Source organism: Dyella sp. 2HG41-7 (assembly GCF_021390675.1).
GTDB lineage: Bacteria > Pseudomonadota > Gammaproteobacteria > Xanthomonadales > Rhodanobacteraceae > Dyella_B.
This window is the reverse complement of the sequence record NZ_JAJEJV010000003.1, coordinates 287,255-335,687: the sequence shown is the minus strand read 5'-3', so window position 1 is coordinate 335,687 and position 48,433 is coordinate 287,255. Positions and strand designations below refer to the sequence as shown.

Here is a 48,433-nt window from a genome sequence, read left to right as displayed (position 1 = left end):
GGACTTCCATGCAAGAGTAGGTCACCGCCAGGGGCTTTATCCTAAAAACGCCTTCCCAATCGGGAAGGCGTTTTGCTTTGCGCGGCCTACGAAATAGCGTCGTTGCGCACCGCCAACGCGGTCAACCTATCCAAACTTGCTTATCGCCTATCATGGGGCGTCAAGGCAGTTCGACTCATGCGCTCGTCGAGGAGAACGCAGTGTTTGTAAATGTAGAAACCCGACGACAACCGCGCCTGCACTGGGCCGCGATGTTGTTGGTTTTCGTCTGTGTAATCATGTTCATGTTGTTGGCGTTGATGCCGCAGCCGCGCCGGGTCACCTTTCTGCTGGAATGGGGCACGATTCCGGCCAACATCTTCGATGCGCATCAACCGATATGGCAGCAGCTGCGCGATCCGGCGCTACTGCGTCTGGTCACCGCACTGTTTATTCATGTCGCGTGGCTGCATCTGCTCAGCAATCTGCTGTTCCTTATGATTTTCGGCGTTCCAGCGGAACGGACGTTAGGTTCGGTTCGTTTCCTCGTGCTGTTTTTATTGGGCGGCGTGGTTGCGAATTTGGCCGGAGCGATCTCACTGGCCGGCGTGATCAGACCCATCATCGGTTGCAGCGGCGCCGTGTCGGCGATACTTGGCGCGTACGTATCCCTCTTTCCGCGAGCACGTTTGGGCCTGGTTTTGCCGTTGGGGTTTTATCTGGAATTCGTTCGCGTGCCGGCGTTTTTGCTGATCGGTCTCTGGGCGTTATTGCAGTTGCTCTTCAGCTACGTCGGGCCAAGTTACGGCGGCTATGCATGGTGGACCCATGTCGCGGGGTTTCTATTCGGCGCGCTCTTCGCATTGATGTCGCGCGACGCGATCATGCGTCGCATGCGCCGGTAAAATGCCGTCATGCGGAACAAGAAACTCTACAAAGTCACCTTTTTGCATCTGGGCAAATGCTACGAGCTGTATGCCCATCACGTCGCGTCGAGCGGTCTCTGGGGATTCACTGAAGTGGGCGATCTTGTGTTCGAGCCTGCTGGCGAGGGCATTGTGGTCGATCCCACCGAAGAGCGCCTGCGCGAAGAGTTCAAAGATACGCGCGTGCTGCACTTGCCTATGCAAGCCGTCGTGCGTATCGAAGAAGTGGAGCGCAAAGGCGCGTTGGCGATCCGCGACGCGGCTGACGGCCAGAAGGTCACGCCATTTCCGATGCCGCCGCGTAATCGCTGACGTTATCCGTGGCTAAGTCCGTGATGTCTTGAAAACATCTTCAGCAGGCGTCGCGCAATGGGTGTGGCGGCCACTTGCCGATACGTGTGATGCGGGTCGAATCCTTCGCGACGCATGTCGTGATGCTTGCGCTGAATGTAGGCGCGCATGACATCAGCGTTGAACTCCGGATGGAATTGCACGCTGATGGCATTCTTGCCGTAACGAATCAGATGATTCGGATCGCGTGCTGAACGAGCAAGCACTTTGGCGCCGTTGGGCACATCCATCACGCTTTGCTCGTGCGTAGTGTGTGCGCGAAATTGCGTGGGTAGGAGTGCCGCTAACGAATCGTGTTCCGCTTCAGGCAGCAGATCGATCGGCAGCGTGCCGATCTCGCGCCCTCCGGACAAGTAATCGACGCGTCCGCCCAAGGCGTGCGCCATCAGCTGATGGCCATAGCAAACGCCAAGCAATGGAAGATCGACATCCATGGCGTTGCGAATCCAGCCCGCGGTCTCTTCGCTCCACGGCGCACGATCGGTCACCATCGCGGCAGACCCGGTGATCAACGCCCCGGACACTCCTTCCGGCGAAGGCAATTTCTCTCCCGCAGCTACGTGAACGACATGAATCCACTGCGGCGCGAGTTGTGCGCCGAGTCGAAACCAATGTGGAAAATCGCCATGACGCGCTCGAATATTATCGGGGGCTTGGCCGGTGCGAATAATAAGAACAGGTTTCATGCAAAGCGTTAACGTCGGTCAAAAAGAGATCAAAGTGGCGAATCTTCCACATGCTCCACGGGCGGCAGCACGGTAAGAACTTCTTGCACGGTAGTTAGACCACGCGCGACCTGATCCGACGCTGAAATACGCAGAGGACGCATGCCTTCGGTCAATGCGAACTGACTAAACCGAATGAGGTCCAGTTGCGCGCTGATCATGCCGCGAAGGCGCGGGCTCAGCGGCATCATTTCATACACGCCGGTACGCCCGATAAATCCGGTGTGGCGACATTCCAGGCAACCCAAGGGCTTGAATACGCGCTCTGGAACCGGAATCGACCAGCCGTGCGTCAGCGCTGTCCACTCATGCGGATCTTGTTGGGTTTCGATCTTGCAGTGCGGGCATAACGTGCGCACCAAGCGTTGCGCCACGACGCCGGTCAGCGTCGATTGAATGAGGTAATGCGGCACGCCCAGATCGAGCAAGCGCGTTACCGCACTCGGCGCGTCATTGGTGTGCAGCGTCGAAAGCACCAGATGTCCGGTCAGCGACGCTTGCACGGCCATTTGCGCCGTTTCCAGGTCGCGAATTTCGCCGACCATGATGATGTCCGGATCTTGGCGCAGCAGTGTGCGTACGCCCGCAGCGAAATCCAGGTCGATCGACGACTGCACTTGCATCTGATTGAATTCGGGCGAGACCATTTCGATCGGGTCTTCGACCGTGCACACGTTGATATCGGGCGTGGCCAAATGCTTCAGCGTCGAATACAGCGTGGTGGTTTTGCCCGATCCCGTTGGCCCCGTCACCAGTACGATGCCGTGCGGACGCTCCACCATGCTGCGCCACAAGGTGTCTTCGCCTGGGGAAAAACCGAGCTGCGAGAAATCCTTCGCGACGATATCCGGATCGAAAATACGCATCACCAGTTTTTCGCCGAACGCGGTCGGCATGCTGGAAATACGCAATTCCACTTCGCGCCCGGACGATGCGCGCGTCTTGATGCGACCATCCTGGGGACGGCGTTTTTCCGCCACATCCATGCGCGACAGAATCTTGATACGCGACGTGACCGCCGTCATGACCGGCGGCGGCAACTCAAACACTTTGTGCATGATGCCGTCGATGCGAAAGCGCATCAAACCCGCTTCACGGCGCGGCTCCAAATGGATGTCCGACGCGCGCTGCTCGAAGGCGTATTGCAACAACCAGTCCACGATGTGCACGACATGGCGGTCGTCCGCGCCGACTTCGCCGGCTTTGCCCAACTCCAGCAATTGCTCGAAGTTCAGCAGCGCCGACGAATCGTAACCGGTCTGATTCTTCGCATCTTTGGCGAGCTGAATCGAGCGCTGCACGCCATAGAATTCTTGCAAGTAACGATTGATATCGATCGGGCTGGCGACCACGCGATGCACATCGCGGCGAATCATCTGGGCGAGGTCTTTCGCCCAGGAATTGTCGAACGGCTCCGCCGTGGCGAACGTCACCTCGCCAGGCGTCGCGGCGACCGGAAGAATGCGATGGCGTTGCGCGTACGCATGGCTCACGACCTGCGTGACCGCCGCGACGTTGATCTTCATCGGATCGATCTTCAGATACGACAGACCCGCTTGCCCCGCCAGCCATTCGGTCAGACCTTCCAGGCTGAGCGGTCGCCCCGGTTCGCGCTGATTGATCAGTTTCGCGTTGGCGATGATCACCAGCGGATTCAGTTCCACCGTGCTGCGTCCGGCGTGCTGGCCAACGCGAAGCTGTTTGGCGTCGTCGGCGAGTACGTAGCCGTCGACCACCAACGCCGCCAGGACGTCGTCGAGGGCCAACCGGCCGCGGCGGCCGAGCATGGAGGCGATTTGTTGTGTTGCAGGCATTGGCGCAATCCCCCAAAACGAGCGCCGATTGCCTGGAAAAAACGGCGGAAAGAGGCGCTGCAGCTATACTAACCCGCTTTACACTCAGGTTAGGAAAGAGATGTCCGCGCCTACCTTCCAGGATGTGATCCAGACCCTCAACCGCTATTGGGCGAAGCAGGGTTGCGTGCTGCTGCAGCCCCTCGACACCGAGGTCGGCGCCGGTACGTTTCACCCTGCCACGTTCCTGCGTGCGCTGGGTCCAGAGCCGTGGGCTGCAGCCTACGTCCAGCCTTCGCGGCGCCCCACGGACGGCCGCTACGGACAAAATCCCAATCGCCTGCAGCATTACTACCAGTACCAGGTGGTGATGAAGCCCAATCCGGAAAACATCCTCGAGCTCTACATCGGCTCGCTGAAGGAACTTGGTCTGGACCCGCAAGTGCACGACCTGCGCTTTGTGGAAGACAACTGGGAATCGCCCACGCTCGGCGCCTGGGGCTTGGGCTGGGAAGTTTGGCTTAACGGTATGGAAGTCACGCAGTTCACCTACTTCCAGCAGGCGGGCGGTCTGGAGTGCAGGCCGGTCACGGGCGAGATCACCTACGGCTTGGAACGTCTCACGATGTACCTGCAAAACGTGGACAACGTCTACGACCTGATCTGGACCGAAAGCCCGCACGGCAAAGTGACGTACGGCGATGTGTTCCATCAGAACGAAGTGGAACAGAGCACCTACAACTTCGAGCACGCCAATGTCGCGGAATTGCTGCGTTGGTTCGATGTGTGCGAAGGCGAAGCCAACAAGCTGATCGCGGCAGGCCTGCCGTTGCCCGCGTACGAACAGGTGATGAAGGCAAGCCATACCTTCAACCTGCTTGATGCGCGCCGCGCGATCAGCGTGACGGAACGCCAACGTTACATTTTGCGCGTGCGCACCCTTTCGCGCAGCGTCGCCGAAGCGTACGTCGCACAACGCGAAAAGCTCGGTTTTCCAGGTTTGAAGCATCAGAAGAAGGAACAGGCCGCATGAGCGCCGCCAAGTCATTGCTGATCGAGCTGGGTACGGAAGAGCTGCCGCCGAAAGCGCTCGACGAGCTTGGTGCGGCGTTCCTGCGCGGCATTTGCGAAGGGCTTGGCAAGCGCGGCGTCGCTGCCCTGCTCGATCAAGCGGCGTTGTATGTAACGCCGCGTCGTTTGGCCGTCCATATTCCCGGCGTTGCCATGGCGCAGCCCGAGCAAGCCATCGAGCGCCGCGGCCCCGCCGTCAATGCGGCGATGGATGCGGAAGGCAATCCGAGCAAGGCGTTGGTTGGTTTTGCGCAATCCTGCGGCGTCAGTGTTGAGCAATTGGAAAAGCTGGAAACCGACAAAGGCGCGTGGTTCGTCTATCGCACGGTGAAGCCGGGTCAACCGGTGGCGAGTTTGTTGCCGGAGATTGTCGACGAAGCGCTGAAACTACTGCCGATTCCCAAACCCATGCGTTGGGCCGATCACGACTACACCTTCGTGCGCCCGGTTCATTGGCTGGTGATGCTGCACGGTTCCGATATCCTGGACGGTGAAGTTTTGGGCTTGCACAGCGGTCGCAAATCGCGCGGTCATCGCTTCATGCATCCGCAACCTGTGCACGTCGCCGACGCGGACAGCTGGCTGGATGCCATGCGCATGTCCAAAGTGCTGGCCGATCCCATGGAGCGCCGTCAGCGCATTCGCGATGAAGTTGCACGCGTCGCGAAGACAACCGGCGGCACGCCGCGATTGGATGACGCATTGCTCGACGAAATCGCCAATCTCACCGAGTGGCCGGTGGCGATTGCCTGCACGTTTGAGCGCGAGTTCCTCACCGTTCCGCCGGAAGCCTTGGTCACCACGATGGAGGCCAATCAGAAATTCGTACCGGTGTTCGACGCGCAAGGCAAGCTGACCGAACATTTCATCGGCATCGCCAACGTCGACAGCAAACATCCCGATGAAATTCGCAAAGGCTACGAGCGCGTTATTCGTCCGCGTTTCGCCGACGCGAAATTCTTCTGGGACGAAGATTTGAAAACGCCGCTTGCGAGTTATCAGGAAGCGCTTAAGAACGTCACTTATCAGCAAGCGCTCGGCAGCCTGTGGGACAAGAGCGTACGCGTGGCCGAGCTCGCGCGCGTCATCGCCAATCGCGTCGGCGTGGATGCCGGCCAGGCGACGCGCGCGGCGAGTCTGGCCAAATGCGATTTGCTGACGCGCATGGTCGGCGAATTCCCGGAGCTGCAAGGCGTGATGGGGCGCTACTACGCACGGCACGATCATGAATCGGCCGACGTTGCCGAGGCGCTCGATAGCGTTTATCAGCCGCGTTTCGCCGGCGATACGATTGCCGCCGGAAAGGTCGGACAAGTGCTTGCGGTTGCCGAGCGCGTCGATACGCTCGCCGGTATCTTTGCTGTGGGGTTGAAACCGACGGGCAATAAAGATCCGTTTGCGTTGCGTCGCGCTGCGTTGGGATTGGCGCGTACGTTAATCGAAGGCGGGTTGGAGCTCGATCACAAAGCTTTGTTTGTCGAAGCCTTGGAGTTGCTGCCGGACGGCGCGCTTGCAGCCGGACTCAAGCCGGGCAAAGACGGCAAGACGCCCGCGCTCGATGCGGGTCAACGCCGCGCTGCGCTCGCGTCCGAACTCAACGAATTCATGCTCGATCGCCTGCGCGGTTACTACTCGGAAAAAGGCTTCACCGCCGAGCAATACGAAGCCGTGCTAGCGGTTGTGCCGGTAAGTCTGGTCGATTTCGATCATCGTTTGCGCGCCGTGGTGGAATTCGGACGCCAGCCCGAGGCGGTGAGTCTTGCCGGCGCCAACAAGCGCGTGGCGAATATTCTGCGCAAACAGCAGGAAGAACACGGCGCGCAGAGCATTCGCGAACTCGTCGATCCCACGCATTTCGAGGAAGACGCCGAGCGCGCGCTCGCACAAGCGTTGGATGCTGCACGATCCGACACCGCGGCGGCGTTGCAGCGTCGCGATTACACCGCTGTGCTCGCGCGCTTGGCGCAACTGCAGGCGCCGGTCGACGCGTTTTTCGACAGCGTTCTGGTGAATGCCGAAAACCCTGCCGTGCGCGCCAATCGGCTCGCGTTGCTTGGGCAATTGAAAGCGCAATTTACGGCGATCGCCGATATCGCGCGTCTGTAACAGCAGAAAGCTTGAAAGCAAAAAAGGCAGCCATCGAGCTGCCTTTTTTGTTTTTCCCGAGCGGGAAGATCAGGACGTCAAACGTGCTGTGGGACGACCTTTCAACCGATCGGCAAGACGGTGATTGAATGCGACCATCGCACCCGCATCCACATCGTTGCCGCCGGGACCGAGGATGTCGTAAAGCTCGGCGAGCATGTCGGAGTTCTCGGCCACGGTCAGACGGCTATCGGCTAAATCCAGTTCCGATTGCAGAATGCGCAGCGCGGTGTTCAAGCGCTGCACGTCCATGCCGTTGGCTTCCAAGTCGTCCGTGGTCGCGCGCAGTTTGGAGCGGTGTCGTTGTGGTGCGGCGGTTTCGGAGCTGCGGCTGACGTTGAAGTCGTCGGGAATCACCGCGCTGGTGTCGAGCATCGAGCCTTCGCCTGCAACCAGCCATACGAGAGAAATGCCCATCGTGCGAGCGAGGGTGACGCAGCGTGCGCGCGATGGATCGGTATTTCCGTCCCGCCAACTGCGGACCACGCCTTCCGAAAAGCCGCACATGCGTGCGATTTCCGTCACGCTGCCGACGCGCTGGATCAGCACTTTTATGCGATCTGCAAAAGTGGTCGTGGGAATGTCGGGAGTCGTATAAGTTTGCAGATTCATCGCAAAATTCCGCAGTTTTCAGGCGTCCGCCGGTAAGTTTCTACCGGACCGTTTGTTCTTATGGTTAGCGTGCGTCCCGGCACCACTAACATTCGCAATTTTCTAATGTATCGATGTGATTTTTGCTTAAGAAATAGGACAGCTTTCATGTAGTCCTTGCGAGAGAAAACGCGTGAGTTTGTTCGTGGTTGACACGCGAGTTGGCAAGAAACTGCGATGCAATTGTAGGGCTCATGGCCGTTTGTCGAGCGACAGCTACGCGTCAGCTTTCGATGTGGCTGAAGTGGTTCAACCGCATGATCGGCAACTACATAAATGGTCGCGAAGCACCTTGGTGGCGTCCGTTGACGGGCAGCGTTTTCGAGCGTTCGTCGGCCCTGTGGCGCGACTTGGGCGTTGCCACTTTTTTACGTATACCTCGGCATTACTTACGAACGTTTATGTAGTCCTTCCGGCGAAGCGCAAGGACCGATTGCTTAGGAAAGAGCCTGAAAATGGCTGCAAAGCCTGCCTGGAAAGACTTAGACCCGAACAGGTGAACCCGACATCGTAAATCAAAACATACGGTAGCGAATGGATTTCACGCCCCGTTGACTTTTCCATGTAGGAAGTTTGGGCTATTCTCTGGAACTCCCCCACGCGGGTGTTTGCGACGCGTAGCGTTTCGCCGACATCACGTCCGATTTAGATTCAATCCGAGGTTTCAATTCCATGCGCAGCGTTGTTTGGTCGCTGATGACAGTGGCAGCGGTTGCATTAGCCGGCTGCAATAATTCTTCGAATCCGTCGTCGTCGACCGGCGCGGACGGTTCGCAACCTGCTGCTGCGCCGGCGGGCCCCGCGAACAGCATTACGGGCACCGTCACGCTCCGCGGCGGCATCACGCCGTCGGCGCAGGACAAGCTCGATATCAGCGTCATCGACGTGACCGCGCAGGGCTCCGCTCCGCTCGCCACCAAGACGGTCGCTCCGGCCACCACGTTCCCGATGACGTTCGAGCTGGACTTCAACCCGGCCAACGTTGCGAGCAACGACCTCTATATCGTCCAGGCGACCTTGGTCGACGGCGATCGCCACTACAACATGCCGCTGCAGGCGCCGGTGCTCACCAAGGGCAACCCGACCACGAACGTGGCGGTCGAGTTGGCTCCCGAGCAGACCCCTGGCGAAAAGATGCTGAACGCCTTCCAGGGCGTGCAGAAGCAGATCGGCGGCATGAAGCGCACGGCCGGCACCAAGTTGGAGCCGAACGCTTCGCGCGCCTGGCAGGTGTTCCGTGACGGCGGCCAAGTGAAGTTCATTCGTGAACTGGTCGACTACGGCGACAAGGGCTTCACCAGCACCGACTACGCCTACCAGGACGGCAAGCCGTGGGTCGTACAGCAGCAGAAGAAATCCAGCCAGGGCGCCAAGCCCTCCTCGGTGGATACCGCCGGTTGGGGCGACGACGGTTCGCTGGTGCTCAAGACGCATGAAGCCGGTGGCAACAGCTCGCCGCTCGACGACAACGATGCGTCGAACTTGCAGCAGCAGGCCAAGGACATTCTCAATATGGCCACGGGCGGCAAAGGCAAATAAGCCTTACCGTCACCTAGCGTGAGCGCATAAAAAAAGCCGTCCCACTGGGACGGCTTTTTTGTTGCCGGCGAAAGTTCGGCTTAGAAGCCGAACTTCACGCCCAAGTTGACGCCGTTGATGCGCTGACTGCTGTCGGCAAAATGGCCGTTATACGCAATCCAGCCGGTGAGGTTCGGCGTGATCTGCGCCGTCACGCCGACATTGGCCGTGCCCCAATTCTTGTCCGGCGTGAAACCGGCCATCTCGAAGCTGCCGTTCATGCTGTTCAAACCCGCGGTAACCATGTCAGTGTTTGCGCGGCTGTCGTGGTTCCAGCCGAGTTCGACATAGGGTGCGAGATCCATCGAGTCGTATTGCCAGTGACCCTGCAGTCGCCAGCCCAGCGTGCTGATGACCGCATCGCGCTGCTGACGACCGAACCACATCGCGGTAGCGTCGTCGCCGCTTTCGTTGTAGCCATTGACCTTGATGTTCTGGTATTCGAAGTTGGCGAACGGTCCGGTCTTCAGGCTGCCCAGGTCGAACCAGTAGCCGCCGTGCAGGCCCATGCCAAGATACGAGCCATCCGTCTTGCCGCTCTCGTGCGTGCGGTTGTCGCCAACCATAAAGACACGATTGACGTCGGTGAAGCTGGCCTGGCCGAAGTCGCCGTATGCGCCGACATACGCGCCACCCGAATGCCAGGTGAGATAACCCAGGCCGGTCAGCGCCTGAAGATCGTAGCCGCCACCGCCGCTGACGTCGGCATAGTGCTCGCCGACGCCCAACGACGCGCCCATCGAAATGCTGTCGCTTGCGCGAATGTCGGCGCCGACCGTCAGGTCGACATTGTTGCTGGTGGTTTTCGGTGCGCCGGCCTTCTGATCGAATTGCTGGTTCGCATAGCTGACGCTCGCGAATGCGCGCGTGCCGCTGCCGAAGTTATCCAGCATCATCTGATCGCGCGCGACGGAGGTTTGGGTAGTGACAGCAGCGAGCGGCGCTTCCTGCAGCAACGAAATCTGCTGAGGCGCAGCGAGTTCGGACAGCACCACTTGAGACAACATCACGTCGGCTGCAGTCGTCGGATGCACGCCGTCCGCAAACAGATAACTTTGGTTAGTGCCCGGCGCGTAGGTGTAGGGCAGGCCCGAGCCTTGCGGACCGCACGCCACGGAACTGGAGCCAACGCCACACGCAGGCGTGGTGACATTTGCGAATCCATAGGCGGCCGGATTGGCGATCACCTGGTTGAGCAGCGCGTACGTGTTGACCGGAATGATGCCCTTGCCGAGCTGTGAAATACCCGAATTGAGCTGACCGTTGTAAATCACGCTAAGCGCGGTCAAGGACGAAGCAGCCGAGGCGCCTTGTTCGAGCGCATCGGGCGTCAAGCCGATATTGGGCAGATTGAACACCAGAATGTTCTTGGCGCCAGCGGCCTGGAGTTGGCCCAACAACTTCACTTCCTGCTGCGCGGCCGCGACGATCGTCGCCTGAGCCTGCGCGGGGCTTTGCAGCGATGTAACGCCTGCTTGCGCTTCCACGCCGGCGGTAACCTGCGCCGTAACCGTGGGCGTGATCTGTGCCTGGAAGGCGGCAATCGCGACCGGGTTGTTCGGAATCACGTTGTTCGCGATGGCGAGCTGCGTTTGCTGTGCGATGGTTTGTGCAATCAGCTGTTGCGCTGCTGCAGCGGCTCCAACGGATGTCGCTGCGTTGAAGATGTCGTTGGCGCCGCCCCACATGGTGTACAGCGCGTGGCTATTGACGCTGCCGCTCGCCAGATAAGCATTCACCTGAGTCGTAATCGTCGGCACCGCCGCAGGTGTACCGGGCGAATTGTTGTTGATGCCTGCGCCACCCCACGCGAAATCGGTACCGCCTGCCAGCGACGCCGAAACCGGATGACCGAGCGCGGCCGCTACGTTCTGCACCACGACCGCACCCGGGTTGGTGGTGAATTCGAGCGGAGGCTGGATGGCGGGATTCGTCGCCAACGAGATATTGCCCGCGTCGCTCAAGCTATCGCCAAAGACGATAACGCTGTTGAACGTCGGATTCGGGTTCCCTGTAGCGTGCGCGGCGCCGACCATGCCGAGGGCCAGCGCCACGGCGCCGGCGATCTTGCGAGGTTGGAACATGTGGGTGCTCCTGCGTTGTTTGTTATAGAGGCGTTACGGTAATGCATGCCATACGGTAGCGCATGCTGCGCCGCCGTATGTGGCGCGCTTAACGTTTTAGGGCTTTCGAAAAAGCGTCCGCAAAGGCGCTGTTGGCCGGAGCGGCGGCCGGCTTCGGCGAGGAGGCGCCTGGGCGTGGGCCTCGATTGTCGCGCGGTCCGCGGTTGTCGCTGGCACCGGCCGGACGGCCGCTGCGAGCTTGTCCGGGCTCATCGTCCAGGCGCATCGACAGACCGATGCGTTGACGCGGTATATCCACCTCCATCACTTTCACCTTCACGATATCGCCCGCCTTCACGGCATCGCGCGGATCTTTGACGAAGGTGTGCGAGAGCGCCGACACGTGCACCAGACCATCCTGATGCACGCCGATATCCACGAACGCGCCGAATGCGGCGACGTTAGTCACGCGGCCTTCGAGAATCATGCCCGGCTTGAGATCTTTCAGATCTTCCACGCCTTCGGCAAAACTCGGCGCCACGAATTCCGGGCGCGGATCGCGGCCGGGTTTTTCCAGTTCCTTGAGAATGTCGCGCACGGTCGGCACACCGAAACGTTCATCGGTGTATTGCTCGGGCTTCAACGCACGTAGAAACGTGATATCGCCGACGACGCTTTTCACTTCGCGTCCGCATTGCGCAATGATGCGTTCCACCACCGGATACGCTTCCGGATGTACGGCGCTCGCATCGAGCGGATTGTCGCCGTGCGGTACGCGCAAAAAGCCCGCGCATTGTTCGAACGCCTTATCGCCCAGTCGCGGCACTTTCAACAGCGCTTTGCGATTGGCGAACGGACCGTTGGCGTCGCGATGCTTCACCACATTCTCGGCGACACTCGGCGTGAGACCCGCGACGCGCGATAGCAGTGCAGCAGAAGCGGTGTTCACATCGACGCCGACGGCATTCACGCAGTCTTCTACTTTCGCATCCAACGCGCGCGCCAACTTCACCTGATTCACATCGTGCTGATATTGGCCGACACCGATGGCTTTGGGTTCGATTTTCACCAACTCCGCGAGCGGATCTTGCAAGCGGCGCGCAATCGAAACCGCGCCGCGCAGGCTCACGTCGAGATCGGGAAATTCCTTTGCCGCGGTTTCCGAGGCCGAATACACCGATGCGCCTGCTTCGCTCACCACGATCTTGGAAAGCTTCAAATCCGCGTGCTTTTTAATCAGTTCACCGGCCAGCTTGTCGGTTTCGCGCGATGCGGTGCCGTTGCCAATGGCGATCAGGTTGACGCCGTGCAATTTGCTCAACACCGCAAGCCGCGCAAGCGACTGATCCCATTGATTGCGCGGTTCGTGCGGATACACCGTATCGGTCGCGAGCACTTTGCCGGTGGCGTCCACGATCGCCACCTTCACGCCCGTGCGAATGCCCGGGTCCAGGCCCATCACCGTTTTCGCGCCCGCGGGCGCGGCAAGCAAAAGATCCTTGAGATTGTCGCCGAACACGCGGATGGCTTCGTCTTCCGCGGTGTCGCGCACGCGGCCGAATAAATCCAGCGTGAGATGCAGATGCAATTTCACGCGCCATGTCATGCGCACGGTTTCGCGCAACCATGCATCCGCCGCACGTCCGCGATCGACGATGCCGGCGTGCACGGCGACACGGCCTTCGCCTTCGATATGTCCTTGCTCGGCTTCAGCGGCGGGCGCCAACTCCAATTCGAGCACGCCTTCATTTCGCGCGCGCATCAATGCAAGCAAGCGATGCGAAGGAATTTTGCCGATGGCTTCCATATGATCGAAATAATCGCGGAACTTCGCGCCTTCGCTCTCTTTGCCTTCGACGACCTTGGCGCGAATCTGGCCCTTATCCCACAGCCAATCGCGCAGTTCGCCCACCAGTTGGGCGTCTTCGGCGATCACTTCCATCAGGATCGCGCGTGCGCCGTCGAGCGCGGCGCGAACATCGGGCACGCCTTTTTCTGCATCGACAAACGAAGCGGCGAAAGTATCCGGCGACTGCGTGGGATCTTCGCGCAAACCTGTCGCCAACGGTTCCAGCCCTGCTTCGCGCGCAATCTGCGCCTTGGTGCGGCGCTTCGGCTTATAGGGCAGGTAAAGATCTTCCAGGCGGGCCTTCGTGTCGGCGTCGAGGATGTCTTGCTTCAGCGCATCGGTCAGCTTGCCTTGTTCATCGATGCTCGACAGGATCGCCGCGCGGCGCTCTTCCAGTTCGCGCAGATAGCGCAGGCGTTCTTCGAGCGTGCGCAATTGCGTGTCATCGAGGCCGCCGGTGACCTCCTTGCGGTAGCGCGCGATAAACGGCACGGTGGCGCCGCCATCCAGCAATTCCACGGCCGCGCGTACCTGTTCGGCTTTGGCGGCGATGTCCTGGGCGATGCGTTGTTCGATGCTGAGCATGGACTGACTAATTCCTCAATATTCCGGCCGCGAAAGGCCGTTGATCTGAATCGAATTGGGAATCATAGCAAGGCCTGCCGCAGCGGGCAGTCTTGTCATGCATGCGCATGCGTGCCAGCGATCGGGCAAAACAAAAAAAGCGCCGGATGACCGGCGCTTTTCTTTAAGCGTTGAAGCTGCCGCGATGATCGCCTGGCGGCTGTCGTTGCGGTGGCTGCTCTTTCGCGGCGCCGTTGATCACAAACGTGCCGGCCCACAGGTCGTGCAAGCCTTGCTTATGTTGCGTCCACGCGATGGCGATGTAGCAGATTACGGGGATCAATCCGAAGATCTGCGCGGTCAATCGCACGACGTTGCGCGCCGCCGAGCGCATCAACGTGATGCGCGCGCCGTGAAGATCGGTGACGCGCAAACGCAGCGCCAGCTTGCCCGGCGTGGCCTGCCACCTGGAGGCTTCAAAAAACGTGTAATAGAGATAGGTGATGACGAGCGACGCGACATTGGGCGCTTCGGTCGCGGTGGCGTAGTCGCGCAGCGCGGCGGTCATATCGGCGCCGCCCTGCACGCGCTCGAGCAAATGCTTGTACGCCTCGAAGCCACCGAATGCGTACATCACGATCATCGAAGGAATCATCAAGATGATCAAATCGATTACCCATGCGCCGAAGCGTTGCCAGAAACCGGCGTAGTCGACATGGGTCACTTGTTCGCGCGGTTGCAGCGGTGGCGGTCCATAGGGGCTGGCTGCCGGCGCCGGTTTGTCTTGGGGAAACAGCACCGACAAGGGCTGCCAGTCCGCCAGGCCGTCGTACCAGCCGAGATCATCGGTGCTCAATTGCCCGCTGCGCAGCCAGTCTTTGATCTGTTGTTCCTGATACGGGCCGTGGCGTTCGCCTTGTCGACCGATCCAGACTTCCATCGCGTGTTCCTCGATAAACATAAGGCGCATGATGCCATGCGCCTGTGCGGGATTGGGCCGAGCGTAGCGTCCTTAGTCAGGCTGCATCGCGTCGTTTCAGGTGAACCAGCAGCAACGAAATCGCCGCAGGTGTGACGCCGCTGATGCGCGCGGCTTGTCCGATCGTGGCGGGCAAGCTGCGCTTGAGTTTCAACAGCACTTCGGCAGACAGGCCACGCACTTTGTCGTAATCGAAGCTGGTCGGAATGCTAGTGTTTTCATGCCGACGTTGGCGTTCGATTTCTTCGCGTTGGCGCTCCAGATAGCCGGCGTACTTGGTTTGTACTTCGACTTGCGCGGCGACGTCTTCGCGATCCACCACCGGCCCCAATTCGGGCACGCGCGCCAACGCGGCGTAACCGACTTCGGGGCGACGCAGCAGATCCAGCGCGTTGGTCTCGCGGCTTACCGCAATGCCAAGTTGGCGCTGAATCGCGGCGCCGAGCGCGTTGCTCGGCGCGGCCCACAACGCACCGAGGCGCTGAATCTCTCGCTCCACCGCGTCGCGCTTGGCGCGTAGCGCGTCGAAGCGTATCTGCGGCACGACGCCCAACGCATGACCGGTTTCGGTGAGTCGCAGATCCGCGTTGTCTTCGCGCAGATGCAGACGATATTCGGCGCGCGAGGTGAACATGCGATACGGCTCGATCGTGCCGTTGCTGGTGAGGTCGTCGATCAACACGCCGATATACGCTTCGTCGCGCCGCGGATACCACGGCGCTCTGCCTTGCACGGCGAGCGCCGCGTTGAGTCCCGCGATCAAGCCTTGCGCCGCCGCTTCTTCGTAACCGGTGGTGCCGTTGATCTGTCCTGCGAAATACAGTCCGGGAATCGTTTTGGTTTCCAGCCACGGATGCAAACCGCGTGGATCGAAATAGTCGTACTCGATCGCGTAGCCGGGTCGCGTAATGTGCGCGTTCTCGAAGCCCTTGATCGAGTGCACCAGTTCCAACTGCACATCGAACGGTAGCGAGGTGGAAATGCCGTTGGGATAGATCTCGAAACTATCGAGGCCTTCCGGTTCGATGAAAATCTGATGCGATAGCTTTTCCGCGAATCGCACCACCTTGTCTTCGATGGACGGGCAGTAGCGCGGACCCACGCCTTCGATCTGGCCGGTGTACAGCGGCGAGCGATCCAGCGCGCCGCGGATGATCTCGTGCGCTCGCTCGCTGGTGTGCGTGATCCAACAGCTCACCTGGCGCGGATGGTCGTCGCGCGAGCCGAGGTAGGAAAACACCGGAGCCGGATCGTCGCCGGGTTGCTCTTCCAGATGGCTGAAATCGATGCTGCGCAGGTCGATGCGCGGCGGCGTACCGGTTTTGAGGCGGTCGGCGGCCACCGGGAGTTCGCGCAGCCGTTGCGCCAGCGTGCTGGCGGGCGGATCGCCCGCGCGGCCGCCCGCGTATTGGGCGGGGCCGATATGGATCTTGCCGGCCAGAAAGGTGCCGGCGGTCAGCACGATCGAGCGGGCGCGGAACGCCAAGCCCATTTGCGTGACCACGCCGACCACGCGACCCTCCTCGATGATCAGGTCGTCCACCGCCTGCTGGAACAGGTCCAGGTTCGGCTGGGTTTCCACGGTCCGGCGAATGGCTGCCTTGTAGAGGGCGCGATCCGCCTGGCAGCGGGTCGCGCGTACGGCGGGCCCCTTAGACGCATTCAGCGTGCGCCACTGGATACCGGCGCGGTCGGCCGCCTGGGCCATCGCGCCGCCCAGCGCGTCGATTTCCTTCACCAGGTGACCCTTGCCAATGCCGCCGATAGCCGGGTTGCAGCTCATCTGGCCGATCGTCTCGATGTTATGGCTGAGCAGCAGCGTGCGCGCGCCGCAACGCGCCGAGGCGAGGGCGGCCTCGGTGCCGGCGTGGCCGCCGCCGATCACGATGACGTCGTAGGAAGTCGGATGGAGCATGGGACCCAGGCAAATCTAGGGTGGACAGCCGCTTATGGTAATGCGTCCGGTTTTCTCGAGCATTACCGAACAGAGCTTGCGGGAAGCTGGCACGCTTCCTGCTTCATTATCACCGCACTTTCACGGGCAGACGCTGCGCACAAGCGCGCTGAGATGGGACGACAGGGGTCCTATTGCGTACCGGGATCGGAAGCAGGACGGCGCCCCTAGGGGCGCCGTCGGTTTTTCTGCGATCTCAAAAGAGAGATCTGGCGCCCGGCGGTCTCAGGAACAGGGGGAATCCAGGATGACCGTATTGCCGGGCGCCAGAAACTGGTCGCTCATAGAGGCAGTACGGCAATGAAGACCGCACCCCCCGTGTGGCGTGGAGTGATCATCGCCCTGTATCCGTGAACATGGAGTGACTGAAATGCAAATTTTTGTCGATTCACGGCAACTGCTGACAGAAAAGGTCACAGGGTGATGTAGTCCAAAGTCCATATGTGATCTACATCACGTGCTGGCACGGCTATTGCTCGTCAATTACTGCAAGCCATAGATGGGGATATGTCATGGACAGCAGCAACGAATTCGCACCGGTGTACTTGCGGCACGATCTGATGGTGGAAATCGGTCGCCTCGAAATGGCGATGGATCATCTCGTCGAGCGCGAGCCGACTCAGCAGCAACAGCTTCGCCCGCGCCTCGAAACGCGCATGAGTCATTTGCTCAGCGAACTGGATCATCTTCCCGCCTAAACGGGACACTCAAAATACCGCCCCGCAACGGCGACCTTCGGGTCGCCGTTGTGTCTTAGGGGTTCGCAATAACGCGTCGCGGGATAAGCTTGCGCTTCAATGCTGCAATACGTTGCCCACGATCTCGCTGAGATTGGGCGACAAACCTTCGCGTTGCACCAAGTGTTCAAGCGCAAGTCGCGCAGCGTCGCGACGTACCGGCTCCAACCGTTGCCATCCATTGAACGCCGTCGCCAATCGCGCGGAGATTTGCGGATTGATCGCATCCAGTTGCGCGAGACGTTCGGCAAGCAAGCGATATCCGTCGCCATCTTCGCGATGAAAGCCGCTGGGATTGGTGCTGGCGAATGCGCCGAGCAGCGAACGCGCACGATTGGGATTCTTCAGCGTGAACGCCGGATCGCTCTCCAAGTTTCTGACAACCGTGATGGCCGCATCGCCAGGCACCTGCGCTTGCACCGTGAACCACTTGTCCAAGGCCAGCGGATTGTCGGCGTAGTGCTGGCGGAAATGCGCCAATGCGGCAACCGCCTGCGGCGCGCGTTCGCGCACGAGCACGCCGAGCGCGGCGAGACGATCGGTCATCGTGGATGCGGTGTCGTATTGCTTCGCCGCCAACTCAAACGCTTGCTCCACGCTCACTAAGGCAAGCAGTTCCAGCACGCGGCGTTTGAGGCGCCGCTTCGCCTGACTTGTTGCGTCCAGCTCTTGTTGCGGGGTGTCGGCCGCCAGCGCGCGGTAGCGCGCGACCAAGGCATCCACGCCGATGCGCGATGCGAGTCGCTGCTGTAACGTCTGGCGTTGCGCGTGAATTTTTGCCGGATCTACTTCGCTTTGACGATCGGCGAATTCGATTTCGCCGGGCGGCGTCAGCAAATCCGCCAGTAACGCATCGTCGATATCGGGATTGTCGAATAACGCCGTCAGCGCGTCGCACCACGCGTGGCACGCGGTGGAGTCGTTGCCGTTATGCAGCGTATCGAACGCCAGCATGGCCAATTGCTGGCCCGCTTCCCAGCGGTTGAATCCATCCGGATCGTGTGTGAGCAGCAGCGCTAATTCGGCAGGCGAATAATCGCATTCCAACACCACTGGCGCGGAAAATCCGCGCAACAGGGAAGGTACCGGCGCGGACTCAACATCTTTGAATACGAAACGCTGCGATGCCTTGTCGAGCACGACCACGTGTTCGGTACCGTCCGCACGTTGGGCGCCCTCAAGATGGAGCGGCAGCAACTGCCCGCTCTGATCGAAGAGCGACAATTTCACCGGAATCGGCAGCGGTACCTTTTCCGGCTGACCAAGTGTCGGGCGCGTTTGTTGCGAAAGCGTCAGTGCGTATTCGCGACGCGACGCATCGTATTCGCCTTTGGCGTGGAGACGCGGCGTGCCGGATTGTGCGTACCAGGCGAGATACGGTTTCAAATCGATGCGATTTGCATCGCCGAGCGCCGCGAGAAAATCTTCAATCGTCGCGGCCTGTCCGTCATGCCGCTGGAAATACAGATCCATGCCGCGTCGGAATCCATTCGGTCCGAGTCGGCCAGCCACCATGCGCACCAGCTCCGAACCCTTTTCGTAAACCGTGGCCGTGTAGAAATTATTGATCTCGCGATATTCCGCTGGACGCACGGGATGCGCGAGCGGGCCGGCATCTTCCGGAAACTGCGCGCGACGCAGCAGGGCGACATCTTCAATGCGCTTGAGCGAAGGCGAATTCATATCCGCCGAAAACTGCTGCTCGCGAAACACGGTGAGGCCCTCTTTCAGAGAGAGCTGAAACCAGTCGCGGCACGTGACGCGATTGCCTGTCCAATTGTGGAAATACTCGTGCGCGACCACCGCTTCGACCGCGCGATATTCGTCGTCGGTGCTGCTGTCCGGATCGGCGAGCAGGTATTTCGCATTGAAAATATTGAGGCCTTTGTTTTCCATCGCGCCCATATTGAAATCGTGCGTGGCGACGACGTGAAACACATCCAAATCGTACTGGCGCCCGTATGTCTGCTCGTCCCAGCGCATCGAGCGCTCCACCGCATCGAGCGCGTAGTGGCAGTGATCGATAACGTTGGCTTCGGACCAAATCACCAGCTTCACCGTGCGGCCGTCGGCCGTGACGTAGTCGCGTTGAATGTTTTCCAGGCGACCCGCGACCAAGGCGAACAGATAGCAAGGCTTGGGATGCGGATCGACAAAGCGCGCCCAATGACGGCCGTCCGCCAACTCGCCCGCGCCGGCCGGATTGCCGCCGGCCAGCAGTACGGGAAAGCGTTGCTTGTCCGCGCGCAGCGTCACGGTGAAGCGCGTCAGCACATCCGGACGGTCGGGGAAAAACGTGATGTGGCGAAAACCTTCCGCTTCACACTGCGTCAACAGAAAACCGGTTTCGCGCGGACCGGATAGATACAAGCCTTCCAACGTGGTGTTGGCGGCGGGTTGTATGCGCACGCGTGTTGCCAGCACGCTACCGTCGCGAACGCCATCCACCTCAAGCACGCCGTTCGCGTAGCGATAGCGTTGGGTGTCGAGCGGCTGCCCGTCGAGCGAAATCGCCAGCAGTTCCAGGCCTTCGCCATCGAGGCGCAGCGGCGCGGATTGCTCTGGATCGCGCCGAAGCGTCAGGCGCGACGATACGTCCGTCGTGTCGATACCCAGGTCCACTTCCATCTCGATGGTGTCCACCGACCAGGCGGGTCGTCGGTAATCGTGCAGACGGATCGGGGTGACGGAGGGTTCGTGGACGAGAGTCATGTGGCACGCACGGCAAGGAAAAGACAAGTCAGGCTAACATGAGGCTCTTTGGGTTCCAGGACAAGCGGATGGCCGCCTTCAGCATCGAAAAAACACCGTGGGGTTCGCATGAGGTGGTGGTTCTGCGCGATACCCAGCGCAATCGCCGCGCGCTTGTCGCTCGCCGAGGAGCGACCTTGGTTTCCCTGGAGCAGCTAATCGATGGCGTGACGCGACAGTTTGTCGACGGCTATCGCGATGCGGCCGAACTGGATACGCGCCCGAGCTCGCGCTCGGCGGTCATGGCGCCGTTTGCCAATCGCATCGACGACGCGCGATATACCTTCGACGGCCACATGTACGACACGCAGCCCGGTGTTGAAGGCGCACAGCGCGCCATGCGTCACGGATTTGTGCGTGGCGTGGATTTCGATGTCGTTGCGCAGCGCGCTGATGCACAAAGTGCGCAGGTGACGTTCGCCACATCGGTGATAAGACCGGGCGCCTTCGCGGGATATCCGTTCGCCATCGATCTTTCCGTCACCTACGTGCTGGATGCTCACGGATTGTCGCTGCATGTGAGCATGCGCAACGTCGGCGATACGATCGCGCCGTGCTTCTTCGGATGGCATCCGTATTTCCGCGTGGGCGACACCAGCGTCGATACGTGGGAACTGCAAGTGCCCGCCAAAACCTTGATTCGCACGACCGCCGACAATATTCCGTTGCCCGACGCGCAGGCGTATCAACCGCTCGACGAAGCATCGCCATCCTTGGATTTCCGCAACATGAAACCCATCGGTGCCACGCATGTCGACTGTGCGTTCTCGCAGCTGATATTCGACAAAGACGGTCGCGCACGCACGCATTTGCGCGATCCGGCGACCGGCGTGCATCTCGCTATGTGGCAAGAGCGCGGCATCGTGTTGGTGTTTACCGCCGATACGATCGGTCGCGACGTGCGTCGCTCGGTGGCGTTGGAGCCGATGGAATGCCTATCCAATGCGTTCAATCGAGTCGATTGCGCCGACACGATCCGCTTGGAACCGGGCGCCGAGCGCGTATTCCGCTGCGGCGTGGAGATCGAAGGCGTATGAGCGACGCGCTTCCAACTCTCAGCCAGATTCAGGATGCCGCCGCGCGCATTGCGCCGTTTGCGACGCTGACGCCCGTGCTGCGGAATGCGTCGCTGGATGACATGGTCGGCGCGCAGCTGTACTTCAAATGCGAAAACCTGCAGCGCGGCGGCGCGTTCAAATTTCGCGGCGCGTGCAATGCCGTGTGGTCGCTGACGGATGACGAAGCGCGTTGCGGCGTCGTTACGCATTCGTCGGGCAATCACGGCAATGCGCTAGCGATGGCGGCGGCGACGCGCGGTATTGCCGCGCATGTGGTGGTTCCAGAGGGTGCGGTACGCGCCAAGCTGGAAGCGATCGAGCGGGCTGGCGCGATTCTGCATCGATGCGCGCCCACTACCGCCGCGCGCGAAGCCAAGGCCGCCGAGGTGCAACGAGCGACGGGCGCGATTTTGGTACACCCCTACGCCGACACGCGGGTGATGGCGGGGCAGGGAACGACGGTGCTCGAGTTGCTCAAGCAAAGCGGCGAATTGGACGGCATCGTCACGCCGATCGGCGGCGGCGGTCTCATGGCAGGGTGTGCGATTGCCGCACACGGCGCGCTGCCCTCCATCGTCATGATCGGCGCGGAGCCTTCAGGCGCGTCGGATGCGGCGCAATCGCTCGCACAAAGCGCACGTATCGAGCATTTTTCGCCCGACACGGTGTGCGACGGTTTGCGTACCTTGATTGGCGTAACGAATCTGGATGCGTTGCGCGAGCACCGCGTTCAAGTCATTACGGTGACTGACGAAGAAACCATCGCCGCCATGAAGCTGCTGTGGCAGACGCTAAAAGTCGTGGTGGAAGTTTCGAGCGCGACCGTGCTTGCCGCCGTGCTCAAGCAGCGCGAGCAGTTTGCCGGTCGCCGCATCGGATTGGTGCTCACCGGCGGCAACGTGGATGTGGATGCGTTGCCCTGGTAGTGAAAGCGCCTAACAGTTCACGCTTTGTAAGCGTTGTCGACACGTCGGAAATTTCGCGGTGAGTTGACCGTTCGCGCACCGCTGGCGGTATCCTCCGTGTCTTCGATACCGTCGTGCAAAAGGGGATATCCGTGACGACCTCACGCATACGCTGTCACTGGGCAGCCGACGGCGACTTGATGCAGGACTATCACGACACCGAGTGGGGCGTGCCCCTGCACGACGATCAGGCATTGTTCGAATTCCTATGCCTGGAAGGCGCGCAAGCGGGACTATCGTGGCGCACCGTGTTGCACAAACGCGACAACTACCGTCGCGCTTTCCATCAATTCGATATCGCGCGCGTCGCTGGCATGAAAGACCGCGAAGTGGAAAAGCTGTTGCTCGATCCAGGCATTATCCGCAATCGATTGAAGGTCACGGCGGCGCGCGATAACGCCAACGCGGCGCTGGAAGCCATCGACGATTTCGGCAGTCTGGACGCTTTCCTATGGTCCTTCGTCGAGGGCAAGCCCGTCCGCAACCAATGGCGCACCCGGGGCGACGTGCCCGCCACTACGCCGATCTCCGACCATATGAGCAAGACGCTGAAAAAGCGCGGTTTCCGCTTCGTTGGCAGCACCATTTGCTATGCCTTTATGCAGGCGACCGGCATGGTCAACGACCACTTGGTGGAGTGCTTTCGGCATAAAGCGTGCGCGGCCAAAAAGTGATGACGAGACAAGCTCTCAGTCACGCTAGAATGGCTTCCATCCAGGGCCCACGGAGATGCCGTATATGAAGCCGGTTCACGATTCGCGCGCGCGTTACGGCAACGGCCCTCTGCTCGGACTGTGCGCCGCGCTGCTGCTCCTGCCGCTGGCGGCCCACGCCAAAACCGGCGACCGCAACCAGCCCATGAACACGTCGCAGGCGTCGGTCAATGGCTTCAATGCGCCCAATACCATCACCACACTTACCGGCAACGTCGTCGTGACTCAGGGCACCATGAAAGCCAAGGGCGCCGTCGCGCAGCTTTATCTCGATAAGGACAGCCAGGTCGCGCGTATCGTGATGAAAGGGAGTCCGGCGCATATCGAGCAGCTGGACGACAACAATCATCTGATGACCGGCGAAGCGCCGACGCTGGATTACGACAACATCAACGGCATCGCCGTGCTGCAGCCGGATGCCGTCGTCACCCAGCAAGGCATGGGCGACGCGCACGCCGACAAGCTGACCTACAACACCAACACGTCCTACTTCACCGGCACGGGCAATATCAGCATGACGTATCTGCCCAAGCAAAAGCAGGAGGGTGCGCCCGCGCCCGCAACCTCGGCGCCCGCATCGACAGCGAGTGCGGCCACGCCGCAAAAGTAAGCCGTCGCGCGGTTCAGCGTCGTCGCGAACCGCGCAATGATTCGAGCGAGATGCTCGCGATTTCGCCGCCGCCTTTGACGCGGCGCGATTGACCCGATGCCGGACCCCAGGCGTGCGCGGTCACCACTTCCCACGTCGCCGGAATACGGCCATTCACGCGCATCGCTTCGTAAGCGGCCAGCATGTCGCGAAAATGCTGTTTGCCGGTAAGGCCGCGTTCGCGGCCACGATCGGCGTGTGTGGCGCCCAATCCCTTCAGCTCACGCAGCAGCGCTTTCGGCTCGCTGTAAGTAAGCGTAAAGCGGTCGACATCCAGCACCGGATCGCGCAAGCCGGCGTTAATCATCGCATCGCCCAGATCGTGCATATCCAGAAAGCGGCTAACGTGCGAATGCTGATCCACCGATGCCCACGCTGCGCGCAATTCGCGCAAGGTGTCGGGCCCAAACGTGGAAAACACCAACATGCCGCCAGGCTTCAACACACGCACGCATTCGCCGAACAACGCGGAGAGATCGTCGATCCACTGGAAGCACAGATTGGAATGCAAGATATCCACGCTGTGATCGGGCAATGGCAGCGCCGTCGCTTCGCCGCATACGCGAGCAAAAGGCTTGAGCCAGCTTGCGTGCGATTTGGCGGTGCGCAACATCGGCAGCGCAGCGTCGATGGCGATCACTTGCGCCTTGGCGTAGCGCTTCTTCAGCAACGCGCTGCCGCGACCCGTGCCCGCACCCACGTCGATGACGCGTTCGGGTTGCTGTAAATAGAAATCGAGGCGTTCGAGCAGCAATTGTTGCACTTCGCGCTGCAAGGCGTCGTGTTGTTCGTAGCTTTCGGCGGCGTGGCTAAAATTCGCGCGGATACGATGTGCATCGAGTTGGAAGTCGCTCATGCGGCGGCCTCCAGCCATGGCAGCAAGGTTTGCGCGACGGTCGGCGCATGGCTAAGAAACGGTGCGTGTCCGGCGCGCGCAAGAACGTGAAATTCGCCCTTGCTCGCCTGCGCGGACCATTGCATCGCATCGGGATGTACCAGGCGATCCAGGCGGCCGGCGCTCCACCAACTGCTGCCGGGCTTCAAGCCCGGCAAGTACGCGCGCAGATCGGTTTGATCGAGTACGCGAATGCCTTCCTGCAACACACGCAGATCGGGTTCGCCGCGCGAGAACACATCGCCGCGCAGCTTGCGCAATTCGCCGCGTGGATCGGGGCTGCCCATCACTTCCAACGCAAGAAAGCGTTCAATGGTGGCGTGGTAATCCGTTTCCAGGTCGGTGGCGAGCTGCTGCACGAGCGACGGGTCGCGTCCGTGCGGCCAATCGGCACCGCTCACAAAACGCGGCGTTGCGCAGAGCATGGCGAGCCCGCGCACGTGTCGCGGAAAATCCAGCGCTGCGGTCAGTGCGATCGATCCGCCGAGCGACCAGCCAAGCCAGAACGCGGGCGGCGTCGCTTCGACGATGGCGCGCGCGCAAGCATGCGGTTCCAGCGGTAGGCCGCAATCACGCGAAAAACCGTGTCCGGGCAGATCAACCAGGTACATCGTGCATTGGTCGCTCAGTGTTTCGACCAGCGGCGCGAACACGCCGCCGTGCATGGCCCAACCGTGCAGCATCACCAGCGGAATCGGCCCGCTGCCTGCCGTTTCGATGTACAAACTCATGCAGCGGCGCTTCCGGAAGGGTGCTCGTTGTCGATGCGCTCGTCAGCCGATAGAGAGGGCGCGAGGGCTTTGTCGACGGCGCCGCGTTCGTCGAACACGAAACAGTCGCCTTGCCAGTGTACGCCGCCGACTTCTTCGAAATATTTCAGAATGCCGCCTTCGAGTTGAAACACGCGTTGCATGCCGATGTCTTGCATATGCAACACGGCTTTCTCGCAGCGAATGCCGCCGGTGCAATAGGAAACCACGGTTTTGCCGGCGTAACGCGTTTGATCGGCCGCCAACGCGTCGGGCAATTCGGTAAAGCTCGCGATGCGATAGTCGACCGCCTGCGGAAACATGCCGACGTCGGTTTCATAGGCGTTGCGCGTATCCAGCAAGACGACATCGTGCCCTTCGTCGTCATGGCCTTGATCGAGCCAGCGCTTGAGCGTGGCCGGATCCACCGCGGGCGCGCGACCGCCTTCCGGGCGAATGGTGGGTTTGCGCAGCGTGATGATTTCTTTCTTGAGACGTACGCGCATGCGTTTGAACGGCACGTCGTCCGACAGAGATTCTTTGGCCTGCAAACCGGCAAAGCGCGAATCGATGCGCAGCCAATCGAGAAAACTGTCAATCGCTTCGCGCGAGCCGGCGAGAAAAAGATTGATGCCCTCAGGCGCCAACAAAATCGTGCCCTTCAACGCCAGCGCGTGGCAGCGTTCGAGCACGCGTTCGCGCAGCGTGGGCAGATCGTCCAGGCTGACGAAGCGATAGGCGGAGATATTTAGAGTCGACATAGGCAGTACGGAAAGCTCAAGCCGCCATTATACCGGGGCCTTTTCCAGGCGCAGGGCTGCCAAGGCTTCCAGCAGGCGATCCACATGGGCTTCCTCATGGGCCGCCGACAACGTGATGCGCAGGCGCGCCTGGCCGTGTGGGACCGTAGGCGGGCGAATGGCGACGACCAGCAAGCCCTGGTCTTCCAGGGCGCGGGCGGCGTCCAGCCCTCGCTGCGCATCGCCGAGCAAAAGCGGCTGGATCGCCGTGCGCGAAGGCATCAACGGCAGGCCCAGCTCTTCTGCGCCGCGTCGGAAGCGTTGAATCAGTCGATTCAACTTTTCGCGCCGCCAACTTTCATTGCGCGCGATCATCACCGCGCAATGCGTGGCCGCGGCGAGCGCCGGCGGCATGGCGGTTGTGTAAATGTAAGTGCGTGCGAATTGGATCAGTCCGTCGATCAGCGCGGCAGGGCCGGCGACGAATGCGCCGCTGCATCCCAGCGCTTTGCCGAGCGTCGCCATCAAAACCGGCACGTCGCGTTCGCTCAAACCGGCCTCGGCCACGCTGCCGGCGCCGTGATCGCCCAGCACGCCAAGGCCATGCGCATCGTCCACCATCAGAGTGGCGTTTTCTTGCCGACAAAGCGCGGCGAGTTCGGGCAGTGGCGCGATATCGCCGTCCATGCTGAATACGCCATCGGTGGCGACCAGCGCGCAGCCTTCGGCATCGCTGCGTAATTGCCGCGCGGCGGCATCGACATCGGCGTGCGGATAACGCTTCAACACGGCGCCGGCAAGTTGCGCGCCGTCGAGCAGGCAGGCGTGGTTGAGTTTGTCCTGCACGCACAATTCCCCACGCTGCAGCAACGCCTGCATCACGCCGAGATTGGCCATATAGCCCGTGGAAAACAGCAGCGCGCGCTCGCGTCCGGTCCATTCGGACAACGCTTCTTCGAGTGCGGCATGTTCGCGACGATGACCGCAAATCAGATGCGCGGAGCCGCTGCCGACGCCGCTTTCATCGGCGGCTTGCTTCAACGCTGCAATCAGACGGGGATCTTGGGCGAGGCCGAGATAATCGTTGGTGCAGAAAGCAAGCAGGCGCCGCCCGTTGCTTTCCACAAATGGACCTTCCGTGCGGGCGATCGTGCGCAGTCTGCGTTGCAGCTGTGCTTGCGCGCGCTCGGCCGTTTGGACGGCCAAACGCTCAATCAGATCAGGCCGCGGCACTGCAGCCGCAACCTTGGCCGCAACCCGTCGTTTCCGTCTCAAGAATGTCTGCGTGCACCGTGTCGGCTTCTTCCGTCACTTCCAGCGCATGCAGATCGAGGCGGCGGAACAGGGCGCGATCGTGCTCGACGTCCGGATTGCCGGTGGTGAGCAGTTTTTCGCCGTAGAAAATCGAATTGGCGCCAGCGAAGAAGCACAGCGCTTGCACGGCATCGTCCATCTGCTGACGACCGGCGGAGAGACGTACCATCGATGCGGGCATCAAGATGCGCGCAACGGCGATCGTGCGCACGAATTCGAACGGGTCCAGCGCTTCGGTGCCGTGCAGCGGCGTGCCCTCCACTTGCACCAGCTGATTGATCGGAACCGATTGCGGATGCTCGGGCAGATTCGCCAGCGTTTGCAGCAGACCGGCGCGTTGATCGCGCGTTTCGCCCATGCCGACGATGCCGCCGCAGCACGTCTTCAAACCGACTTGGCGCACGTGTTCAAGCGTATCGAGGCGATCCTGATATTGGCGCGTGTGGATGATTTCGCCGTAGAACTCCGGCGCCGTATCCAGATTGTGGTTGTAGTAGTCCAGACCCGCGTGCTTGAGCGTTTGCGCTTGTTCGCCCGTGAGCATTCCTAAGGTTGCGCAGGTTTCCAGGCCCAGCGATTTGACCGCGGAAACGATCTCGGCCACCTGGGCCACGTCGCGATCCTTCGGGCTGCGCCACGCGGCGCCCATGCAGAAGCGGCTGGCGCCGGCGTTTTTGGCGGCTTGTGCGCGCGCGACGACCGCATCTACCGACATCAGTTTTTCCGCTTTCACGCCTGTGTGATAGCGCGCCGCCTGCGGGCAATAACCGCAATCTTCCGGACATCCGCCGGTCTTGATCGACAGCAGCGTTGAAACCTGCACCGCGTTCGGATCGTGATGCGCGCGATGCACGCCATGTGCGCGATGCAGCAGCTCGTTGAACGGGAGTTGGAACAGGGCGACGATTTCGTCGCGGGCCCAGTCGTGGCGAAGAGCGGCTGCGGTCATGGGAAAACTCCGGAAAACAGACGCACAGTGTGGAAGTCGCCCCAAAAGTTGTCAACTCAATGCTTCTGCGAATGGTTGACGGGCGGCAACACGGCGTTTCGCCTGAATTTCAACGTTTGCCGTCGTTCTTCTCGTTCGCCACCAAGGCGCCCAGCCGAAACCGGCACACATGGCCGCCGCGCACGATGCACTCCATATGGTGGACACGTCGACCGCTCGCCGCCTCCATATAGGCAAGGTCGAACTTGCATACCTGCGGATGTTCCCGCGCCAAGGCGTGAAAGACGCAATTGAACGCTTCCACCTGCCATTCCTCGCCATGTCGCGCCGGTACCGCTTCATAGCCGAGCGCGTCGAGCTTCTGCGCCAAACCTTGGACAACTTCCTCAAGCGGCGTGTCCGACGACGGCGCCACCTCGCGACTGCCAAGCACGCGGCCAAGATCGCGCAAGGTGTTCTCCATGTCAGCCTCGCCGAATCGTGCGCTCAACTGCGCGAGCAATGCCGACGCGATGGTGTCGTAGTTGCGGGGGAACAAAGCGCGCCCCGTCTCGGTGAGTCGGTAGCACGCCGTCGGCCGTCCGCCGCTGGGGCGCGATTGCGAGCGTTCCACGTAATCGCGCGCGATCAGGGCGCTCAAGTGTTGGCGCACGGCGTTATGGCTGATGCGCAATTGCGCGCATAGCGATTCCACCGTGCCGCCCTCGTTGCCCATCAGCAGTTGCCGCATTACGCGCTGCTGCGTGGCGCCGAGTTGCTTGAGCGCCGTCATCGTTTATTTGGCCTTGTCCGGAAATTGTTTGGCGATGCCGTTCGACAACGCGTCGGCGATCGTATTCATATGCGCCTGCATCTCGGTCCAAGTTGCCTCTTCGCCCTTGGTATCGCCGCTCATGATCTGCCTGATCTGCGTCGCGTGATGCGCGACATGCGCCGCGAACAAGCTTTGCACGGCGTTTTCAGGCAAGTTCGGATTCGCGCTGGAGAAGAATTTCGCAATGTCGTTGACGTTGTTGTTGAGATCGGTCATTGCTTTTTGTTCGCCGGCCATATCGTTGGCGGCGCTCGCATCGGTAAGCGCCTTCACGCCGCCCCAGTGGCCGGCGAGCAATTGCAAGGTCTGCGCGCCGGCAGGTTTGCCGTAGAAACCCGCGACAGCATTGGCGATCTGTTTCGCGTTGGCGACCACAGCGTCGGCAGCGGCCTTGGCTTTGGCGTTGTCGTGCGCATGCACAGCCATGGCGTATTCGCGCGTGTGCACCACATGACCATGCCATAGGGAGCGCATCGCCGCTTGCAACTTCGGCGCGGCGCTCGGCGCGTCTTGCGCGGTCATGCCCATATCGTGCATGGGTGGCGCGGCTTGCGCGACGCCGACCATGGCGCAGGTCGTGCCGGCAAGCATAAACAGCAAGGTTCGGGTGTTCATGAAGCATCTCCGTGATGTCGCTTAGTGCGACTGGGGATAGTCTGAACACCTATGATTTTCGCGCAATAAACCTATGTGTAAAGTCCATATGGCAACGATTTTGGCGGTTCGTCCGGTTGCGACTATCCACGCCGGGCCTGGGCTGGCGTCCCCAGACTCAGGGCGTTTCCACAAACGGGGCCGTACCTCTACCATCGGGCATCATCCATCGAAGGAGTCGATTCATGAGTACAGGTCAGGGCAGCGCCGGAAACGTTCTTGCTGCGATATGCAGCCTGTTTATTCCCGGGCTGGGCCAATTGGTGCAAGGACGCGTGTTGAAGGCCCTGCTGATGTTCGTGCTGGCGGGGGTGCTTTGGATCTTCTGGATGGGTTGGATCATCCATCTCTGGTCGATCATCGACGCCGCGATGTTCAAGCCGAATAACTGACGACGGTTTCGCGCATGGATGCGCTGAGTCGAACGCTCGCCACGCTGCAATCGTGGTTTCTGCCGTGGCGCTGTCTGCTTTGCGGCGATGCCGGCGCAAACGGCCTGGATTTGTGCAGTGAATGCGCGGCCGAACTGCCGCGCAACACGCATTGTTGCCAACGTTGCGCGCTGCCTTTGCCGATCTCGGCGACGCAATGCGGACGATGCCAACGCAAGGCGCCGCCGTGGGATTCTGCATGGTCGCCGTTTCGCTACACGTGGCCGCTGGATCGGTTGGAAACGCGCTTCAAGTTCGGTCGCGATTTGGCTGCGGGGCGCGCGCTCGTCACGATGTGGCAGCGTGCGCCGCGGCCTTCGTCTTTGCCTCAGCTTGTTATTCCCGTGCCATTGCATGTGCGTCGCTTGCGTGAGCGCGGTTACAACCAAGCGTGGGAACTTGCCAAGCCACTGGCGCGCACGTTAGACGTCGCTTGTCGGCACGATGTTTTGTCGCGAGTCAAGAAAACCGAAGCGCAAACAGGATTGGATGCAGTCGAACGGCGACGCAATCTACGCGGTGCGTTTGCTTTGCGCGACGATGCTGCGCTTCCATCGCACGTTGCGGTGCTCGACGATGTATTTACGACCGGCGCCACGCTTGCTGAATGCGCTCGCACACTCAAGCGTGCAGGTGTTCAGCGAGTCGATGTCTGGGCGTTGGCGCGTGCACCCGTGCCGGGTCGTTAACGCACCGCCAGCGCCAGCGCGATACCGATCCACAACGTCAAGCCAAGCCAGTTGTTGTGGCGAAACGCGGTAAGGCACGCGTCGCGTTCGCGATTGCGAATCAGCCATTGCTGCCAGCCGAACAATCCGGCGGTGGCAATCGCTGCCACCCAATACGGCCACGCCAGGTGCGCGCGCGTACCAATCATCACCAACGAGACCATGAAGGTACCCATCAGTACGCCGATAATCAGCAGATCCGCATCGCCGAAAAGAATGGCGGTGGAGCGTGCGCCGGCTTTGATGTCGTCGTCGCGATCGACCATCGCGTATTCGGTATCGTAGATCACCGACCACAGAATATTGGCGATAAACAACACCCAGCCGACCGGCGGCACGTCGTTCAGAATGGCGGCGAACGCCATGGGGATCGACCAGCCGAACGCGGCGCCCAGCACCACCTGTGGCAGATCGGTGTAGCGCTTCGTAAACGGATAAAGCGCGGCCAGCGCGGCGCCAATAAAAGAGAGCTTGATCGTCAGCGGGTTGGTCATCAGCACCAAAAGAAAGGCGAAGACCAGCAGGGCGACGAATACGATCAGCGCCTCGCGGGGCGTGACGCGTCCGGATGCGATGGGCCGTCCCGCCGTTCGCGCGACCTGGGGGTCGAGTTTGCGGTCGGCATAATCGTTGATGGCGCAACCGGCCGCGCGCATCGCAAACACGCCCAGCGTAAAGATCACCAACGGCTTCCAGGGCGGAAAATCGCCCGCCGCCAGCCACAGCGCCCACCAAGTTGGCCATAGCAGCAGCAGGGCGCCGATGGGGCGATCCATGCGGGTCAGGACGAGGATGTCGTGCGCTTTTTGCCTATGTTTTTCAGGCAGTTTCTGCAGCAGCCAATCCAGCACTCGCGCCGCCCGGGTCGAGCTGTCGGCAGGTCGAACCGGTTGCGTTCGCGTCGGGGTCGCCGACGCGCGGGCGCGGTGCGGTACGGGCGCGGGAGACGTGCGCCGAGGGCGCTTGCGGGAAGTCGGTGCCATTCCCTCAGTGTAGCGTGCATGCTTAACGCAGGAAGGTGCGCCACGACGCGGCCTTCACATCAGTAGTACATTGTCGCCCGAGAGGGATCCGTCCAGGATTTCGACCACATCGAGGGCAGGGTCTTAATGAGCGCGTCTATCGGACATATTGCCTTGATTGTGCGCGATCCCACTCGCACCGCGGAGCTGCTCGCCGGCGTGCTGGGCGCGCAGGTGGTCGCCGACCAACCCGACGACGAAGGCTGTTTGCAAACCTTCGCGAAATTCGGGGGCGTGTGGTTCGTGTTGCGGCAGGGGGAGGGGCCGCCCATGCGCAACGGCGACCATATCGCGTTCGAAGTCAGCCACGACGAGCTAAGGCATTTCGCCGGCATGCTCGCCACGTCCGATGTAGAGCACTTCATGGCGCGCGAAGACAGCGCGCTTTATTTTATGGATTACGACAACCACGTTTTCGAACTGGATGCCGGCGGTTCGATCGACGACGCCTTTCGCGGGCTGTTACGCGCGTAGCAGCAATTGGTACGCGGGATTCTCGCTTTCATCCACATGCGGATAGCCCAGCGTGGCTAGGAAATCCTGCAGCAAACCCAACTCGCTCGGCGGCGCCTGGATGCCGACCAGGATGCGCCCATAATCGGCGCCATGATTGCGGTAGTGGAACAGGCTGATGTTCCAATCTGGATGCATCCGATCCAAAAACCGCGCCAATGCGCCGGGGCGTTCTGGAAAATCGAAACGATACAGACGCTCGTCGCGCGCCAACGGCGAACGGCCGCCGATCATATGGCGCAAATGAAGTTTCGCCAGTTCGTCGTCGGTTAGATCCAGTACGCCAAATCCATTGGTGCGAAATGCATCGACCAGCGCCTCGCGTTCGCCGCGTTGCGCGGTCTGCACTCCGACGAAAATATGCGCGGCCTGCGCATCTCCGATGCGATAATTGAATTCGGTAATCGAATGCTGGCCTAGCGCGCTGCAGAAGCGGCGAAAGCTGCCGCGCTGTTCGGGAATGGTCACGGCGAAAACCGCTTCGCGCTGTTCGCCCACTTCCGCGCGCTCCGCCACGAAACGCAGCCGATCGAAATTCATGTTGGCGCCGGAGACCACCGCAACCAAGGCGCCATCGCAAGCACCATGCGTGGCGACGTACTGCTTCAAACCGGCCAAAGCGAGTGCGCCGGAGGGTTCGGGAACGCTACGCGTGTCCTGATAGATATCGCGAATCGCCGCGCAGATGGCGTCGGTGTCGACACGCAACACATCGTCCAGGTAGCGCTGGCACAGCGAGAACGTCAGCGTGCCGACTTGCTTGACGGCGGTGCCGTCGGCGAACAATCCCACTTCATCCAGCGATACGCGTTCGCCGGCTTCGATGGCGCGGGCCATGGCGTCGGCGTCGCAGGCCTGCACGCCGATCACGCGCACATCCGGGCGACGCGCCTTGATCACCGCGGCCATGCCGGCCGCAAGGCCGCCACCGCCGATCGGCAGGAACACCGCGTGCAACGGTCCGTGATGTTGCGCCAGCAGTTCCAGCGCAATCGTCGCTTGGCCGGCGATGACGTCGAGATCGTCGAAAGGATGCACGAACGTTGCGTCGCGTTCTTCTCGCAATCGCTGCGCTTCCGCTTGCGCATCACTGAAGGAATCGCCGTGCAACACTACTTCCACGAAGGCGCCGCCGAAGCGTCGCACGGCATCCACTTTCACTTGCGGCGCCGTCACGGGCATCACGATGATGGCCGGGATTTTCAAGCGCGACGCGGCCAGCGCGACGCCTTGTGCATGATTGCCCGCCGACGCGGCGACCACACCACGCGCACGTTCCGTCGGTTCGAGGTGCGCCATGCGGTTGTAAGCGCCGCGCAGCTTGAATGAAAACACCGGTTGCTGGTCTTCGCGTTTGAGCAGCACGCGATGGCCGAGTCGCGCCGAAAGCTGCAACGCAGGCTCCAGCGCTGTGTGTTGTGCGACTTCGTAGACCCGCGCCGTTTCGGCGCGTCGCAATACCGAGGCGGCCGTTGGTGCGGCGTCGTTGTCGATCAACTGCGCGTTCATGCCTGCGCCGGATGCTCGACCTGCAATACGTCGACCAGTTTGCGTGTCTGCTGCAGGATTTGCGTCAGCGTTGCGTCGTCGCCGCGCACGGTCAGCGTGAGGCGCGATACGGCGGGATCGGCGGTGGCGGCAACGGTGAGCGTATCGATGTTATGTCCGCGCGCGGCAAACAGGCCTGCGACGCGAACCAAGGCGCCGGCTTCGTTTTGCAGAAGAATCGAGAGCGTGTGTTGCATGGCCTGTTCCTGTCGTGTGGATCGGTGCGTCGTGAACGTTAGAAACTGTCGGATGCGGCGGCTTCGCCGGTGTGCGCTACCGTGCGCGAGGGAATGAAATCGCCCGTGATCATTTGCGAGTAATTAGCGCCGGGGCCGACCATGGGATACACGCCGGCATCCGGATCGATCATCACTTCCAGAAAAGCCGGTCCGTCGTACGCCAAAAATTCGGCGATGGTCGCCGCCAAATCTTCGCGACGTTCCAAGCGTCGCGCCCAGCCGAAGCCGTCCGCTTCGGCTGCGCGCACAAAATCCTTGCGATGCAGGCTCTTGTCGGAAGAGGCGAAGCGTCCCTTGAAGAACAACTTCTGCCACTGCCGCACCATGCCATCGCCGACGTTGTTAAGGATGACGATCTTCACCGGCAAGGCGTAAGTGGTGACGGTTTCGAGCTCGCCCAGATTCATGCGGATGCTTGCATCGCCATCGATATCGATCACCAAGGCATCGCGCTGCGCGAACTGCGCGCCGATAGCGGCAGGCAAGCCGAAGCCCATCGTGCCCATCGAGCCAGACGTGAGCCAATGGCGCGGCGCGCGAAAATCCAGATATTGCGCGGACCACATCTGATGCTGGCCCACACCGGTACTGAAAATGGCGCGGCCTTGCGTGTGGCGATTGATTTCTTCCAGCACCGCATACGGCTGAATCAACGCGCTATCGCGGTCGTAGTTCATCGCGTGCAGTCGCTTGAGCGCGGCGACGTGCGCATGCCAATCGGCGAGCGCGGGCTGGTGACCGTGCGCCTTGCCGTAGTCAGTGAGTCGTTGCAGCGCGCGATCCAGCGGTCCGACGTGATGCCAATCGGCAGGTTTTACCTTGTTGATCTCGGCTGGATCGATATCGATATGCGCCACGAACTTAGCGCGCGGCGCGAACTGCGTGGGCACGCTGGCGACGCGATCGTCGAAGCGCGCGCCGAGCGCAACCAGGAAATCGCAATCTTCCACCGCATAGTTCGCGTACGCCGTGCCGTGCATGCCAAGCATATGCAGCGCCAGCGGATCGGTGGTATCGAAACCGCCGATGCCCATCAATGTTGTCGTGACCGGCAATCCGAATGCGTCGACAAACGCCCGTAGCGCGGGTGCCGCGCCGCCGCCGACAATGCCACCGCCGGCGTAGATCAGTGGACGCTTGGCGCGCGACAAGGCTTCGAAGAACGCTACGCAATCCGCATCAGTCAAGGTGGCCTGTTCCACGTCGCGCAGACGCGCACGGTAACCGGATAGCGGTAGCTCTTCCCGGCCGTCGAACACCATCATCGTGTTCTGCACATCTTTCGGAACGTCTACTACCACCGGTCCGGGGCGACCGCTGCGCGCAATGGTGAATGCGGTGCGCAGCGTGGCTTCCAATCGATCCGCTTCGGTAACCAGAAACACATGCTTCGCGCAGGAACTCATGATGTTGCTGATGGGCGCTTCCTGAAACGCATCGCTGCCGATCGCTTGCGTGGCGACCTGTCCGCAGATCACCACCATCGGAATGGAATCGGCGGTCGAATCGCGCACCGGCGTCACCATATTGGTGGCGCCAGGACCGGATGTAACGATGGCGACGCCGACTTTGCCCGACGCGCGCGCATAACCCGACGCCATAAAACCCGCGCCTTGCTCGTTGGCGGGCACGATCAGCGGCATCGGCTCGCTACAGTCGGCCCTTATGTTTTCAGCGTTATGTCGGAACACCGCATCGTAGACCGGTAAAATCGCGCCGCCGGAATAACCGAACAGCACATCGACGCCTTCGTCGGCCAGCACTTGTACGACGACATCCGCGCCGCTCATGGCCATCCCGGCCAGCGGATGTTGCGCGATGCCGGGTTCGGCAACGGCGGCGGATGTGGGTTTCAGCAACGGCATGTTCACGAAAATCCCTAGGTGATTGCGTGTTGTTATCGAAGAAGCGTTTCTTGATGCGACAAATCAGAAAATACGCAGCACAGGCATAAGGGCCATGCGACGCTCACCCGCCGGAGATGGGGGATTGGGTGAGCGCCGCATGGGCTTTAACCGACCTTCTTAAGCGGTGCTTGCGCGGGCTTCGCGCCGGTGTGCAACCACGCCATGCGTGCACGCAGCTGCGCGCCGACTTGCTCGATCGGATGTTCGAGATCGGCTTGCTTCCACTTCTTGTAGTTGGGCAGGCCGGCCTTGTATTCGGCGATCCAGTTGCGCGTGAACGTGCCGTCCTGAATGTCCTTCAACACGGCCTTCATGCGCTCCTTGGTGCCGGCGTCGATCACGCGCGGGCCGCTGACGTAGTCGCCGTATTGCGCAGTTTCGGATACGAATTCCAGCATCTTGGTGATGCCGCCTTCGTAGAACAGATCCACGATCAGCTTCAGTTCGTGCAGCACTTCGTAATAGGCGATTTCAGGCTGATAGCCGGCTTCCACCAGCGTTTCGAAACCCTTCATCACCAGCTCGCTAGCGCCGCCGCACAGCACGGCCTGCTCGCCGAACAGATCCGTTTCGGTTTCTTCCTTGAAGTCGGTCTTGATCAGCATCGCGCGCGCGCCACCCAAGCCTGCGGCGTACGCGGTGGCTTTTTCTTCCGCATGGCCGCTTACATCCTGGTGCACGGCGTAGATGCACGGCACGCCGCGCCCGCGTTCGTATTCGGTGCGCACCAGCGCGCCCGGTCCCTTCGGTGCGACCAGCACGACGTCGATGTCGGTACGCGGTTCGATCAGCTTGAAATGCACGTTCAAACCATGCGCAAACAGCAGCGCGGCGCCTGGCTTGATGTTCGGCTCGATCGATTCTTTGTACAGCGCGGGCTGCACCATGTCCGGCGTCAGCACAGCGACCAGATCGGCGCCACGCACGGCTTCACCGGGTTCGACCACATGAAAACCGTCGGCGACGGCCTTGTGCCAGGTGGGACCATTCGGACGCAGCCCGACCACGACGTCGAGGCCGGAGTCTTTCAGATTGAGCGCGTGGGCGCGGCCCTGGCTGCCGTAACCAAGAACGGCGATGCGCGCCTTGGCGAGCGTTTCGGTGGTGGCGGTGGTGCTCATGCGATAACTCCTGTTTCGGTACCTGATGTGAGAGGTGATGGCGTAGTGGGTTGTTTGTTGGTTTGTGTCGAGGGATGCGTGGTCGCGCCTTCGGAAGCGGAGCCGACCAGTTGCGCGTATTTGGCGAGCGCGCCGCGTTTTACTTTCGGTTCCGGCGGATGCCAGCTGGCGCGACGTGTAGCGAGATCGGCGTCGGTGGAAATCGTGCGCGACTGCGCATCGATCACGATGCGATCGCCTTCGTGCAACAACGCGATCGGACCGCCGCGCGCCGCTTCCGGTGCGATATGTCCGACCATGAAGCCGTGTGTGGCGCCGGAGAACCGGCCGTCGGTGATTAGCGCGACATCGTCGCCGAGTCCGCGGCCGATCAGCGCGGCGGTGACGCCGAGCATCTCGCGCATGCCGGGGCCGCCGGCCGGGCCTTCGTTGCGGATGACGACCACGTCGCCCTTGGTGAGCTTGCCGGCCTGCACGGCGGCGAACGCCTGTTCTTCGCTTTCGAACACGCGTGCGCGTCCTTCGAAATGCGTGGCGCCTTTGCCCGCCAGTTTCAGGATGCAGCCTTCCGGCGCGAGATTGCCGTAAAGAATCGAATAGCCACCGCGCGGTTTCAGCGGATCACTTACGGCATGCACGACATCCTGCTGTTCCGCGCGCGGCGCGGCGGCGCATTCGTCGAACAGACTGCGACCCGTCACGGTCGGCGCATCGTCAAGCATGTCAGCGGCGATCAGTTCCTGCGCCACGCGTGCGCTGCCGCCCGCGCCGAACAATTCCACGGCGGTGTAGCGTCCGCCCGGCAACAGATCGGCGATCACCGGCGTGTGCGCGGAAGCCGGTTCGAAATCTTCGATCGTCCACGGCACGCCCGCTTCGCGCGAGATCGCAAGCAAATGCAACACCGCATTGGTGGAGCCTGCGGTGGCGGCGACCATGCGCGCCGCATTGCGGAATGCGGTCTTGCTCAAAATATCCAGCGGTTTGCGTTCTTCGCGCAGGCAATCCATCACCAGTTCGCCGCAACGAAATGCGGCATGCGCTTTTGCCGGATGCGTGGCTGGGATGTCGTTGAATCCCATCGGCGACAAGCCGAGTGTCTGCAACACCATCGCCATGGTGTTGGCGGTGAATTGGCCGCCGCACGCGCCAGCGCCAGGGCAGGCGTCTTTCTCGACGGCGGTCAGTTCGGCGTCGGAGATTTTGCCCGCGCCGTGCGCACCGACGGCTTCGAACACTTGTTGAATGGTGATCGGATGATTGTCGTGTGTGCCGTGCGCGATGCTGCCGCCGTATAGCGCGACCGACGGAATATTCAACCGCGCCATTGCCATCGCCGCGGCGGGAATGGTCTTGTCGCAGCCGCACAACACCACCATCGCGTCGAGGCAGTGGCCGTCTACAGCCAGTTCGATCGAATCGGTGATCACCTCGCGGCTGATCAGCGACGCGCGCATGCCCGGCGTGCCCATCGCGATGCCGTCGGTCACGGCGATGGTGTTGAATTCGATCGGCGTGCCGCCGGCCGCGCGAATGCCTGCCGATACATGCTCGGCAAGTTCGCGCAAATTGAGATTGCAAGGACTCACGTTCGACCACGTGTGCACCACCGCCACCAACGGTTTGGTGATATCGCCATCCTGCAGGCCGGTGGCGCGCAACATGGCGCGCGCGGGAGCGCGGTCGGGTCCGGTTTTGATGAGATCGCTACGCATCGTGCCCTCGCTTAACCGCACGCACGCAGGCCGCACAAAAACGCGGGCGTGGCGACGTCATCCAGCGCCGCGATCACGGCGTCGCGAATCTGGCCCGTGGTGGCTTTGCCGCCGATATCGCGGCTATGCGGGCCGTTGGTCAGCACATGGCTCACCGCCGCTTCGATGGTGGTGGCTTCGACATCCAGCTCCAACGAATGACGCAACAACATCGCCGCGGAAAGAATGGCGCCCACCGGATTGGCGACGCCTTGGCCGGCGATGTCCGGCGCCGAGCCGTGAATCGGTTCGTACAAACCGACTTTGCCTTCGCCCAGCGACGCGGACGGCAGCAGCCCCAACGAGCCGGCCAATGCCGCGGCTTCGTCGGTAAGAATATCGCCGAACAGATTTTCGGTAACGATCACGTCGTAGCGCGAAGGTTGCGTCAGCAACAGCATCGCCATCGAATCGACGAGCTGATGCTCCAGCTTCACATCCGGATATTCCGCCGCGATGCGCGTCACCGTGCTGCGCCACAAACGCGAGGTTTCCAATACGTTGGCTTTGTCGACCGACGTGACATGCTGACGGCGTTCGCGCGCCAACTCGAAAGCGCGGCGCGTAACACGTTCGACTTCGGCGACGGTGTATTTGCATTCGTCGATGGCGGTATCGGTGGTGCGCGTTTTCGCGCCGAAGTACGCGCCGCCGGTGAGTTCGCGCACGAACAGCACGTCGACATTTTTCAGCTTCTCGTTTTTCAACGGCGACAGCGACGCCAATGCAGGATGCACTTGCAGTGGGCGCAGATTGGCGTAGACGCCAAGCGCAGCGCGAATGGCGAGCAGGCCTTGCTCCGGGCGAACCTTGGCGTGCGGATCGGACCACTTCGGTCCACCCACCGCGCCGAGCAGCACGGCGTCGGCCTTCTTGCAGGCATTCAGCGTGGCGGCAGGCAGCGGCTCGCCTGTGGCATCGATGGCGCAGCCGCCGATCAGATGCGACTCGAATTCGAATGTGTGGCCGCTGCGTTCGGCAACCGCTTCAAGTACGGCAACAGCCGCGTCGAGAACTTCCGGACCTACGCCGTCGCCGGGCAGGGTAACGATGCGCGCTTTCATGCCGCCTTCTCCTGTTGCTGTTCGAAATAAGTGATTGCGTCGGCGTGCTGAAGCAAAAAGCCGAGTTGGTCGACGCCGTTGAGCAGGCAATGCCGTGCAAACGGTTCGAGCGTGAAATGGATGCGACCGCCGTCCGGCAGTTCGATTGCCTGTTCGCGCACGTCGATGGAAAGTTCGATGCCGGGGTTCTTGAGCAGCCAGTGATGCTCGGCTTCGTCCAGCACGATGGCGAGCAAACCGTTCTTCAGCGCGTTGCCGCGGAAGATGTCGGCGATCTCGCTGCACAACACGGCTTGGATGCCGTAGTCGAGCAGCGCCCACGGCGCGTGTTCGCGCGACGAACCGCAGCCGAAATTGCGACCTGCGACAAGAATCGAGCAACCGCGCGCCGCGGATTGATTGAGCGGAAAATCCGGGTTGTCGCCACCATCTTGCGTATAGCGCCAATCGTTGAAGCAGAACTTGCCTAGGCCCGCGCGTTCGGTGGTGGTGAGAAAGCGCGCCGGAATGATGCGATCGGTGTCGATGTTTTCGTCCGACAGCACGGCGGTGCGCGAGTGAATGCGTGTTACGGGTTTCATGCGGCCACCTCCGTCAGGTATTCACGTGGATCGGCAATCGCGCCGGCGATAGCGGATGCGGCGGCGGTGGCAGGGCTGGCGAGCACGGTGCGCGCGCCTTTGCCTTGGCGGCCCTCGAAATTTCGATTGGACGTGCTCACCACGAGCTGTCCTGGCTGCGCCAGATCGCCGTTCATAGCGATGCACATCGAGCAACCCGGAATGCGCCATTCCGCGCCTGCCGCGAGAAACACTTCGTGCAGACCTTCCTTCTCCGCATCCCGGCGCACCGCTTCGGAGCCGGGCACCACCAGCATGCGCACGCCATTGGCCACGCGATGTCCGCGCAACACATCGGCCGCTTCGCGCAGATCCGAAAGGCGTGAGTTGGTGCAGCTGCCGATAAACACCACGTCGACCGCCGTGCCTTGCATCGGCTGATTCGCTTTGGCGCGCATGTAATCCAACGCGCGCTGCTCCACTGCGTTGCGCGGGGCAGGCACGGGCTTGTCCATCGCGATCGCCATGCCTGGATGCGTACCGTAGGTGACGGTCGGGCGAATCTGGCTTGCGTCGATATGCACTTCGCGGTCGTAGGTGGCGCCCGCATCCGTGCGCAAATGGCGCCAGCGTTGCACGGCGTTATCCCACGCTGCGCCTTGCGGAGCGCGCGGACGACCCTTCAACCACGCGAACGTGGTGTCGTCCGGTGCGATCAAACCCGCGCGTGCGCCGGCTTCGATGGACATGTTGCATACGGTCATGCGCTCTTCCATCGACAACGTTTCGATGGCTTTACCGCGATACTCGATGACGTAGCCGGTGCCGCCGTCCACGCCGATCTCGCCGATGATGTGCAGGATCAGATCTTTCGCGCCGACGCCGCGCGGCAGCGCGCCGTCGACGTTGATGGCGAAGGTTTTCGGCTTGCGTTGTAGCAGGCACTGCGTCGCCATCACATGGCCGACTTCCGTGGTGCCGATGCCGAACGCCAACGCGCCGAACGCGCCGTGCGTGGAGGTGTGGCTGTCGCCGCACACGATCGTCATGCCCGGTTGCGTGGCGCCGAGTTCAGGGCCGATCACATGCACGATGCCGCGATCGCGGCTATCCCAGCCGTACAGCTGCACGCCAAATTCGCGGCAATTCGCTTCCAGCTGCGCGACTTGTGCTTTGGCTTCGGCGTTCGCGTAGGGGCGTTCGCCATTGGCTTGCGGCGGCAGCGTGGGCGTGGAGTGATCCAGCGTCGCCAGCGTGCGATCCGGGCGACGCAGTTTCAATCCACGCGAGCGCAATTCGCTGAATGCTTGCGGCGAGGTGACTTCGTGCACCAGGTGTAGATCGATATACAGAACGGCGGGCGTATCCGCACTCTCGGGCGCAACGACATGCGCGTCCCAAATTTTTTCGAATAACGTGCGCGGGGTCATGCGGAAGCCTCCGACGTGACGTGCTCTTGGTGAGGAGTGCGGCCATGGATGGCCGATTTTTGACTTTCGCGGTCATGGACGACCGCACTAACCGACGTCAGCCAGCCATAACGGTCTTGTGTGCGACCGTCGAACAAGCCGAAGAAGGCATCGCGCAACGCGCGCGTGATGGGGCCGGGCGTTCCGCTGCCGACTTTCTTGCGATCCACCGAACGCACCGGCGTGATTTCCGCGGCCGTACCGGTCATAAACACTTCGTCGGCGGTGTACAGCGCTTCGCGCGGCAGATCGCGCTCTTCGACGACAAAGCCAAGATCGTTGGCCAGGCTGATGACGGAATCGCGTGTGATGCCGGCCAAAATGCCGGCGCTCGACGGCGGCGTGAGCAATTTGCCGCGCTTGACCAGGAACAGGTTTTCGCCGGCGCCTTCGCTCAACAAACCGTTGTAGCCAAGCGCGATGCCTTCATCGAATCCACCGCGACGCGCTTCCAGCCCGATCAACTGGCTGCTCAGATAATTTCCGCCGGCTTTCGCCCAGCTCGGGATGGTGTTGGGCGCCGGACGATGCCACGAGGACACGCACACATCAGCACCGACCTCGGCGGCATCGCCAAGATAAGCACCCCATTCCAACGCCATGATCGCGACATCGACGGGCGCGCCGTCCCTGGGGAGAACGCCGAGCCCGCCGGCGCCGCGAAAAACGATGGGTCTTACGTATGCCGAAGCCATGCGATTGGCGCGAATGACTTCCAGGCACGCTTCGTTGATCTGGTCTTCGGTGTAGCCGATGTCGATTTCGTAGATGCGCGCGGACTCGAACAAGCGGCGCGTGTGATCGGCGAGACGAAAATAGGCCGGTCCTTCCGGCGTGGCGTAAACACGCTCACCCTCGAACACCGACGAACCGTAGTGCAGCGCATGCGCGGTGACATGGACGGTGGCCTCGGCCCATGGCTTGATGCGACCGTTGTGCCAGAGAAAGGGCGTGCTCATGCGGAGGTCTCCTGTTGCGCGCGTCCGTTCGCGCGGCGGTCGAAATGCGGCCGCGCATGACCGCGTTCTTCAGTGGAAGCGTCGACGCGCGAAGCGTTCTGGCGCTCGATGCGATTGACGATGGCGAGCGCGGCGTGCGCGGTCGCTTCGATGATGTCGGTGCTGACGCTGCTGCCTTGCCAGTCGCGGTGGTCGTGGCGCGCGGTGAGTTGCGCCTGGCCTTGCGCGTCGCCGCCTTCGCTGATGGCGCGGACTTGAAAGCGCGTCAGCACCATGTCGGTACCGGTTGCGCGTTCGATCGCGCGCAGCACGGCATCGACGGGGCCGTCGCCGATGGCGGCTTCGCCGACTTCGCGGCCGTCTTCATGAGTCAGCTTTACCGTGGCGGACGCGCTGCTGCCCAGGTGCGAGGTGGTGTGCAATTGCGTGATATGCCACGGACCGGTCGCATCGGGATCTTGGCCCAATGCCAGCGCTTCCAGATCTTCGTCGCGAATGTCGCGCTTGCGGTCGGCCAGCGCCTTGAAGCGCTTGAAGATGCCGTCCATGGCTTCGTCGTCCACCGTGTGGCCGAGCGTTTCCAGGCGCTGACGCAGCGCGTGGCGGCCCGAATGCTTGCCCAGCACCAGCGTGGTTTCGGCAATGCCGACATCCTGCGGACGCATGATTTCGTAAGTGCCGCGATGCTTGAGCATGCCGTGCTGATGAATGCCTGATTCGTGCGCAAACGCGTTCTCGCCCACAACGGCTTTGTTGCGCGGCACGGCCTGACCGGTGAGCTGCGTCAGCAGGCGCGACGTGGGATACAGCTTGCGCGTGTCGATGCCGGTACGCAGCGCGAAATGCGGCGCGCGCACTTTCAGCGCCATCACGATTTCTTCCAGCGCCGCATTGCCGGCGCGTTCGCCGATGCCATTGATCGTGCATTCCACTTGACGCGCACCCGCGCTCACAGCAGCGAGGCTGTTGGCGACGGCCATGCCTAGATCGTCGTGACAATGCGCGGAGAACACTGCTTTGTGCGCGTCGCGCACGTGCGTCCGGAGATAGGTAAACAGCTCGACCATTTCGCTGGGCGTGGTGTAGCCCACGGTGTCGGGGGCGTTGAGCGTGGTGGCGCCTGCGGCGATGGCGGCGCTGAAAACTTCGGCGAGAAATTCCGGCTCGGTGCGCAGCGCGTCTTCGGCGGAAAATTCAATGTCTGCGCAGTATTTGCGCGCGTGTTCGATGGAAGCGACGGCGGTGTCCAGTACTTGCTGCTTGCTCATGCCGAGCTTGTGCTCGCGATGCAACGGACTGGTGGAGAGAAACAAGTGAATGCGCGATTGATGTGCGCGTTCCAAGGCGCGTGCGGAGGTATCGATGTCGCCGGTTTGACATCGCGCCAAGGCGCACACGGTGGTGTTGCGCAACGTTCGCGCGATTTCTTCGACCGCCGCGAAATCGTCCGGCGAGGCCTGCGGAAAACCGGCTTCCAGGATGTCCACGCCCAGCGTTTCCAGGGCTTGTGCCATGCACAATTTCGCGCGCCGGTCCATGGAAAAGCCGGGCGCCTGCTCGCCGTCGCGAAGGGTCGTGTCGAAGATGCGTACGCGATCTTCGTCGTTTTCGCCGGTGCTTTGCGGTTGTGCTGTCTCGGGGTTCATGCCTGGCTCCGTTTGGGCCGGGCTGAGGGCGATAAAAAACCCCGCATCCTTGTCGGGTGCGGGGTTCTTCGGGGTATCTAGGTTAGTTTTGCTTTACCTTGACACGCGCCTCAGCCCGCACCTCCGTTAGTAATAAGGAGTACGAGTACAAGGGAAATAAGAAGGAGGCCTGCCAGCGGCAACATGTCCGTCACCGTCGGTGGGCGGATCGCGCGGGTGGTATAGCGGTGGCTGTTGCGCTGCGGCATGTCATCGACCGTACGGCACACGCGACGAGCATGTCAACTATTTTTTTATGAAAATTTTTCCGAATTGCCAAATGCGACTAATTTGGATGGCTAAACGTCTAGATGTATCAAGCATTTCGCGCAAAAGATGTTTCATTGGAAACCAAACGGGAAAGCGCGTTTTTCGCGGCATGGTTTCGTTCGAAACAAAATTGAAGGCGCGATTCGCATGCGAATGGTGCTGTTGTTGTGTGCTTGAACATCGAAAAGCAGCGCCACTCCACGAGATAGGACTAATTCGATACTCCCGACATCGAAGCTCACCAAAACCACAGCGGCTGTCGGTTGTCTAGGCGATGGACTACATCTAGAAGAGTCATTGCGTGACTAACGCCGCGTCTCTTTCAGCGGGAAACTGGCGTATCGGCCTCCCTACAGAGGGCCCAACTCCAATGAGTGTCTTGTCCGCTGTCGAGCAGAACGCCGCTGTTCTGTGTCGCCGACACCCCGAAGTACCGTTCGAATGGGTGCTGGCGTTGCGTCTGATCGTGCACATCTGCCATCAGGTCAATGGCGATGCCAGCACGTTCCTGCGCGCCTGGAATATCACTTACGACGAATACCTCGTGCTTTCGTCGCTCTATACCGACGGCGAGGGCGCGTTGCCGATAAGTACATTGTCGAGGTTGCTGGGTAGCAAACCGGCCGATGTAAACCGTAGTGTCCGACAGCTTGCCGCCAAACAAATGATCCGACGCATCGTGGGGCCGGCGAATCGGCGTATGGGTCTGTTCGCGCTCACGGACGAAGGGAAGAAGGCGCTTGAGCAATGCCTGCCCGTGATGGGCGGGATGCTCGCGCATGCAGGGCGGCAGTTCGAAGAAGGCGAAATCGTTGCGGTAGCGCAGTCGCTCAAAAAACTATTTCGCGAGCCCGATTGACGCCGACCTATTGGCCCGGCGGCGCGTTACGGACGTCCCTGGCCGCTCAGTCGCGTCAGCCGCATATCCAGCCAGCGCTGCACATCGGGCCATTCGCTATCGATGATCGAGTAATACACCGTGTCGCGCAGCGTGCCGTCCGGACGGCGCTTGTGTGCGCGCAAGACGCCATCTTTGTTGGCGCCCAGGCGCTCGATGGCGCGTTGCGAATCGAGATTGCGCCGATCCGTATGAAATTCGACCGCCACGCAGTTCAGCGTTTCGAAGGCGTGTTTGAGCAGAAGGCGCTTGCATGCCGTGTTGAGATGACTCTTCTGCCATCGCTTCGCGTACCACGTATAGCCGATCGCGACGCGCGGTAGTTCCGGCACGAATTCGTAGAAGCGCGTGGTGCCCACGATGTCGCCGCTGGTTTTCTCTCTTACGGCGAAGGGCAGCATTGCGTTATCGGCAAGGCCTTTGAGCGCCTTTTCGATATAACCCTTGGCCTCGCCCGGCGCCGGCGCGCTGGTGAACCACAAATCCCATAGTTCGCCATCGGCGGCGGCCGCTTCCAGGTCGGGCGCGTGATGCAGGCCGAGGGGTTCGAGCAGGACGTGCTCGTCCTGAAGCGTAGCGGGGGCAAGGGTCGACATCAGGCGTCCAGGTCGGGGATCAGCTTGCTTTCCAATCGCGCGATGGCGTCTTTCAACAGCAGCTTGCGCTTTTTCATGCGGGTAATTTGCAGCTCGTCCTGGCCGATCGAGGCCGACAGCTGCTGAATGGCGGTATCCAGGTCGCGATGTTCCTGGCGCAATTCGGCCAGTAGATGAGCGATCTTGGCGGGATCCTGAGCCTGCATGGCGATGGCGCGAAGGGCGGCGATAGAAAACCAATTGTAGCGCGCCGGACCGCAGCCGGCGGGGCGGGTACACTATGCGCTTGCCTGTCGTCCGCCATGCCCGCCCATGTCCGCCCATCCCGAGGTCACTCCGCCCGATATCGCCCGCAAGCGCGCCTATGAGGCCGCCAAGCTGGCCAAGCGTTTGCGTCATCAGGTGGGCCAGGCCATCGCCGACTTCAATATGATCGAGGACGGCGACAAGGTGATGGTGTGCCTCTCCGGCGGCAAAGACTCGTACACCATGCTGGACGTGCTGTTGTCGCTGCAGGCCAGGGCGCCAGTGCGTTTCGAGTTGGTCGCGGTGAATCTCGATCAGAAGCAGCCCGGATTTCCCGAACATGTGCTGCCGAACTATCTGACCGAGCGTGGCGTGCCGTTCCATATCATCGAGCAGGACACCTATAGCACGGTGACGCGCGTGATTCCGGAAGGCAAAACGATGTGCAGCCTGTGCTCGCGGCTGCGGCGCGGTGCGTTGTATCAGTGGGCGGCCGACAACGGCGTCACCAAGATCGCGCTGGGGCATCATCGCGACGATATCTTGAACACGTTTTTCCTAAACATGTTCTACCAGGGCAGTTTGAAGGCGATGCCGCCCAAGCTGCGCTCGGACGACGGGCGGCACGTGGTGATCCGGCCGCTGGCGTACTGCAAAGAAGACGACATCGCCGAATACGCCGAGCACAGGCAGTTTCCGATCATTCCCTGTAACCTCTGCGGTTCGCAGGAAAATTTGCAACGCAAGGCCGTCAGTCGCATGGTGCAAGATTGGGAGCGTCAATATCCTGGCCGCAGCGAAATCATGTTTCGCGCGCTGAGCAACGTGGCGCCCTCGCAATTGACGGATCGGCAGCTGTTCGACTTCGCATCGCTGGGTTCGCGCGACGGCGCCAAGCGCGCGGATGTCCACGGCTGGCTGGCAGGGCCCGATGGCGAAAGCCATTCATAAATTTTAGGCGGACGTTTAGACGTCCATAGTCCCCCTCTTCAATCGAGTAGAACCGTGTCCCATTTTGCATCCGTTGAAATGACCCCAGGCGATCCCATCCTGGGCCTCACCGAAGCCTACGTGGCCGATACGCGTCCGGGCAAAGTCAATCTCGGCGTGGGCATCTATTACGACGAAAGCGGACGTATTCCCGTGTTGCGCGCGGTGCGCGAGGTGGAAGAGTCGCTGGCCAAACAGTCCCTGCCGCGCGGTTATCTGCCTATCGACGGCCTGCCGGCTTACACGCAGGCGACGCAGAAGCTGGTGTTCGGCCCCGATTCGCCGTTGCTGGCGGCCGGTCGCGTGGCGACGTCGCAGACCGTCGGCGGCAGCGGTGCGCTGCGCGTCGGCGCGGAACTGCTTAAGAAAGCGCTGCCGAATGCGAAGGTGGCGATCAGCAGCCCGAGCTGGGAAAACCATCGCGTGGTGTTCAATGCCGCCGGTTTCGACGTGATCGAATACGCCTACTACGATCCGTCCACGCACGGCGTGAATTTCCCCGGCATGCTGGCCGATCTCAACAAGCTGGAGCCGGGCACGATCGTGCTGTTGCACGCGTGCTGCCACAACCCGACGGGCGTGGATCTCTCCGTCGAGCAGTGGAAGCAAGTCGTCGCCGTGGTGAAAGATCGCGGCTTGTTGCCGTTTATCGACATGGCATATCAAGGCTTCGACAAAGGCATCGACGAAGATGCCGCGGCCGTACGTCTGTTCGCCGAGTCGGGCATCGAATCGTTCGTGGTCGCCAATTCGTATTCGAAGTCGTTCTCGTTGTACGGCGAGCGCGTCGGCGCATTGTCGATCGTCGCCGCGTCGC

Annotated in this window: 44 protein-coding genes (1 of these 44 only partly in view); 16 read left to right on the top strand and 28 right to left on the bottom strand. The window is 61.3% G+C overall.

Annotated elements, in window-relative coordinates; all coding sequences use genetic code 11:
- The first annotated feature begins 251 nt into the window (after positions 1 to 251).
- Together L0U79_RS01450 and L0U79_RS01445 are read left to right on the top strand one after the other, a co-directional pair.
- Positions 252 to 884 carry a rhomboid family intramembrane serine protease gene (locus tag L0U79_RS01450; protein ID WP_233840113.1) on the top strand — a complete coding sequence of 211 codons (633 nt, stop codon included), beginning with the start codon at positions 252 to 254 and terminating at the stop codon, positions 882 to 884.
- A gap of 9 nt (positions 885 to 893) precedes the next feature.
- Positions 894 to 1,217 (top strand): DUF1820 family protein, encoded by a 324-nt coding sequence (locus L0U79_RS01445; protein WP_233840103.1) that lies wholly within the window; start codon positions 894 to 896, stop codon positions 1,215 to 1,217.
- A gap of 2 nt (positions 1,218 to 1,219) precedes the next feature.
- On the opposite strand, the gene L0U79_RS01440 is transcribed toward L0U79_RS01445, so the two are convergent.
- Positions 1,220 to 1,942, bottom strand: a complete 723-nt coding sequence (locus tag L0U79_RS01440) for a glutamine amidotransferase (protein WP_233840102.1) — start codon at positions 1,940 to 1,942, stop codon at positions 1,220 to 1,222.
- A gap of 29 nt (positions 1,943 to 1,971) precedes the next feature.
- Complete coding sequence (locus tag L0U79_RS01435; protein ID WP_233840101.1) at positions 1,972 to 3,795, bottom strand: GspE/PulE family protein; 1,824 nt, start codon at positions 3,793 to 3,795, stop codon at positions 1,972 to 1,974.
- 100 nt (positions 3,796 to 3,895) lie between these two features.
- On the opposite strand from L0U79_RS01435, the gene glyQ reads away from it, so the two are divergent.
- Together glyQ and glyS are read left to right on the top strand one after the other, a co-directional pair.
- Positions 3,896 to 4,807 (top strand): glycine--tRNA ligase subunit alpha, encoded by a 912-nt coding sequence (glyQ, locus tag L0U79_RS01430; RefSeq protein ID WP_233840100.1) that lies wholly within the window; start codon positions 3,896 to 3,898, stop codon positions 4,805 to 4,807.
- Complete coding sequence (gene glyS / locus L0U79_RS01425; protein WP_233840099.1) at positions 4,804 to 6,951, top strand: glycine--tRNA ligase subunit beta; 2,148 nt, start codon at positions 4,804 to 4,806, stop codon at positions 6,949 to 6,951. The genes glyQ and glyS overlap by 4 nt, the downstream gene beginning before the upstream one ends.
- 69 nt (positions 6,952 to 7,020) lie before the next feature.
- On the opposite strand, the gene L0U79_RS01420 is transcribed toward glyS, so the two are convergent.
- Positions 7,021 to 7,602, bottom strand: coding sequence for a helix-turn-helix transcriptional regulator (locus L0U79_RS01420; RefSeq protein ID WP_233840098.1), 582 nt, complete (start codon positions 7,600 to 7,602; stop codon positions 7,021 to 7,023).
- A 711-nt stretch (positions 7,603 to 8,313) separates the two neighbouring features.
- On the opposite strand from L0U79_RS01420, the gene L0U79_RS01415 reads away from it, so the two are divergent.
- Positions 8,314 to 9,180 (top strand): YbaY family lipoprotein, encoded by an 867-nt coding sequence (locus L0U79_RS01415; protein WP_233840097.1) that lies wholly within the window; start codon positions 8,314 to 8,316, stop codon positions 9,178 to 9,180.
- 80 nt (positions 9,181 to 9,260) lie between these two features.
- Here the strand turns inward: L0U79_RS01415 and L0U79_RS01410 are convergent, their stop codons facing one another.
- The 4 genes from L0U79_RS01410 to mnmG form a co-directional block, all read right to left on the bottom strand.
- On the bottom strand, positions 9,261 to 11,303 hold the full coding sequence (locus L0U79_RS01410; RefSeq protein WP_233840096.1) for an autotransporter domain-containing protein: 2,043 nt from the start codon (positions 11,301 to 11,303) through the stop codon (positions 9,261 to 9,263).
- An 88-nt stretch (positions 11,304 to 11,391) separates the two neighbouring features.
- Positions 11,392 to 13,716 carry a Tex family protein gene (locus tag L0U79_RS01405; protein WP_233840095.1) on the bottom strand — a complete coding sequence of 775 codons (2,325 nt, stop codon included), beginning with the start codon at positions 13,714 to 13,716 and terminating at the stop codon, positions 11,392 to 11,394.
- Between the two features lie 163 nt (positions 13,717 to 13,879).
- Positions 13,880 to 14,665: an RDD family protein gene (locus L0U79_RS01400; protein ID WP_233840094.1), complete on the bottom strand. Its 786-nt coding sequence runs from the start codon at positions 14,663 to 14,665 to the stop codon at positions 13,880 to 13,882.
- 46 nt (positions 14,666 to 14,711) lie between these two features.
- Entirely contained in the window at positions 14,712 to 16,589 is a 1,878-nt protein-coding gene (mnmG, locus tag L0U79_RS01395) for a tRNA uridine-5-carboxymethylaminomethyl(34) synthesis enzyme MnmG (protein ID WP_233840093.1), read from the bottom strand.
- 551 nt (positions 16,590 to 17,140) lie between these two features.
- On the opposite strand from mnmG, the gene L0U79_RS01390 reads away from it, so the two are divergent.
- Positions 17,141 to 17,326, top strand: a complete 186-nt coding sequence (locus L0U79_RS01390; RefSeq protein ID WP_233840092.1) for a hypothetical protein — start codon at positions 17,141 to 17,143, stop codon at positions 17,324 to 17,326.
- Positions 17,327 to 17,422: 96 nt separating this feature from the next.
- Here the strand turns inward: L0U79_RS01390 and pepN are convergent, their stop codons facing one another.
- On the bottom strand, positions 17,423 to 20,077 hold the full coding sequence (gene pepN / locus L0U79_RS01385; protein ID WP_233840091.1) for an aminopeptidase N: 2,655 nt from the start codon (positions 20,075 to 20,077) through the stop codon (positions 17,423 to 17,425).
- A gap of 68 nt (positions 20,078 to 20,145) precedes the next feature.
- On the opposite strand from pepN, the gene L0U79_RS01380 reads away from it, so the two are divergent.
- From L0U79_RS01380 to L0U79_RS01365, 4 genes are all read left to right on the top strand, one after another.
- On the top strand, positions 20,146 to 21,153 hold the full coding sequence (locus L0U79_RS01380) for an aldose epimerase (protein WP_233840090.1): 1,008 nt from the start codon (positions 20,146 to 20,148) through the stop codon (positions 21,151 to 21,153).
- Complete coding sequence (locus L0U79_RS01375; RefSeq protein WP_233840089.1) at positions 21,150 to 22,100, top strand: pyridoxal-phosphate dependent enzyme; 951 nt, start codon at positions 21,150 to 21,152, stop codon at positions 22,098 to 22,100. The genes L0U79_RS01380 and L0U79_RS01375 overlap by 4 nt, the downstream gene beginning before the upstream one ends.
- 125 nt (positions 22,101 to 22,225) lie before the next feature.
- Positions 22,226 to 22,813, top strand: coding sequence for a DNA-3-methyladenine glycosylase I (locus L0U79_RS01370; RefSeq protein WP_345778411.1), 588 nt, complete (start codon positions 22,226 to 22,228; stop codon positions 22,811 to 22,813).
- Between the two features lie 64 nt (positions 22,814 to 22,877).
- The gene (locus L0U79_RS01365; RefSeq protein ID WP_233840088.1) at positions 22,878 to 23,462 is read left to right on the top strand and encodes an LptA/OstA family protein; all 585 of its coding nucleotides are present in this window, start codon (positions 22,878 to 22,880) and stop codon (positions 23,460 to 23,462) included.
- A gap of 13 nt (positions 23,463 to 23,475) precedes the next feature.
- Here the strand turns inward: L0U79_RS01365 and bioC are convergent, their stop codons facing one another.
- The 7 genes from bioC to L0U79_RS01330 form a co-directional block, all read right to left on the bottom strand.
- The gene (bioC, locus tag L0U79_RS01360; protein WP_233840087.1) at positions 23,476 to 24,357 is read right to left on the bottom strand and encodes a malonyl-ACP O-methyltransferase BioC; all 882 of its coding nucleotides are present in this window, start codon (positions 24,355 to 24,357) and stop codon (positions 23,476 to 23,478) included.
- Positions 24,354 to 25,127 carry a pimeloyl-ACP methyl ester esterase BioH gene (gene bioH, locus L0U79_RS01355; protein ID WP_233840086.1) on the bottom strand — a complete coding sequence of 258 codons (774 nt, stop codon included), beginning with the start codon at positions 25,125 to 25,127 and terminating at the stop codon, positions 24,354 to 24,356. The genes bioC and bioH overlap by 4 nt, the downstream gene beginning before the upstream one ends.
- Positions 25,124 to 25,906 carry a sulfurtransferase gene (locus L0U79_RS01350; protein ID WP_233840085.1) on the bottom strand — a complete coding sequence of 261 codons (783 nt, stop codon included), beginning with the start codon at positions 25,904 to 25,906 and terminating at the stop codon, positions 25,124 to 25,126. The genes bioH and L0U79_RS01350 overlap by 4 nt, the downstream gene beginning before the upstream one ends.
- A 27-nt stretch (positions 25,907 to 25,933) precedes the next feature.
- Positions 25,934 to 27,118, bottom strand: a complete 1,185-nt coding sequence (gene bioF, locus L0U79_RS01345; protein WP_233840084.1) for an 8-amino-7-oxononanoate synthase — start codon at positions 27,116 to 27,118, stop codon at positions 25,934 to 25,936.
- Complete coding sequence (bioB, locus tag L0U79_RS01340) at positions 27,105 to 28,148, bottom strand: biotin synthase BioB (protein WP_233840083.1); 1,044 nt, start codon at positions 28,146 to 28,148, stop codon at positions 27,105 to 27,107. Before bioB ends, bioF begins: the two co-directional genes overlap by 14 nt.
- Positions 28,149 to 28,257: 109 nt before the next feature.
- Positions 28,258 to 28,920, bottom strand: a complete 663-nt coding sequence (locus L0U79_RS01335) for a transcriptional regulator (RefSeq protein WP_233840082.1) — start codon at positions 28,918 to 28,920, stop codon at positions 28,258 to 28,260.
- 3 nt (positions 28,921 to 28,923) lie between these two features.
- A complete protein-coding gene (locus L0U79_RS01330; protein ID WP_233840081.1) occupies positions 28,924 to 29,577 on the bottom strand; it encodes a hypothetical protein in 654 nt (217 codons plus the stop codon).
- Positions 29,578 to 29,801: 224 nt separating this feature from the next.
- On the opposite strand from L0U79_RS01330, the gene L0U79_RS01325 reads away from it, so the two are divergent.
- Together L0U79_RS01325 and L0U79_RS01320 are read left to right on the top strand one after the other, a co-directional pair.
- Complete coding sequence (locus L0U79_RS01325; RefSeq protein WP_233840080.1) at positions 29,802 to 30,008, top strand: hypothetical protein; 207 nt, start codon at positions 29,802 to 29,804, stop codon at positions 30,006 to 30,008.
- 14 nt (positions 30,009 to 30,022) lie between these two features.
- Positions 30,023 to 30,736, top strand: coding sequence for a ComF family protein (locus L0U79_RS01320; RefSeq protein ID WP_233840079.1), 714 nt, complete (start codon positions 30,023 to 30,025; stop codon positions 30,734 to 30,736).
- On the opposite strand, the gene ubiA is transcribed toward L0U79_RS01320, so the two are convergent.
- Positions 30,733 to 31,626: a 4-hydroxybenzoate octaprenyltransferase gene (gene ubiA / locus L0U79_RS01315; protein WP_233840078.1), complete on the bottom strand. Its 894-nt coding sequence runs from the start codon at positions 31,624 to 31,626 to the stop codon at positions 30,733 to 30,735. The genes L0U79_RS01320 and ubiA overlap by 4 nt on opposite strands.
- A 258-nt stretch (positions 31,627 to 31,884) precedes the next feature.
- On the opposite strand from ubiA, the gene L0U79_RS01310 reads away from it, so the two are divergent.
- Positions 31,885 to 32,271, top strand: a complete 387-nt coding sequence (locus L0U79_RS01310) for a hypothetical protein (protein ID WP_233840077.1) — start codon at positions 31,885 to 31,887, stop codon at positions 32,269 to 32,271.
- Here L0U79_RS01310 and ilvA read toward each other — a convergent pair.
- The 10 genes from ilvA to L0U79_RS01260 all read right to left on the bottom strand — a co-directional run bounded on the left by ilvA (position 32,260) and on the right by L0U79_RS01260 (position 44,577).
- Positions 32,260 to 33,819 (bottom strand): threonine ammonia-lyase, biosynthetic, encoded by a 1,560-nt coding sequence (gene ilvA / locus L0U79_RS01305; RefSeq protein ID WP_233840076.1) that lies wholly within the window; start codon positions 33,817 to 33,819, stop codon positions 32,260 to 32,262. The genes L0U79_RS01310 and ilvA overlap by 12 nt on opposite strands.
- On the bottom strand, positions 33,816 to 34,055 hold the full coding sequence (gene ilvN, locus L0U79_RS01300) for an acetolactate synthase small subunit (protein ID WP_233840075.1): 240 nt from the start codon (positions 34,053 to 34,055) through the stop codon (positions 33,816 to 33,818). Before ilvN ends, ilvA begins: the two co-directional genes overlap by 4 nt.
- 38 nt (positions 34,056 to 34,093) lie before the next feature.
- The gene (gene ilvB / locus L0U79_RS01295) at positions 34,094 to 35,962 is read right to left on the bottom strand and encodes a biosynthetic-type acetolactate synthase large subunit (RefSeq protein ID WP_233840074.1); all 1,869 of its coding nucleotides are present in this window, start codon (positions 35,960 to 35,962) and stop codon (positions 34,094 to 34,096) included.
- Between the two features lie 146 nt (positions 35,963 to 36,108).
- Positions 36,109 to 37,125, bottom strand: coding sequence for a ketol-acid reductoisomerase (gene ilvC / locus L0U79_RS01290; protein WP_233840073.1), 1,017 nt, complete (start codon positions 37,123 to 37,125; stop codon positions 36,109 to 36,111).
- Positions 37,122 to 38,840: a dihydroxy-acid dehydratase gene (ilvD, locus tag L0U79_RS01285; protein WP_233840072.1), complete on the bottom strand. Its 1,719-nt coding sequence runs from the start codon at positions 38,838 to 38,840 to the stop codon at positions 37,122 to 37,124. The genes ilvC and ilvD overlap by 4 nt, the downstream gene beginning before the upstream one ends.
- An 11-nt stretch (positions 38,841 to 38,851) precedes the next feature.
- On the bottom strand, positions 38,852 to 39,943 hold the full coding sequence (gene leuB / locus L0U79_RS01280; protein ID WP_233840071.1) for a 3-isopropylmalate dehydrogenase: 1,092 nt from the start codon (positions 39,941 to 39,943) through the stop codon (positions 38,852 to 38,854).
- Entirely contained in the window at positions 39,940 to 40,524 is a 585-nt protein-coding gene (gene leuD / locus L0U79_RS01275) for a 3-isopropylmalate dehydratase small subunit (RefSeq protein WP_233840070.1), read from the bottom strand. The genes leuB and leuD overlap by 4 nt, the downstream gene beginning before the upstream one ends.
- Positions 40,521 to 41,933, bottom strand: coding sequence for a 3-isopropylmalate dehydratase large subunit (gene leuC, locus L0U79_RS01270; protein WP_233840069.1), 1,413 nt, complete (start codon positions 41,931 to 41,933; stop codon positions 40,521 to 40,523). Before leuC ends, leuD begins: the two co-directional genes overlap by 4 nt.
- Positions 41,930 to 42,931: a branched-chain amino acid transaminase gene (locus L0U79_RS01265; RefSeq protein ID WP_233840068.1), complete on the bottom strand. Its 1,002-nt coding sequence runs from the start codon at positions 42,929 to 42,931 to the stop codon at positions 41,930 to 41,932. Before L0U79_RS01265 ends, leuC begins: the two co-directional genes overlap by 4 nt.
- Positions 42,928 to 44,577, bottom strand: a complete 1,650-nt coding sequence (locus L0U79_RS01260) for a 2-isopropylmalate synthase (RefSeq protein ID WP_233840067.1) — start codon at positions 44,575 to 44,577, stop codon at positions 42,928 to 42,930. Before L0U79_RS01260 ends, L0U79_RS01265 begins: the two co-directional genes overlap by 4 nt.
- 679 nt (positions 44,578 to 45,256) lie before the next feature.
- Between L0U79_RS01260 and L0U79_RS01255 the strand changes: the two genes are divergently transcribed.
- Positions 45,257 to 45,745, top strand: a complete 489-nt coding sequence (locus L0U79_RS01255) for a MarR family transcriptional regulator (RefSeq protein WP_233840066.1) — start codon at positions 45,257 to 45,259, stop codon at positions 45,743 to 45,745.
- A gap of 26 nt (positions 45,746 to 45,771) precedes the next feature.
- Here the strand turns inward: L0U79_RS01255 and L0U79_RS01250 are convergent, their stop codons facing one another.
- Together L0U79_RS01250 and L0U79_RS01245 are read right to left on the bottom strand one after the other, a co-directional pair.
- The gene (locus L0U79_RS01250) at positions 45,772 to 46,380 is read right to left on the bottom strand and encodes a GNAT family N-acetyltransferase (protein WP_233840065.1); all 609 of its coding nucleotides are present in this window, start codon (positions 46,378 to 46,380) and stop codon (positions 45,772 to 45,774) included.
- Positions 46,380 to 46,586, bottom strand: a complete 207-nt coding sequence (locus tag L0U79_RS01245) for a DUF465 domain-containing protein (RefSeq protein WP_233840064.1) — start codon at positions 46,584 to 46,586, stop codon at positions 46,380 to 46,382. The genes L0U79_RS01250 and L0U79_RS01245 overlap by 1 nt, the downstream gene beginning before the upstream one ends.
- Positions 46,587 to 46,692: 106 nt before the next feature.
- Between L0U79_RS01245 and ttcA the strand changes: the two genes are divergently transcribed.
- On the top strand, positions 46,693 to 47,577 hold the full coding sequence (ttcA, locus tag L0U79_RS01240; protein WP_233840063.1) for a tRNA 2-thiocytidine(32) synthetase TtcA: 885 nt from the start codon (positions 46,693 to 46,695) through the stop codon (positions 47,575 to 47,577).
- A gap of 54 nt (positions 47,578 to 47,631) precedes the next feature.
- A protein-coding gene (locus tag L0U79_RS01235) for an amino acid aminotransferase (RefSeq protein ID WP_233840062.1) crosses the window boundary here: on the top strand, positions 47,632 to 48,433 show its 5' portion. The gene runs 398 nt beyond the window's last position; the window shows 802 of its 1,200 coding nt (coding positions 1–802); it begins with the start codon at positions 47,632 to 47,634; the stop codon falls past the right edge of the window.

Coding starts and splice junctions, on each gene's coding strand:
- glyQ (WP_233840100.1), top strand. CDS start 3,896: ATGTCCGCGCCTACCTTCCAGGATGTGATCCAGACCCTCAACCGCTAT.
- L0U79_RS01410 (WP_233840096.1), bottom strand. CDS start 11,303: ATGTTCCAACCTCGCAAGATCGCCGGCGCCGTGGCGCTGGCCCTCGGC.
- L0U79_RS01325 (WP_233840080.1), top strand. CDS start 29,802: ATGAGTACAGGTCAGGGCAGCGCCGGAAACGTTCTTGCTGCGATATGC.
- L0U79_RS01375 (WP_233840089.1), top strand. CDS start 21,150: ATGAGCGACGCGCTTCCAACTCTCAGCCAGATTCAGGATGCCGCCGCG.
- L0U79_RS01260 (WP_233840067.1), bottom strand. CDS start 44,577: ATGAACCCCGAGACAGCACAACCGCAAAGCACCGGCGAAAACGACGAA.
- L0U79_RS01350 (WP_233840085.1), bottom strand. CDS start 25,906: ATGTCGACTCTAAATATCTCCGCCTATCGCTTCGTCAGCCTGGACGAT.
- L0U79_RS01265 (WP_233840068.1), bottom strand. CDS start 42,931: ATGAGCACGCCCTTTCTCTGGCACAACGGTCGCATCAAGCCATGGGCC.
- pepN (WP_233840091.1), bottom strand. CDS start 20,077: ATGACTCTCGTCCACGAACCCTCCGTCACCCCGATCCGTCTGCACGAT.
- L0U79_RS01310 (WP_233840077.1), top strand. CDS start 31,885: ATGAGCGCGTCTATCGGACATATTGCCTTGATTGTGCGCGATCCCACT.
- L0U79_RS01415 (WP_233840097.1), top strand. CDS start 8,314: ATGCGCAGCGTTGTTTGGTCGCTGATGACAGTGGCAGCGGTTGCATTA.
- ilvD (WP_233840072.1), bottom strand. CDS start 38,840: ATGCGTAGCGATCTCATCAAAACCGGACCCGACCGCGCTCCCGCGCGC.
- mnmG (WP_233840093.1), bottom strand. CDS start 16,589: ATGCTCCATCCGACTTCCTACGACGTCATCGTGATCGGCGGCGGCCAC.
- L0U79_RS01320 (WP_233840079.1), top strand. CDS start 30,023: ATGGATGCGCTGAGTCGAACGCTCGCCACGCTGCAATCGTGGTTTCTG.
- bioC (WP_233840087.1), bottom strand. CDS start 24,357: ATGAGCGACTTCCAACTCGATGCACATCGTATCCGCGCGAATTTTAGC.
- bioB (WP_233840083.1), bottom strand. CDS start 28,148: ATGACCGCAGCCGCTCTTCGCCACGACTGGGCCCGCGACGAAATCGTC.
- leuB (WP_233840071.1), bottom strand. CDS start 39,943: ATGAAAGCGCGCATCGTTACCCTGCCCGGCGACGGCGTAGGTCCGGAA.
- L0U79_RS01335 (WP_233840082.1), bottom strand. CDS start 28,920: ATGACGGCGCTCAAGCAACTCGGCGCCACGCAGCAGCGCGTAATGCGG.
- L0U79_RS01380 (WP_233840090.1), top strand. CDS start 20,146: ATGGCCGCCTTCAGCATCGAAAAAACACCGTGGGGTTCGCATGAGGTG.
- L0U79_RS01330 (WP_233840081.1), bottom strand. CDS start 29,577: ATGAACACCCGAACCTTGCTGTTTATGCTTGCCGGCACGACCTGCGCC.
- L0U79_RS01390 (WP_233840092.1), top strand. CDS start 17,141: ATGGACAGCAGCAACGAATTCGCACCGGTGTACTTGCGGCACGATCTG.
- L0U79_RS01405 (WP_233840095.1), bottom strand. CDS start 13,716: ATGCTCAGCATCGAACAACGCATCGCCCAGGACATCGCCGCCAAAGCC.
- L0U79_RS01435 (WP_233840101.1), bottom strand. CDS start 3,795: ATGCCTGCAACACAACAAATCGCCTCCATGCTCGGCCGCCGCGGCCGG.
- ilvN (WP_233840075.1), bottom strand. CDS start 34,055: ATGCAACACACGCTCTCGATTCTTCTGCAAAACGAAGCCGGCGCCTTG.
- L0U79_RS01445 (WP_233840103.1), top strand. CDS start 894: ATGCGGAACAAGAAACTCTACAAAGTCACCTTTTTGCATCTGGGCAAA.
- bioH (WP_233840086.1), bottom strand. CDS start 25,127: ATGAGTTTGTACATCGAAACGGCAGGCAGCGGGCCGATTCCGCTGGTG.
- L0U79_RS01400 (WP_233840094.1), bottom strand. CDS start 14,665: ATGCGCCTTATGTTTATCGAGGAACACGCGATGGAAGTCTGGATCGGT.
- L0U79_RS01440 (WP_233840102.1), bottom strand. CDS start 1,942: ATGAAACCTGTTCTTATTATTCGCACCGGCCAAGCCCCCGATAATATT.
- ilvA (WP_233840076.1), bottom strand. CDS start 33,819: ATGAACGCGCAGTTGATCGACAACGACGCCGCACCAACGGCCGCCTCG.
- L0U79_RS01420 (WP_233840098.1), bottom strand. CDS start 7,602: ATGAATCTGCAAACTTATACGACTCCCGACATTCCCACGACCACTTTT.
- ilvC (WP_233840073.1), bottom strand. CDS start 37,125: ATGAGCACCACCGCCACCACCGAAACGCTCGCCAAGGCGCGCATCGCC.
- leuC (WP_233840069.1), bottom strand. CDS start 41,933: ATGACCCCGCGCACGTTATTCGAAAAAATTTGGGACGCGCATGTCGTT.
- ttcA (WP_233840063.1), top strand. CDS start 46,693: ATGTCCGCCCATCCCGAGGTCACTCCGCCCGATATCGCCCGCAAGCGC.
- leuD (WP_233840070.1), bottom strand. CDS start 40,524: ATGAAACCCGTAACACGCATTCACTCGCGCACCGCCGTGCTGTCGGAC.
- L0U79_RS01250 (WP_233840065.1), bottom strand. CDS start 46,380: ATGTCGACCCTTGCCCCCGCTACGCTTCAGGACGAGCACGTCCTGCTC.
- L0U79_RS01245 (WP_233840064.1), bottom strand. CDS start 46,586: ATGCAGGCTCAGGATCCCGCCAAGATCGCTCATCTACTGGCCGAATTG.
- L0U79_RS01365 (WP_233840088.1), top strand. CDS start 22,878: ATGAAGCCGGTTCACGATTCGCGCGCGCGTTACGGCAACGGCCCTCTG.
- ilvB (WP_233840074.1), bottom strand. CDS start 35,962: ATGCCGTTGCTGAAACCCACATCCGCCGCCGTTGCCGAACCCGGCATC.
- L0U79_RS01450 (WP_233840113.1), top strand. CDS start 252: ATGTTGTTGGTTTTCGTCTGTGTAATCATGTTCATGTTGTTGGCGTTG.
- L0U79_RS01255 (WP_233840066.1), top strand. CDS start 45,257: ATGAGTGTCTTGTCCGCTGTCGAGCAGAACGCCGCTGTTCTGTGTCGC.
- glyS (WP_233840099.1), top strand. CDS start 4,804: ATGAGCGCCGCCAAGTCATTGCTGATCGAGCTGGGTACGGAAGAGCTG.